The sequence below is a fragment of the Magnetospirillum aberrantis SpK genome, assembly GCF_011022235.1.
Lineage (GTDB): Bacteria > Pseudomonadota > Alphaproteobacteria > Rhodospirillales > Magnetospirillaceae > Magnetospirillum > Magnetospirillum aberrantis.
The window spans coordinates 288,174-337,526 of record NZ_JAAIYP010000034.1; the positions used below are offsets into that span (position 1 = coordinate 288,174).

At 66.2% G+C, this 49,353-nt stretch carries 77 protein-coding genes and 1 tRNA gene (2 of these 78 running past the window's edge); 33 read left to right on the plus strand and 45 right to left on the minus strand.

The genetic code is table 11. The annotated features are described in order from the left end of the window. Positions 1-247: the 5' end (the start) of a peptide-methionine (S)-S-oxide reductase MsrA gene (gene msrA, locus G4223_RS07640; RefSeq protein WP_163677298.1), read on the minus strand. It extends 395 nt beyond the left edge of the window; the window shows 247 of its 642 coding nt (coding positions 1-247); the start codon lies at positions 245-247; its stop codon lies beyond the left edge, outside the window. Positions 248-405: 158 nt separating this feature from the next. On the opposite strand from msrA, the gene G4223_RS07645 reads away from it, so the two are divergent. From G4223_RS07645 to G4223_RS07665, 5 genes are all read left to right on the plus strand, one after another. After that, positions 406-482 (plus strand) — tRNA-Met (locus G4223_RS07645). Positions 483-622: 140 nt separating this feature from the next. Continuing rightward, on the plus strand, positions 623-1,120 hold the full coding sequence (locus G4223_RS07650) for a hypothetical protein (protein ID WP_163677301.1): 498 nt from the start codon (positions 623-625) through the stop codon (positions 1,118-1,120). 107 nt (positions 1,121-1,227) lie between these two features. After that, positions 1,228-1,587: a hypothetical protein gene (locus G4223_RS07655; protein ID WP_163677304.1), complete on the plus strand. Its 360-nt coding sequence runs from the start codon at positions 1,228-1,230 to the stop codon at positions 1,585-1,587. After that, entirely contained in the window at positions 1,580-1,960 is a 381-nt protein-coding gene (locus tag G4223_RS07660; protein ID WP_163677306.1) for a hypothetical protein, read from the plus strand. The genes G4223_RS07655 and G4223_RS07660 overlap by 8 nt, the downstream gene beginning before the upstream one ends. After that, entirely contained in the window at positions 1,960-2,379 is a 420-nt protein-coding gene (locus G4223_RS07665) for a helix-turn-helix domain-containing protein (protein ID WP_163677308.1), read from the plus strand. The genes G4223_RS07660 and G4223_RS07665 overlap by 1 nt, the downstream gene beginning before the upstream one ends. A gap of 296 nt (positions 2,380-2,675) precedes the next feature. On the opposite strand, the gene G4223_RS07670 is transcribed toward G4223_RS07665, so the two are convergent. The 40 genes from G4223_RS07670 to G4223_RS07865 form a co-directional block, all read right to left on the minus strand. After that, positions 2,676-3,170, minus strand: coding sequence for a 3TM-type holin (locus G4223_RS07670; protein ID WP_163677310.1), 495 nt, complete (start codon positions 3,168-3,170; stop codon positions 2,676-2,678). 11 nt (positions 3,171-3,181) lie between these two features. Beyond that, positions 3,182-3,841, minus strand: coding sequence for a glycoside hydrolase family 19 protein (locus G4223_RS07675; RefSeq protein ID WP_163677312.1), 660 nt, complete (start codon positions 3,839-3,841; stop codon positions 3,182-3,184). Between the two features lie 4 nt (positions 3,842-3,845). After that, positions 3,846-4,190, minus strand: coding sequence for a phage holin family protein (locus G4223_RS07680; RefSeq protein WP_163677313.1), 345 nt, complete (start codon positions 4,188-4,190; stop codon positions 3,846-3,848). A 64-nt stretch (positions 4,191-4,254) separates the two neighbouring features. Next, on the minus strand, positions 4,255-4,857 hold the full coding sequence (locus G4223_RS07685; protein ID WP_163677315.1) for a DUF4376 domain-containing protein: 603 nt from the start codon (positions 4,855-4,857) through the stop codon (positions 4,255-4,257). Beyond that, on the minus strand, positions 4,858-6,459 hold the full coding sequence (locus G4223_RS07690; RefSeq protein WP_163677317.1) for a LamG-like jellyroll fold domain-containing protein: 1,602 nt from the start codon (positions 6,457-6,459) through the stop codon (positions 4,858-4,860). Between the two features lie 2 nt (positions 6,460-6,461). Then, a complete protein-coding gene (locus G4223_RS07695; RefSeq protein ID WP_163677320.1) occupies positions 6,462-7,079 on the minus strand; it encodes a hypothetical protein in 618 nt (205 codons plus the stop codon). 2 nt (positions 7,080-7,081) lie between these two features. Continuing rightward, positions 7,082-10,681, minus strand: coding sequence for a phage tail protein (locus G4223_RS07700; RefSeq protein WP_163677322.1), 3,600 nt, complete (start codon positions 10,679-10,681; stop codon positions 7,082-7,084). Beyond that, positions 10,654-11,082, minus strand: coding sequence for a DUF6950 family protein (locus G4223_RS07705; protein ID WP_163677325.1), 429 nt, complete (start codon positions 11,080-11,082; stop codon positions 10,654-10,656). The genes G4223_RS07700 and G4223_RS07705 overlap by 28 nt, the downstream gene beginning before the upstream one ends. Positions 11,083-11,086: 4 nt before the next feature. Then, positions 11,087-11,656 carry a hypothetical protein gene (locus G4223_RS07710; protein ID WP_163677327.1) on the minus strand — a complete coding sequence of 190 codons (570 nt, stop codon included), beginning with the start codon at positions 11,654-11,656 and terminating at the stop codon, positions 11,087-11,089. 2 nt (positions 11,657-11,658) lie between these two features. After that, the gene (locus G4223_RS07715; RefSeq protein ID WP_163677330.1) at positions 11,659-12,279 is read right to left on the minus strand and encodes a hypothetical protein; all 621 of its coding nucleotides are present in this window, start codon (positions 12,277-12,279) and stop codon (positions 11,659-11,661) included. Between the two features lie 5 nt (positions 12,280-12,284). Further along, the gene (locus G4223_RS07720) at positions 12,285-15,158 is read right to left on the minus strand and encodes a tape measure protein (protein ID WP_163677332.1); all 2,874 of its coding nucleotides are present in this window, start codon (positions 15,156-15,158) and stop codon (positions 12,285-12,287) included. 160 nt (positions 15,159-15,318) lie between these two features. Next, a complete protein-coding gene (locus G4223_RS07725) occupies positions 15,319-15,555 on the minus strand; it encodes a hypothetical protein (RefSeq protein WP_241004006.1) in 237 nt (78 codons plus the stop codon). Positions 15,556-15,596: 41 nt separating this feature from the next. Further along, positions 15,597-15,983 (minus strand): hypothetical protein, encoded by a 387-nt coding sequence (locus tag G4223_RS07730; RefSeq protein ID WP_163677338.1) that lies wholly within the window; start codon positions 15,981-15,983, stop codon positions 15,597-15,599. Then, positions 15,983-16,675, minus strand: a complete 693-nt coding sequence (locus G4223_RS07735; RefSeq protein ID WP_163677340.1) for a phage tail tube protein — start codon at positions 16,673-16,675, stop codon at positions 15,983-15,985. Before G4223_RS07735 ends, G4223_RS07730 begins: the two co-directional genes overlap by 1 nt. Positions 16,676-16,741: 66 nt before the next feature. Further along, the gene (locus G4223_RS07740) at positions 16,742-16,978 is read right to left on the minus strand and encodes a hypothetical protein (protein ID WP_163677344.1); all 237 of its coding nucleotides are present in this window, start codon (positions 16,976-16,978) and stop codon (positions 16,742-16,744) included. Positions 16,979-16,989: 11 nt separating this feature from the next. Continuing rightward, a complete protein-coding gene (locus tag G4223_RS07745; RefSeq protein WP_163677347.1) occupies positions 16,990-17,394 on the minus strand; it encodes a DUF3168 domain-containing protein in 405 nt (134 codons plus the stop codon). Further along, positions 17,391-17,834, minus strand: coding sequence for an HK97-gp10 family putative phage morphogenesis protein (locus tag G4223_RS07750; protein ID WP_163677349.1), 444 nt, complete (start codon positions 17,832-17,834; stop codon positions 17,391-17,393). Before G4223_RS07750 ends, G4223_RS07745 begins: the two co-directional genes overlap by 4 nt. 4 nt (positions 17,835-17,838) lie before the next feature. Next, entirely contained in the window at positions 17,839-18,156 is a 318-nt protein-coding gene (locus G4223_RS07755; RefSeq protein ID WP_163677351.1) for a phage head closure protein, read from the minus strand. Further along, complete coding sequence (locus G4223_RS07760) at positions 18,156-18,731, minus strand: head-tail connector protein (RefSeq protein ID WP_163677353.1); 576 nt, start codon at positions 18,729-18,731, stop codon at positions 18,156-18,158. The genes G4223_RS07755 and G4223_RS07760 overlap by 1 nt, the downstream gene beginning before the upstream one ends. 8 nt (positions 18,732-18,739) lie before the next feature. Then, positions 18,740-18,982, minus strand: a complete 243-nt coding sequence (locus G4223_RS07765) for an Acb2/Tad1 domain-containing protein (RefSeq protein ID WP_163677355.1) — start codon at positions 18,980-18,982, stop codon at positions 18,740-18,742. Positions 18,983-18,984: 2 nt separating this feature from the next. Further along, entirely contained in the window at positions 18,985-19,527 is a 543-nt protein-coding gene (locus tag G4223_RS07770; RefSeq protein ID WP_163677357.1) for a hypothetical protein, read from the minus strand. Between the two features lie 17 nt (positions 19,528-19,544). Further along, complete coding sequence (locus tag G4223_RS07775) at positions 19,545-20,012, minus strand: hypothetical protein (protein ID WP_163677359.1); 468 nt, start codon at positions 20,010-20,012, stop codon at positions 19,545-19,547. Positions 20,013-20,071: 59 nt separating this feature from the next. Further along, on the minus strand, positions 20,072-21,424 hold the full coding sequence (locus tag G4223_RS07780; protein ID WP_163677360.1) for a phage major capsid protein: 1,353 nt from the start codon (positions 21,422-21,424) through the stop codon (positions 20,072-20,074). 70 nt (positions 21,425-21,494) lie between these two features. After that, entirely contained in the window at positions 21,495-22,385 is an 891-nt protein-coding gene (locus G4223_RS07785) for a S49 family peptidase (protein WP_163677362.1), read from the minus strand. A 13-nt stretch (positions 22,386-22,398) separates the two neighbouring features. Next, complete coding sequence (locus G4223_RS07790) at positions 22,399-23,679, minus strand: phage portal protein (RefSeq protein ID WP_163677364.1); 1,281 nt, start codon at positions 23,677-23,679, stop codon at positions 22,399-22,401. A gap of 2 nt (positions 23,680-23,681) precedes the next feature. Further along, positions 23,682-23,855: a hypothetical protein gene (locus G4223_RS07795; protein WP_163677366.1), complete on the minus strand. Its 174-nt coding sequence runs from the start codon at positions 23,853-23,855 to the stop codon at positions 23,682-23,684. Continuing rightward, a complete protein-coding gene (locus tag G4223_RS07800) occupies positions 23,855-25,540 on the minus strand; it encodes a terminase large subunit domain-containing protein (protein ID WP_163677368.1) in 1,686 nt (561 codons plus the stop codon). Before G4223_RS07800 ends, G4223_RS07795 begins: the two co-directional genes overlap by 1 nt. Further along, the gene (locus G4223_RS07805) at positions 25,537-25,860 is read right to left on the minus strand and encodes a hypothetical protein (protein WP_163677370.1); all 324 of its coding nucleotides are present in this window, start codon (positions 25,858-25,860) and stop codon (positions 25,537-25,539) included. Before G4223_RS07805 ends, G4223_RS07800 begins: the two co-directional genes overlap by 4 nt. A gap of 181 nt (positions 25,861-26,041) precedes the next feature. Further along, positions 26,042-26,497, minus strand: a complete 456-nt coding sequence (locus G4223_RS19930; protein WP_338086841.1) for an XF1762 family protein — start codon at positions 26,495-26,497, stop codon at positions 26,042-26,044. Then, complete coding sequence (locus G4223_RS07815) at positions 26,494-26,907, minus strand: hypothetical protein (RefSeq protein ID WP_163677372.1); 414 nt, start codon at positions 26,905-26,907, stop codon at positions 26,494-26,496. The genes G4223_RS19930 and G4223_RS07815 overlap by 4 nt, the downstream gene beginning before the upstream one ends. Before the next feature lie 322 nt (positions 26,908-27,229). Next, positions 27,230-27,880 (minus strand): hypothetical protein, encoded by a 651-nt coding sequence (locus G4223_RS07820; RefSeq protein WP_163677374.1) that lies wholly within the window; start codon positions 27,878-27,880, stop codon positions 27,230-27,232. Further along, positions 27,877-28,551 (minus strand): hypothetical protein, encoded by a 675-nt coding sequence (locus tag G4223_RS07825; protein ID WP_163677376.1) that lies wholly within the window; start codon positions 28,549-28,551, stop codon positions 27,877-27,879. The genes G4223_RS07820 and G4223_RS07825 overlap by 4 nt, the downstream gene beginning before the upstream one ends. Continuing rightward, entirely contained in the window at positions 28,472-29,497 is a 1,026-nt protein-coding gene (locus G4223_RS07830; RefSeq protein WP_163677378.1) for a YdaU family protein, read from the minus strand. The genes G4223_RS07825 and G4223_RS07830 overlap by 80 nt, the downstream gene beginning before the upstream one ends. Then, complete coding sequence (locus G4223_RS19735; RefSeq protein ID WP_205762420.1) at positions 29,494-31,077, minus strand: adenine nucleotide alpha hydrolase family protein; 1,584 nt, start codon at positions 31,075-31,077, stop codon at positions 29,494-29,496. The genes G4223_RS07830 and G4223_RS19735 overlap by 4 nt, the downstream gene beginning before the upstream one ends. Then, positions 31,074-32,483, minus strand: coding sequence for a DEAD/DEAH box helicase (locus G4223_RS07840; RefSeq protein ID WP_163677380.1), 1,410 nt, complete (start codon positions 32,481-32,483; stop codon positions 31,074-31,076). Before G4223_RS07840 ends, G4223_RS19735 begins: the two co-directional genes overlap by 4 nt. Further along, on the minus strand, positions 32,480-33,235 hold the full coding sequence (locus tag G4223_RS07845) for a hypothetical protein (RefSeq protein WP_163677382.1): 756 nt from the start codon (positions 33,233-33,235) through the stop codon (positions 32,480-32,482). Before G4223_RS07845 ends, G4223_RS07840 begins: the two co-directional genes overlap by 4 nt. Beyond that, positions 33,232-33,774: a hypothetical protein gene (locus tag G4223_RS07850; RefSeq protein WP_163677385.1), complete on the minus strand. Its 543-nt coding sequence runs from the start codon at positions 33,772-33,774 to the stop codon at positions 33,232-33,234. Before G4223_RS07850 ends, G4223_RS07845 begins: the two co-directional genes overlap by 4 nt. Before the next feature lie 6 nt (positions 33,775-33,780). Further along, complete coding sequence (locus G4223_RS07855; RefSeq protein WP_163677387.1) at positions 33,781-34,842, minus strand: hypothetical protein; 1,062 nt, start codon at positions 34,840-34,842, stop codon at positions 33,781-33,783. Positions 34,843-34,851: 9 nt separating this feature from the next. Then, on the minus strand, positions 34,852-35,148 hold the full coding sequence (locus G4223_RS07860; protein ID WP_163677390.1) for a hypothetical protein: 297 nt from the start codon (positions 35,146-35,148) through the stop codon (positions 34,852-34,854). A gap of 89 nt (positions 35,149-35,237) precedes the next feature. Further along, positions 35,238-35,729 (minus strand): phage regulatory CII family protein, encoded by a 492-nt coding sequence (locus G4223_RS07865; RefSeq protein WP_163677392.1) that lies wholly within the window; start codon positions 35,727-35,729, stop codon positions 35,238-35,240. A gap of 81 nt (positions 35,730-35,810) precedes the next feature. Between G4223_RS07865 and G4223_RS07870 the strand changes: the two genes are divergently transcribed. Beyond that, positions 35,811-36,068 carry a hypothetical protein gene (locus G4223_RS07870; protein WP_163677395.1) on the plus strand — a complete coding sequence of 86 codons (258 nt, stop codon included), beginning with the start codon at positions 35,811-35,813 and terminating at the stop codon, positions 36,066-36,068. Between the two features lie 123 nt (positions 36,069-36,191). After that, positions 36,192-36,446 (plus strand): hypothetical protein, encoded by a 255-nt coding sequence (locus tag G4223_RS07875; protein ID WP_163677398.1) that lies wholly within the window; start codon positions 36,192-36,194, stop codon positions 36,444-36,446. Between the two features lie 76 nt (positions 36,447-36,522). Here G4223_RS07875 and G4223_RS07880 read toward each other — a convergent pair whose 3' ends face one another. Next, positions 36,523-36,735: a hypothetical protein gene (locus G4223_RS07880; RefSeq protein WP_163677401.1), complete on the minus strand. Its 213-nt coding sequence runs from the start codon at positions 36,733-36,735 to the stop codon at positions 36,523-36,525. Between G4223_RS07880 and G4223_RS07885 the strand changes: the two genes are divergently transcribed. Continuing rightward, entirely contained in the window at positions 36,734-37,228 is a 495-nt protein-coding gene (locus G4223_RS07885) for a hypothetical protein (protein WP_163677403.1), read from the plus strand. The two genes, G4223_RS07880 and G4223_RS07885, sit on opposite strands and share 2 nt — an antisense overlap. A 692-nt stretch (positions 37,229-37,920) precedes the next feature. Here G4223_RS07885 and G4223_RS07890 read toward each other — a convergent pair. Next, positions 37,921-39,027, minus strand: a complete 1,107-nt coding sequence (locus tag G4223_RS07890; RefSeq protein ID WP_163677406.1) for a M48 family metallopeptidase — start codon at positions 39,025-39,027, stop codon at positions 37,921-37,923. Beyond that, on the minus strand, positions 39,027-39,461 hold the full coding sequence (locus G4223_RS07895; RefSeq protein WP_163677409.1) for a double zinc ribbon domain-containing protein: 435 nt from the start codon (positions 39,459-39,461) through the stop codon (positions 39,027-39,029). The genes G4223_RS07890 and G4223_RS07895 overlap by 1 nt, the downstream gene beginning before the upstream one ends. Positions 39,462-39,590: 129 nt before the next feature. Between G4223_RS07895 and G4223_RS07900 the strand changes: the two genes are divergently transcribed. Continuing rightward, positions 39,591-39,911 carry an HIRAN domain-containing protein gene (locus tag G4223_RS07900; protein ID WP_163677411.1) on the plus strand — a complete coding sequence of 107 codons (321 nt, stop codon included), beginning with the start codon at positions 39,591-39,593 and terminating at the stop codon, positions 39,909-39,911. 4 nt (positions 39,912-39,915) lie between these two features. Then, positions 39,916-40,107, plus strand: coding sequence for a hypothetical protein (locus G4223_RS07905; RefSeq protein ID WP_163677414.1), 192 nt, complete (start codon positions 39,916-39,918; stop codon positions 40,105-40,107). On the opposite strand, the gene G4223_RS07910 is transcribed toward G4223_RS07905, so the two are convergent. Beyond that, positions 40,104-40,661, minus strand: coding sequence for a KilA-N domain-containing protein (locus G4223_RS07910; protein WP_163677417.1), 558 nt, complete (start codon positions 40,659-40,661; stop codon positions 40,104-40,106). The genes G4223_RS07905 and G4223_RS07910 overlap by 4 nt on opposite strands. 191 nt (positions 40,662-40,852) lie before the next feature. On the opposite strand from G4223_RS07910, the gene G4223_RS07915 reads away from it, so the two are divergent. The 23 genes from G4223_RS07915 to G4223_RS08025 all read left to right on the plus strand — a co-directional run. After that, positions 40,853-41,536 carry a hypothetical protein gene (locus tag G4223_RS07915; RefSeq protein WP_163677420.1) on the plus strand — a complete coding sequence of 228 codons (684 nt, stop codon included), beginning with the start codon at positions 40,853-40,855 and terminating at the stop codon, positions 41,534-41,536. Between the two features lie 3 nt (positions 41,537-41,539). Next, the gene (locus tag G4223_RS07920; RefSeq protein WP_163677422.1) at positions 41,540-41,797 is read left to right on the plus strand and encodes a hypothetical protein; all 258 of its coding nucleotides are present in this window, start codon (positions 41,540-41,542) and stop codon (positions 41,795-41,797) included. A gap of 8 nt (positions 41,798-41,805) precedes the next feature. Then, positions 41,806-42,006: a hypothetical protein gene (locus G4223_RS07925; protein ID WP_163677424.1), complete on the plus strand. Its 201-nt coding sequence runs from the start codon at positions 41,806-41,808 to the stop codon at positions 42,004-42,006. Positions 42,007-42,011: 5 nt separating this feature from the next. Continuing rightward, positions 42,012-42,224, plus strand: coding sequence for a hypothetical protein (locus G4223_RS07930; RefSeq protein WP_163677427.1), 213 nt, complete (start codon positions 42,012-42,014; stop codon positions 42,222-42,224). Positions 42,225-42,226: 2 nt separating this feature from the next. After that, positions 42,227-42,409: a hypothetical protein gene (locus G4223_RS07935; protein WP_163677429.1), complete on the plus strand. Its 183-nt coding sequence runs from the start codon at positions 42,227-42,229 to the stop codon at positions 42,407-42,409. A gap of 4 nt (positions 42,410-42,413) precedes the next feature. Beyond that, positions 42,414-42,818, plus strand: a complete 405-nt coding sequence (locus G4223_RS07940; RefSeq protein WP_163677431.1) for a helix-turn-helix domain-containing protein — start codon at positions 42,414-42,416, stop codon at positions 42,816-42,818. 3 nt (positions 42,819-42,821) lie between these two features. After that, on the plus strand, positions 42,822-43,061 hold the full coding sequence (locus G4223_RS07945) for a hypothetical protein (RefSeq protein ID WP_163677433.1): 240 nt from the start codon (positions 42,822-42,824) through the stop codon (positions 43,059-43,061). A 121-nt stretch (positions 43,062-43,182) separates the two neighbouring features. Beyond that, positions 43,183-43,389, plus strand: a complete 207-nt coding sequence (locus tag G4223_RS07950; RefSeq protein ID WP_163677436.1) for a hypothetical protein — start codon at positions 43,183-43,185, stop codon at positions 43,387-43,389. Continuing rightward, complete coding sequence (locus tag G4223_RS07955; protein WP_163677439.1) at positions 43,382-43,777, plus strand: hypothetical protein; 396 nt, start codon at positions 43,382-43,384, stop codon at positions 43,775-43,777. The genes G4223_RS07950 and G4223_RS07955 overlap by 8 nt, the downstream gene beginning before the upstream one ends. Continuing rightward, on the plus strand, positions 43,770-44,066 hold the full coding sequence (locus G4223_RS07960) for a hypothetical protein (RefSeq protein ID WP_163677442.1): 297 nt from the start codon (positions 43,770-43,772) through the stop codon (positions 44,064-44,066). Before G4223_RS07955 ends, G4223_RS07960 begins: the two co-directional genes overlap by 8 nt. 3 nt (positions 44,067-44,069) lie before the next feature. Continuing rightward, a complete protein-coding gene (locus G4223_RS07965) occupies positions 44,070-44,567 on the plus strand; it encodes a hypothetical protein (RefSeq protein ID WP_163677445.1) in 498 nt (165 codons plus the stop codon). A 38-nt stretch (positions 44,568-44,605) separates the two neighbouring features. Further along, the gene (locus G4223_RS07970) at positions 44,606-45,058 is read left to right on the plus strand and encodes a GNAT family N-acetyltransferase (RefSeq protein ID WP_163677448.1); all 453 of its coding nucleotides are present in this window, start codon (positions 44,606-44,608) and stop codon (positions 45,056-45,058) included. Continuing rightward, the gene (locus tag G4223_RS07975; protein WP_163677450.1) at positions 45,055-45,327 is read left to right on the plus strand and encodes a hypothetical protein; all 273 of its coding nucleotides are present in this window, start codon (positions 45,055-45,057) and stop codon (positions 45,325-45,327) included. The genes G4223_RS07970 and G4223_RS07975 overlap by 4 nt, the downstream gene beginning before the upstream one ends. Continuing rightward, on the plus strand, positions 45,318-45,527 hold the full coding sequence (locus tag G4223_RS07980) for a hypothetical protein (protein WP_163677453.1): 210 nt from the start codon (positions 45,318-45,320) through the stop codon (positions 45,525-45,527). The genes G4223_RS07975 and G4223_RS07980 overlap by 10 nt, the downstream gene beginning before the upstream one ends. Continuing rightward, positions 45,524-45,709 carry a hypothetical protein gene (locus G4223_RS07985; protein ID WP_163677455.1) on the plus strand — a complete coding sequence of 62 codons (186 nt, stop codon included), beginning with the start codon at positions 45,524-45,526 and terminating at the stop codon, positions 45,707-45,709. The genes G4223_RS07980 and G4223_RS07985 overlap by 4 nt, the downstream gene beginning before the upstream one ends. Further along, positions 45,706-46,071, plus strand: a complete 366-nt coding sequence (locus G4223_RS07990) for a hypothetical protein (RefSeq protein ID WP_163677457.1) — start codon at positions 45,706-45,708, stop codon at positions 46,069-46,071. Before G4223_RS07985 ends, G4223_RS07990 begins: the two co-directional genes overlap by 4 nt. Positions 46,072-46,078: 7 nt before the next feature. After that, on the plus strand, positions 46,079-46,261 hold the full coding sequence (locus G4223_RS07995; protein ID WP_163677459.1) for a hypothetical protein: 183 nt from the start codon (positions 46,079-46,081) through the stop codon (positions 46,259-46,261). Between the two features lies 1 nt (position 46,262). Further along, positions 46,263-46,997 (plus strand): hypothetical protein, encoded by a 735-nt coding sequence (locus G4223_RS08000; RefSeq protein WP_163677461.1) that lies wholly within the window; start codon positions 46,263-46,265, stop codon positions 46,995-46,997. A gap of 18 nt (positions 46,998-47,015) precedes the next feature. Beyond that, the gene (locus G4223_RS08005; RefSeq protein WP_163677463.1) at positions 47,016-48,266 is read left to right on the plus strand and encodes a recombinase RecT; all 1,251 of its coding nucleotides are present in this window, start codon (positions 47,016-47,018) and stop codon (positions 48,264-48,266) included. A gap of 4 nt (positions 48,267-48,270) precedes the next feature. Beyond that, on the plus strand, positions 48,271-48,582 hold the full coding sequence (locus tag G4223_RS08010; protein WP_163677466.1) for a hypothetical protein: 312 nt from the start codon (positions 48,271-48,273) through the stop codon (positions 48,580-48,582). A gap of 3 nt (positions 48,583-48,585) precedes the next feature. After that, positions 48,586-48,765: a hypothetical protein gene (locus G4223_RS08015; protein WP_163677469.1), complete on the plus strand. Its 180-nt coding sequence runs from the start codon at positions 48,586-48,588 to the stop codon at positions 48,763-48,765. Next, positions 48,762-49,025: a hypothetical protein gene (locus G4223_RS08020; protein WP_163677472.1), complete on the plus strand. Its 264-nt coding sequence runs from the start codon at positions 48,762-48,764 to the stop codon at positions 49,023-49,025. The genes G4223_RS08015 and G4223_RS08020 overlap by 4 nt, the downstream gene beginning before the upstream one ends. Then, positions 49,025-49,353, plus strand: the 5' portion of a protein-coding gene (locus G4223_RS08025; RefSeq protein WP_163677475.1) for an ASCH domain-containing protein. Its footprint extends 196 nt past the window's final position; only the first 329 of its 525 coding nucleotides appear in the window; it begins with the start codon at positions 49,025-49,027; its stop codon lies beyond the right edge, outside the window. The genes G4223_RS08020 and G4223_RS08025 overlap by 1 nt, the downstream gene beginning before the upstream one ends.

Consider the following 49,353-nt stretch of genomic DNA (forward strand, 5'->3'; position numbering starts at 1 on the left):
TGGGGGTGAAACCGCCCACATAGCCGACCGCGGTCGTGTGAACCCCAGGTATCCCCCAGAACTTGCGTTCCGCTCCCCAAAAACACCCCATTGCGAAAACGGCGCTTTCGCAATGGGGCGGGAACGGTGCCGCCAGCGGCGTTCCCAGAACCACATGGGTCTCTGGCAACGGCATGACGTCGTCTCGACCGGGCAAGGCCTCGGCGGCGGTGACCATCAGCATCTTACTGGAACCGAACAAGGACATGAGGACGTTTCCTTTTCCCTTTCCTGCCCAGATAAGGGACGCCCCACCCGATTGCCAGCCCCACCCTATCCGCTCTCGGAAGTTTTTTTCAAAGTGTTTCGCGACACCGCTTGACACCCCCCACGATCCCCTTTATACGAACGCTCCTCGCGTGGTTCGGCGGGGTAGCTCAGCTGGTTAGAGCACGGGAATCATAATCCTGGGGTCGGGGGTTCAAGTCCCTCTCCCGCTACCAAAACTACGTTAGGAAAATCAAGGGGCTACGGGTCTATGTCGACCTGTGGCCCCTTTGCTTTTTCCAAAACACGTCCTGTGTTTTTCCAAAAAGTGGCGCACGCCTGTTCCCTATCGGTTTCAATGATGCCGAGGTGACCAATGGAACTGCCTCCCGAGAAACCCGGTGATGTTCGGCTAGAAGTTGATCCGAATGTCACTCCGAGATGGGCTGAAGTTATCAATTTGGCCGACGTGCGCGTTCAGTTCGGACGCCCGCGCTATCCAGGTGGCCGGGTGTGTGACCATCGGTCGATGTTTTACAACGTCGAGGACCGCAGAGTTTGGTGCCGAGATTGCGAAAAAACGATTGATGGCTTTGATGCCTTTCTCGTCCTCGTAAAGCACTTTGCCGCAATGGAGCGCGCTGCTCGGCATAAGCTGGATCAGGCGGCAGCGGCCGAGAAAGCACATCTCGGGCGGCGGGCGGCGAAGGAACTGGACCATGCCTGGTCAGGGCGGCAAATGGCCGTCGCATGCCCGCATTGTCGCGGCGGGCTGCTGCCCGAAGATTTCACCGAAAGGGGAATTTCAGCCACGTCGCGCGAAATCGAACTGGCGCGGCGGAACCGCGGCGACAAAAACGACAGCACAAGGTGACGGGCCACCCGTAAAAACCCCTTGACGCCGTACATAATGTTATGTACATTTAGATCATCAGGGCGCGGGGAGGATGGCTCTCTGCAAGAGTGGAAAGGACCACTGAAATGACCACCTACACCCACATCACTTCCCAGGGCGAATACCACGTTTCCGGCCTGACCGCTGTCGAAGCGGCCATTGCCCGGCTCACCCATGACGGTGCCACCTATGAATTGCGCCGGGATACGGATGGCATGTGGACCGTGTTTTCCAGCAACGGCCTGGGTAGCATGAGCCCTGCCTACGATGGCCCGGAGCCCTATGGCCGCCTGCTGAATTCCTTCGCCGCGACCGAGGCGGAAGCCCTGGCCGAACTGGCGCCGCGCATCATCAAGGCCGACTGGTCTGACAGCGAATATGTCATGACCGACGCCGACTATGAGGCAATGGTGGCCGAAGCTCTGGAAGGACAAGACGATGAATAAGAGCGGCCTGGACAAGGCTAAGTCCCTGGTCCGGCACCACCTGGACCAGGGACGCTCGGTCGGCGGCGTCTCGCTGACCCTGTACGCGGATGCGGTGCAGTACGCCACGCATCATCCCGGCGAGGATTTTGCCGAGCACCAGCGGCAGCGCGCCGAACTGGTGGCGTGGTTGGCCGCGCAACAAATCACCGTGATCGATATCCCGGTTTCCGCCCAGGAGCGGGCAGACAGCGCGACCCTGGCGGAACGCGCGGTGTTGTCCACAAATGGTGCAGCCATCGGCCTGAACATTGGCTATCAGCAAGACCAGGGCGGCGCCTATGTCGGATGGGCACTGACTGCCCCCAGGCACATCAGCAAGGGAGAGCGGTGATGACCGCCTTCGCCCTTCTTCTTTCCTTGGTCGGTCTCTCGCATCGGGAGGCCGCTAATTTCGTCGGCGTCAGCATCGACAGCGTGCGCGGCTGGATCAACGGCCGCCGCACCCCACCCGCCGCCGTACTGGACGAACTGCGCGCCATGATCGCCGCCCAGGAACTGGCGGCGGCGGAAGCCCTGGAGTTGATCACAGAACAGTACGAAGAGGCGCTAGGCGCCGGCCGGAAATTAACCGCCATCGATCTAGGCTATCCGGCCGACGACGCCGAGGCCACGCTGCTAGGTCTACCCTGCGTCAGTGCGTGGCGGATGATGGCCGCCCGCGTGGTGGCTAAATCTCCGGTCCCGGTGCGGCTTATTCCGCGCAGCTCGACCCTGGCGACGGCCGGAGCCGCCGAGGCGCACGGAAAATGAAGCCTCGCCATCATCGCGGGCGGTGCCCGTACTGTGGAACGACGATGATGACTGGTGCCGATCCTGGACGATATCCCACGATAGATCATAAAACCCCCAGGTGCCGGGGCGGCCGAGAGACCGTGTGGTGTTGTGCGAGGTGTAATAACCTCAAGGGCGATTTAACGCCCACTGAATGGTCTGAATTTAGGAACGCTCACCCAGACTGGATATATTGGAGTGGCCGGGCCATTTCCCGATGGAAAGCGGAGTGGCGTAGCTGAAATTTCTGTCCAAGGTGACCCTGATCGGCTGGGTCACCGCGCGACACCCCGCTCTTTTTCTCGCATGCGGATGAAGGACATGCCGAGCAACGACCCGACAAGGCCCAGGATATCGGCGATGCCCATTTCCGGCAGCGGAACAAGGGCCGGCGGCGTCGCCTGGAAGCAGGCCCAGACCCACATGCCGGTGCCGATGGCGAAGCGGGGGATGTAATAGACGGCCAGGGAAGCGGCACAGACCCAACCGATGGCGGGGCGCCAGCCGGCGACGAACAGGCTGGAACTGGCCGCCTCGATCTTGTTGACCTCGATCTGGGCGAGGTCGAGGCCGGAGATGGTGGCCATCTCCTGAAGCTCGCCGCTCTGCTGCATTTTCAGCAATTCGAGCTTGGCTTGAGCCGCCTGCGTCGGGTCGGGCCAGAGGCGGTCGATGATCTTGCCGCCAAGCCCGGCGATGGCGGTGATGGGGCTGGCGGCACCGGATGCCGCCCCGCCCAGGGCATCGCCCAGGATTGATCCAATTCCCATGTCACACCTCCTCAGGCGATGGTCGGGCCGCTGGCCAGCGCCAGGCGGGCGCGGTCGAGACAGGCCCTGCGGTCGGCGAAGCCGTTGGCGTCGCCATAGGCGGCCGTCTTCCGGCCGCGGTTGATGATGTCGGCGATGGCGTCGAGGTTGTCGGCGTCGGCCAAGGTGTTGAGGCCATGGCAGGCCCAGAACCATCCGACCGAGGCGGCGGCATGTTCCGGGCGCTCCAGCAGCTCAGGGTGCTCGATCAGGTCGAGCCCCAGGGCGACGCCGCAGGCGGCATAGTTGTTTCGAAAGGTGATGCCGATAAGGCCTCCGGCGCGATAGCGCCAGCCGTCGCCGCTGAGCTCGTCGCCATTTCCCTCTCGCCCGGCATAGACGTGGCTGGCGATGCGTTGGGGCTGGCGGGAATATTCATCAGCGAGCTGGGGCGTGAAGTGCCGCGGGAAGGTGGACAACAGGCCGGCCGCCGAATAATTCATGTTCTCGCGGACATAGCGCAGGCTGCCGCTTTCGTGGGCGATCTGGGCGAGCCAGTGCTGCAATCGCAGGGGCGTGGTGATGCTGTGGCGGCGTGCGGTGGCGTCCAGCGGCGCCGCGTAAGCGGTGATGTCGCAGGTGCGGGCGAACGGCATGGCGGCGCGCAGGAGCGCGGTCGTGATGATGGTCATGGCGTCAGCCCTCCTCGCCACCGTTGCGCGGCAATCCGGTCGGCTCGGCGCCGAAATACCGGGTCGCTACGACCTCGAGGCCGCGGGGGCCCAGCCAGCCGACAACACCGGCCAGGGCGTGGGTGGCGAGCGGCGGCAGGGAAAGCCACTCTCCCAGGCCGCCGGCCAGGATGGCGCAGAGAGCGGCCGTCGGCGGCTCCCACGCCAGTTCCCACGACCACATGCGGCGCTTCCCGAGACGGACGAGGCGGCGGTGATACAGCAGGCGCGCCAGAAGCGGCGCCGGCAGAAGGGCGAGTACGGTGGCCGTGATCGCCCCCCACTCGCTGGCGATAGACCTCTCAGGCATCTGCTATCCTTTCAGGCATAAAAAAACCGCCTCGCGGGCGGTAATCGGTCAGAGCACGATCTGATCAGGACGGCCACCCTGTGGTGTAGTCGTATCCGATGATCGCTTTTCTGGCTGCGATGGGGTCATCGACATCGTCCTCCATGGCATCGATGGCGGCACAGTGTGCCGCCTCGGCATTGAAGCATGCCTGAACGTGGTCGGCGATGGCCTCTGCCATTGCGATGATCTGCTCGTTGGTGGCGTCGAGAAACCCGGAGGGCGTCTTGAATTTGCGGACGGCAGACGGATCCCCGGCTATCGCGCGGCTGTAGGCTCCATTCAGCAGAACTTTCGTCCTGTCATCTGTCGGAATGGCGACGCCAGCAACCGTCAGACCTCCGGTCTCAATTCCATAGCGATACTCTGCTACCTTGGCCTTAGACATTTCTTTTACTTGCTCCAGGGGGCGCGGGGTGACGGTATAGCTGATGCGCGCCCCGTCCTTGACCTCAGTGATAATGGCCACGTCGTCCAGGTCTGGGCGCGTGTCAATGTCGACGACCTCATAGCCGGCGTTGACGCGCTGTTCCGCCGTCATTGCTCCGATGCGACGTGCCACCCCGGAGATTTCAACGGTGTCGATGTCCGAGAAATAGAGGCCATCCTTGTAGTAGATCGCTGACATTTATGGATTTCCTTGCGCTGTCGCGGGGACATTGTTGCTTCCAACTGTCGGTTTCTTGTCGTAGGTCGCGACCCAGGCGTTGGTGCCGCTGGCGTTGTAGGTCGCACTGGCGGTCCTGATCTTGAACCCGGTCGCCAGCCTGTCGGCGTGGGTGCCCCAGATCACCGCATTGCCGTTGACGCTCAGGGTCTCGGGCACCGCGCCGGTATAGACGCACGGGCCATCGGCGTTGACATTACCGATGAAAGTGCCGCTGGTCGCGCCCGTGGTGGCCGCAAGGTTGGCGGTGCAGATGTTTTTGTAGCCGGCGACACTCGGGATGAACCCACCAAACCGCGCCGTCGTCGTGCCCGCATCGTAGGCATACGCAAACGGAATGACGAATTCGCCGGGGTTTGCTATCGCCCCGCTGTAATAATTCGCACCGTCCCGTTTGATCGTGACGGTGTTACCGTCAAAATCAAACAGCAGTTCAAACGATGCCGCCGCCGATGACATTGACTGGTTCGTCAGCCCTGCGCCGAAATTACAGACACACCCATTGTCCGACACGCCACAATATGCGGCCTGCGCGCCGCCCCAAATGAGACCGTCAACCCCAGCGCGCCGTCCGGCCTGGGAGAGCTTAACAATTCCGGCGAACCAATATGTGCCGGCGAACCCTGCGCCGGGTGCCCCTGTCGCCGGCTTGTCCACCTTAAACGCCCACTTGCCGGAATTGGGAATCGCCAATGACCCAAGCGTCACCGCATAACCAGCTGCCGACGTGTTGGTCAGCGTGGTGTTGCCGTTGCCATAATAGGCATAATCCGTACCGATGGATTGCGGAGTTAAGGAGTTCAGCGTGGCGAACACGTTGGTCGGGCTGTCGCCCACCACGTCGGATGCGGCGAAGCCAACCGGCGTCCAGTCGTTGCCCTGTCCAGAAGCGTCGCCGCCCAAATCGGCCACGTTCCACGGAGTACCGAGGTGAAAGCCGTTGGTGCCGAAATCGACACCCAGTACCTGTTTCGGTCGCCACGATCCGGTGACCGGGTCGATCTGGCCGAAATGATCAGGGGGCAACGCGGCTCCGTCGATCAGGATCGGTTCAGCGATATAACCCCGCCAATAATTCCCGGCACCATCGCGGCCAAAGTAATGAGGGATGCCAGAGGCATTAACGGCCGTGAGAAGATTGGCCGTGATGGCATTCGACGTGGCGAAGACGGTGACCTGTTGGCCGTTGACGTAGAGGTTGATGGTCTGCGTAACCGTGTCCACAATGACAATAACGTGGAACCATGCGGTCGGGTCGCGAAAGACCTGACTGGTCACCCGCCACGACGTGGCACCGCCGGAAATCTGGATCTGATCGGCAGCGCTGATCTCGACATTAAACAGCGTACTGTCGTCTCCGCTCCCGTTCGTCGCATAAAATAACCGCTGCCTTACACCCAAGGAACCTCGCCGCACCCACCCGCCAATCGTAAATGTCCTCCGGTTCCCCGCCACGGACGGCGTGCGGGTCAGATACTGCGCCCCCCGGAACAACAGGGAATTGGTGATATCGTATGAACCTTCACCGGCAACACCGCTCATCATCATACTGTCGGCGAACATGCTCACGCCTCCTCGACCGAATAGGCTACGGCGATGCGGCTGGTGGAGATCACCTCGTAATCAAGGCGCGCCACGCCGCTCGACGGCAGGCTGGCCAGCGACGCCATGGTGGTGGTGCCGTCACTCGACACGCGCTTGAGGCCGGTCCACCAGCCGCCCGGCGTGGTGTAGCTGCCGGCGATGATGCGGATAGTTCCCTTCTGACCAGCACAGTTGGCGTCGATGGTGGGGGCGCCCAGCGTCAGCGCCGAGGACAGGGTAATCGCGAAGTTCTGGTATTGAGTGAAGTCGAGCGTCACCGTGCCGCCAGCCGTGCGGGTGTCGGTGGCGATCGGGCGCTGCGGCTTCGTCCACGACTGAGCAACGTTGAGTAGACCGGCGAGAGTAAGGCCCAGATTGCCCTTGGCTACCGCCGCGTCGGCCAAGCCAGAGAGATTCCCCGCTTTCGTCAACACCTCGGTCGCCGCCGGCGTGCCGAGCGCGGTGCGGGCCGCTTCAGCGGTGCCGGCGGTGCCGAGCACGCCGGCAAGGAAGGCGCGCAGGTTTGTGATGAACGTCTTCTGATCGCCCTCGGTCGCAGTCGAACCGGTGAACTGTGTGGCAACGGGCAGTTCGGTCATGGTCAGTACCCCTGAATGGTGGCGTCTACGGTCGCGGAGATGCCGGCTCCGCTGGCATCATCGGCCCGCACCAGCGGCCCCGAGGTGTCCTTGTCGACGGTGCGGACGGTGGCGGCGGTGCCACCGATGAGATTGCAGACCACCACCTTGACGGCGCGGTAGGTGTTGGCGATCGGCAGGCGCGTTCCTTCCGGCGCCAAGGTGACGCCCTGCAACACCTCGGAAATGTCGGCGCCATCGAGCGTCGGCGTCATGGTGGCGATGCGCCCCCTGGTGGCGCCGAACCCGGTGGTGACGCGGAACCCCCAGGTGCCGGGCCGGGCCGGCATGTCGCCGGTCCATGGCTCCCACGGTTCCACCCCCCAGGCCGGCGCCGCATCATCCCCCGACCACGCCCCCGCCGCGTCGTTGGTCCAGGCCAGCCCTGCCGACGGCCGCCGCACCTCGATGATGACGCTGCCCCCCTCGACTGCCAGGGGCAACTTGATGGTGTCGGCCCCGACGGCCAGCGGGAACTCGACATCGACCTCGTAGGTCATGGCTTTCCACGATCCGGTCCAGGCAGGCGCCGCGTCGTTGGTCCAGGCCAGACGTCCCTCATTGGCGTCCCAGGCCAGGCCGCCGGCATCGTCGGCCACCAGGGTGCCGTCGTCATCGACGCTGCCGTTGATGATGATTCCAGGCCAGCCCAGGGCCATCAGGTCGTATTCCTCGACCACGTTGCCGACCAGGATGTCACCGAGGTTCAACACCACCGAGGATGCGGCGATGCTCTCGTTACCTGAGGTGTCAAACCCCTTGGCCAGGATGGTGACGACGCCGCCCGGCAGGCCGGGTAGTGTGTAGGGGCTGGACGCGAGACGGCCCTGGTGCAGCGGCAGCGCGGTGGCGAAGCTACGATTGACGCCAACGTGGTAGCGGATCTCGATACCTTCGAAGTCCTTCTCGGCTTCGGCCTCCCAGCGGGCAACGCCGTCGCTTACCGTGAACATCAGGAGATCGGCCGGGCGTGCGGTCTTGCCGATTAAGGCGTGAGGCTCGGATGCCCGCCATTTCGACACCGCCCCGACCTGATTGACGGCGCGCAGCCGCACCAGATAGTCGGTGCCGTCGACCACCGGCGACAAATACGCCTCCTGCACCCCAGGCAGCACGTCAGGCTGATCCGCCCAGGTGGCACCGCCGTCCGCCGACAACTGCACCTGGATGCGATACAGGCTGGCATCGTCTGGGTCGGTCCAGGCGACGTGCAGGCGCGAGATGATGGTGCCGTCGCCCAGCACCAGCAGGCGGTCGGTGCCGCTGGATAGCGTCGGAACCGACGGCCGCATCACGACACGCGCCTTGGGCAAGCCGGTATCCGGCGCGGGGTCAACGAGTTGCTCCTCGTCTGTCGACCAGTCGAAGCAGCTCTCGTCGGTTTCTCGCAGCACCATGTCTATGCCGAGGCGCGGCGCATCATCCTCGCTGTCGCCGCCGCGCACCGCGAAAGCCCACGCCTCGATCTCGAAATACTTCCGCGTCCAGCCATAGCGGGCCAGCGTCACCGGGATGATGTCGTCGGCGCGATACGGGAAGCAGGTCAGCTTTCCCGGCCAAGTGATGCGCTGCTGCTGGCGACAGCGCAGCAGGTCGATCTTGACGATACGCTGGCAGGTTGCCGGGCTGGTCGTGAACGGCAGCTCGACGTCCTTGTCGATCTCGACGCCGAAATTGGCGCGGATCGTCCCGGACCCGGCCGAGGTGATGTTGACGGCCGTTCCGGCGACGGCATCGTCATGGCTGGCGGCCAGTTTGATGGTCCCGGCAGTCGCGGTCAGGATGACGAAATAGACGGTGTCGGCGGCGATGCCGCCGGGCTGGACGTCGTCACTCCACACCCGGACCGGCTGGCCGGTGGTAAAGCCGGTCTCGTCCACCGTGATGGTGTCGGCGGTCGTGTCGATGGCGGTAACCAGAGCCTGGGGGCCATCCTCGGTGCGGTAGAAGTCCGACCAGACCGTGGGGAAGTCTTCAGCCTGCCAGAAACTGTCGGGGTTGGTATAGACCCCGGCAACGGTGTTGAACAACTCCTTGCGGGTCAGGCGCGGCTCGAGCTGGATACCGCCGTCGAGATCATCCTCGGTCAGCTCTCGGGCATGCGGGGTGCGCCACGCCGCCGACATCAGGCGCCATTTGCCGCCGCTATCGACCGCGACGCCGCGATTGGCCGACAGCAGTTGCTTCATGATGGTGCCGTGGTCGGTCGACAGCAGCACGGAGCCGTTGCAGGTGTAGCGCTTCTCGACCCCAGGCGCCTCGTAGAAGCGAACCTCGGCGACGCCGACACTGCCGCTGTCGGCGTTGATCACCAGCCGCCTGGATAGGTACGAGGTGGTGGAAGAAAAGCCCGACGTGACTTCGACCACCAATCCGGGTTCGTCGTTGACCGTGCCAGAGGTGTAGATGGTGGCCCAGGTGGCGCCGTCGTCATTGCTACCCTCGACCGCCCAGGTGAAGGTTGAAGCGCTGTCGCAGATGCCATTGTCGATGCTGCCGACGAAGCGGATACCGGCGATGGCGCGGGCCGTTGTTTCCACCCTGCCGATGGTGGCGCCGGCCGCGCCGGTGGCGCAGTCTTCCCACTCGTCATCATCGCTGCCGTCGAACGCCGCATTGAGGCCGCCGCCGCCGGTCATGGTGCCGATCGCGGTCCCCTTGACCTGCGACACCTGACGGACGAGGCTGGTCTCGACCTCCTCGTCGTCGATGTTGGCCGAGGCGATGCAGTCTGCGGTTCCGATGCGCGACGCCTTCCAGCCCCACCACTCCACCATGTAATCGCGCTGGCACAGCGTCGGGTTGTCGGACCATGCGGTGGCGCCGGTGCGGGGGTCGAAGACCTTCTTGCCGCGCACGACCCAGCTCGGGTTCGGGATGCCGCTGGCGAACAGGCTGCTGTCATAGGTGAACTTGACGTAGACCTTGGCGCACCCGGCCTGGAGGTGGCTTTCCGTCCATTTCCCCGGGCACGCGGCGCGCAGCTTTTCATGGAAGGTGGCGTCGCCCTCCGTCGTCCCGAGACCGAAAGTGACCTCGACCTTGTCCTTCCAGTCGCCGGCCGTGACCTTGCCGTCGGTGCCAAACGGGATGACTTCCTCGTTCAGCCAGAATTCCTCGAAGCCGTCCACTTCATGGGCGGCGATGGTGTAGACGACGTGCAGCGTTTTGTTGTCATTGGTGACGTGGACGAAGGTCCGCTGGCCGGCGACACGGATCCGGCCATAGATGAGACGGCGGTAACCGATGGCGGTTGCCATGGAATGGGTGCGGTCGCTGGCCTCGTAGCGAAAGCTGTCGGCCTCCGCGACGGCGGAACTGCCGAGCAGCGCGCCGGCGACACCGGAGAGCGTGCCGCCGATGGCGCCCATGGCGGCGCCGGACAGGATCGCCCCCTCCATTGCGGAGACGGCGAAGCCGAGAAAGCTGGTACTGCCTGCGGTTAGCCCGAGGCCGAAGCCGATACCGCCGGTAGCCGCTCCGAGAATCGCACCGACGATGATGCTCTTGACGATGCCACCGCCACCGCCGCCCATCAGCCGATCCTCCAGGCCACCGAGCACCGCTCCAGCGGCACGAACTCCAGCCCGCCGGCGCGGACCGGGGTCGCGGCCTCGGCGCCGACGCAGATCGCCAGCGACAGGCCCTCATCATTGCTGGTCAGACAGACATCGCCGCGACGCGCCAGCAGCGGCGCGATCTCAGCCCAGCCGTGCTGGGCGGCCAGCTTCCGCATCACCTCGAGCAGGCCGCCGCCGCCACTGAACCGGGCCAGGGCGCGGATGGCGCCGCCCCGCGAGCGATAGCGGCCGCGAAACGCTTCGGCGCCGTCGATGCCGGTGATGTCGCGGACGACGTCGGCCGGCCAGATGCAGCAATCGAAGACGCCGCGCTCGAACGCGCGGCCGCGCGCCGCCTCGACCGCAGCCGAAAGGCGGCGTTCCCATCCAGCGATGCGGGACATGGCGTCAGGACTTTCCGAAGGTGATGGTCTTGTCGACCAGCGAGGGCACGTATTCGAAACCCTTGTCGCCGGGGTGGCGGCGCTGCTGGTCCTGGTTGGTGTAGCGCCAGTTCAGCGCGGCATCGAGGGTGATGGCCGGGCTTTCGGTCCGCACCGTGATGGAACAGGTCTCGCCGGCATCGTCGATGGCGATGCTGTCGGTGATGTTGTCGGCCAGCGGATAGGGCTCGCCGATCATGGTGCCGGTCTGCTCGTCCAGCACCGCCAGCCACAGCTTGGCCGGCAGGCCGTAGCGGAAGTCGCCGATGGCCTGTTGCAGTCGCGCTGCCGGGACACCGTCCAGGGTGAAGGCCATGCCATTGGCCTGGAATTCCGTGGTTTCCGACACCGCAGAGACCTTGCCCAGGGTGCCGACGCCATAGAACTCGACGCCATCCCAGATTAGGGTGCCGTTGCCTGTCCAGGCGCGTTCGGCGCCGCTGCCGTAACCGATCTCGGCCAGCAGGATCGGGCACAGCCTTGGCGCCTGGGTGGCGGCGATCAGATCGGCATGAGCGTCGGTGCGGCCGGCCATGGCTACAGCGCCTCCTCGGCGGCGAAGTCGATGCCGTAGTGGTGCAGATCGTCGATGTCCCAGGCCATGATGTTGCTGGCCATGCGGAAGACGCCGACGCAGTTCCGCGTCACCAGCTCGGTGGCATCGGCATAATCCTGGCGCAGGGCCGGCCAGACGTCGGTGGTCAGCACCCCCGAGACGTCGAAGGCCGCCGGAGTCAGAACCATGTGCAGCCGCGTCTCCTCGCCATTGCCGAGTTGGAGGTAGTCGCCGGCCAGCACGGTGGCGCCCTCCTCCCCACCCTGGAGCGACAACTCGCGGGTCCGCGCCGAATGGGCGCCGTGCACGGCGATGCCGGTGGCGGCGATGGTGCCGCGCGGCATCCGGCCCTTGGGGTCGCCCAACAGGAAGGTGCCGAAGCGGCCGCGGAGACTAAGGCGCCATGCTACCCATTCCATGGCGGTGGAACGGATCTGCGGCGGCAGCGTGGCTTCGATGGCCCACGCCTCGCCCTGGTGGGCATAGACCTGCTGCGACAGGGTGAACGGCGATTGCGAGACGCCGACCACGGATCGCGGCTTCCAGCCAAGCGTCCGCAGCCCGGTCGCCGTCGGCAGCGCCAGGGGATAGGTGATGGCCATGGCCCCTACTTCCCCTTCTTGACGGTGCGGCCGTTGTGACTGGTCACGGCGGCGACGGCGCGACGCTCCACGCTGGCATTGGTGGCGCGGATCATGGCCTCGAGCCGGGCCAGCCCTTCGCGGTCGGCGCCGCGGGCGTCGATGTAATACTGATCGCCACCGGCCCGGCCAGGGCTGTTGATGTTGGCTGCCGACAGCGCCGAGGTGGTGACGCCGCCGACGACACCGCCGTCGGCGAATGCCGGCAGGCGGCCATTGTTCATGGCGTCGATCAGCGGCCAGTATTTGGCCGTCGCCTCGGCGTTGACGATGCTCTCGCCATTGCTGACGCGAAGCATGCCACCGCCGCTCACAGCCGCCAGGATATCGTCGCTAGTGCCGCTTCCAGGTCCAATGATCCTGCCATTGCCGGCAATCCTGCCGCCGGTCGCCATGCCGTCGATGCCGACGCCGGAGTTCACGGCGGTGGTGTAGCTCGCCGTGCTGGAACCGGTGCTGCTAAACAGTTTTCCCAGCAGACCGCCGACACTGGACAGCGTCACCGCATTGCCGCCGAAGATCATGTTCTTGAGTGGATTCCACGCCGCCAGCTTGAAGAATTCTTGATATAGCTCCGAAACGACGGCGAGGCCGACGTTGCGCAGATTGCCGAAGGCATCTTCCCCCTGCATGGCCATCTCTGTCGCTGCGGAGCCGATGCGGTCGAATGCCTGTTCTCCGACATTCTCCAACTCTTGCAGCACGGCCTTGTGCTCGTTCTCCTCGGAGATCAGAGCCTGCTTTGCCGTGGTCAGTTCGCCGATGCGGGCGCGCTGCTCGTCGGTCACCTCGATACCGTGCTCGCGGGCGATGTTCTCGGCCTGAAGCATGGCCTCGTTCTGCTCGCGGGCGTCGGCGCCCATGCCAATCAGCGTCAGCTCGCGTTCCAGGCCGGAGATGTAATCGTCCAGGGCCTCTACGCCCTTGTATTGCTGATCCAGCCGGTCTTCTTCGAGTTTGTTCTGCCGCTCGATGGCGTCGGCTGCGGCCTCCCGCGCAGCCTTCTCATCGTAGAGACGGCCGGCCAGTTCTGCGACCTTCCGCCCCTCTTCCGACGAAATGCTGAGACCGTTCTGCTTCAGTGCTGCATAGATTTCCTGCTCCCGAGAGGTACGGGACAATTGCTCGCGCTGAAACTGAAGATCGGCAACCTGCTTGGCGACGGCGTCAGCGTGCTTGGCCGCCCCCGTGTCAACCTTTGGCGACCGCGCGGGAGCATCGATAGACGGCAGCACCAGTTTCTTCTGCGTCTCACTGGCTGTACCGTTGAGAACGGCCAAGGCGGCTTCGAGTTCTTGAAGCTCTTGGCGCGCCGTCGTCAGCGGTTCCGCCCATTCCGACATAATCTGAACAAGCGGCTTGAGGCGCTGATCCTGATCCGCCAAAGCGGCGGTCTTGGCGTACAATTCCGATGCAGAAATGGCGCCGTCCAGATAGGCCTTTTGAAGCTCCCGAGCCGGCGCCACCAGGGCGGCGGCATCCTGTTTCGACAGGCCGCTTTCAAAGGCGACGCGATCAATCTTGAAGTTCCCGGCGTGGGCATAAATTTCTTGCTGAGCGATGGCAGCTTTTGCCGCGTCCGCTGCCGCCTCCAATTGCGCCTTGCGCAGCGCCTTGACCTCGGCAGTCAGGTCTTTAACCCTGCCCTTGCTGACATCAATGACACCATTGAATGCGGCCATGGCCCTGGAGTGGGAGACAGCCGCTTGCTCGGCCGCAGTCTGGTGTGTCGCCATCAGGTAGATGGCCGCAGACGCAGCGGCAATGCCGGCGCCGACGGGGCCGCCGACCAGAGCTAGAGCGGCGGTCAGGCCGCGCATCGCCACCGACGCCGTTCCCGTCGCAGCGGCCATCGCCACCATGCGGGCCGTGGTCGCGGTGCCGAAGGTATTCAACATGGACAGACCGGCGGCGGCTGAAACGTTTGCTGTCTGCATAGCTGCGATGGCGGCGGCTGCCGTTCTGGCAACCACCATGCCACCGATGGCGGCAGCGGCGGCACCGCCAACGCTGGTGATGGCCCCCATATTGTCGGCGGCGGCGCCGATGGCACTGGTCAACCCCTTAAGCATTTCTTCCATCGCCTTGTTGGTTCCCATTTCTCCGATGGTCACCAGCAAATCGTCGAACGCATCTTTGAGGTTCGACGCCAGACCAGACAGGTTGGCCATGCGCTTAGCCATGGCGCCGCCGAAATTGTCGGCCGACAGCTTACGCAGATAGGCATCGATGGCGTCGGCGCTCTTGCTGACGGTGGTGGTCACCCCCTTGAAGGTGAATGAGACCTTGTTGCCCTGGCTGCTGGCCTGGATGCCGAATTCCTTCAGCCGCTCGAATTCACCGGTGGTGGCGTCGGCCACCGCCTCGATGACGTCTGTCAAGGTCTTGTTGGGGAACGACGACGCCATGTCGCCCCAGGCGGTCAACGCCTCGTTGGCAGGGTCAAGGCCTAGGTTCTTGAGGCGGGCGAACGCCGTCACCACCTCCGCCAGTTCATAGGGCGTGTCCTTGGCGAATTCACGGATACCGGAGAAGGCGACAGCAGCCGCCTTGCTCGACCCCATGGCCGTCTCCAGGCCGGAACGCAGGTCCTGAAAACGGGAATTCACGTCGTAAAGCGACCGTGACAGCTCTGCCACGCCGAGGCCACCGGCGAGGCCGGCCAGACCGGCCTTGGCCGTCGCCATCGCCGCCGCCATCTGAGCATCCATCGCCGACAGGTGTTTTTGCCACTGCCGCGCCGACGAGTTCAGGGCAGCGTTGGCCCGGTTCAGCCCAGAGGTGAACTCTGCCGAATTCGCCGCGAGATCGACGGCGACTTTCGCGACGCGCGTTGCCATGGCGGGCGATCTCCAGCACGAAGGGGCCGGCGGCGTCAGGCGCAGTCGGCGGGTGGCATCGGGGATGGGGTGGAAAACGAAAAGCCCCGCCGGATCAGGGCGGGGCTTTGACGCAGTTCTTCAAATTACGGATGAGCGTACCGCATCCACCGGCTTGCGGTCAATTCCGGCGTTCTGAATCAACGGGTTGACCCCGGCTTTTCGACCTGATCGGAAAGGCCGTCTTCAGCGTGGCCTTCAGCCGGGCGTCGACGGAACCTTGATCAGGCTTGGTCGACAGCATGTCGTTCAGCGGCGGCATCTTCTTTGCCCGACCGAGCGCCGCGGCACACCAGGCGACGGCCATTAACTCGTCGTGCCGCTGGCGCCGCTCGTCGCCCTCGGCGGCCAGCAGCACCTCCAATTGCCAGGGCGTCAACGCCCAGAACTCGCTCGGCGCTATCCTCGCCCGGTGAGCCGCTGCCAGAGCCTGGCGCACCGGGTCCGCAGCGGCTCGGGAGGGTTTTCCTTGGCCGGCTCCTTGGGCATGCCGTCGGGACCGAACCAGGCGGCGGCGAGCGCCGCCTCGACCGCCTTGATGGTGGGCACCACGGGGGGTGAAGCGGCCACCACCATGTCGCCGGTCCAGTCGGGGTGGTGCCGGCGAAGGCCGATAGCGATGAGCGAGGCCAGCTTATAGAGGTCGCCCGCCAGCGCCGCCGCCTGCCCATCGGCGCCAAGGTCCGTGCGAACGGCAGAGATAGCGAGCCAATCGAAGGCCAGCGTCAGCCGCCGGCCCCCGATGCTGACCGGCGTGTCGCCGGTGTAGGGATTGACGGCCGGCATCAGGCCGCCTCATCCGACCAATCGACCTCTCCGGTGATCTCGATGACGGCCGACGCCGACACCTTGTCGTCAACGGCGCCGCTGATCGGGAACTCCAGGGCGAACCCGGCGAAAGCCGCCGTGGTCGCGGCCTTGGTGTCGGTGGCATCGGACAGCACCAGGAGGAAGTTGGTTTTCGCCTGGGTGCGGCGCGCCGTGCGATACGCGACCTGACCGGGATTGCCCGGCACGAAGATCAGGTTGAAGCTGAGCTGGCCTTCGTCGGGCAGGCCCATGATCTTTTCCTTGGCGACGCTATCCAGGCTGGTCGCATCGCCGACACTGGCGGAGCCGCCGGGGCCGTCGAAATCCACCACCTCGCCAATCGGCTTATAGCCGGTGATGGTGAAACTGGCCGGGGTGGCATCGGTGGTCATCACCGCATCGGCGGTGCCGACGAAGTCGCTAGTCCCGGCGTGACCCTTGCTCTGACCCGCCACGGTCATGACGGTGGAGGTCAGCGCGGTGATGATGTACGGGCCGGGGTTGTCGGTGTCGCTGGTCGTGACGATCATGCCGACGGCATAGTCGGTGGTCCAATCGCCAGTGGCACGTTCGATGGTGCCGGCGGTGGCGTCGAACTCGACGGACACCGCCCCGGTCACGGACTGGATGCCGAGCTTGGTGCCCTGGGTTTTGATGGCTCCGGACATTGCTTTCTCCATGAAAAAAGCCGCCCGGAGGCGGCTGGGGTGGAAGTGTCAATGGGTGGTTGACGGTCAGGTGGGCGGCGGAACGATGCGGAACCGGCCTTCGATGCGTTCCGACAGGATGTCCTGCCCGTCGGGCGTCATGACGAACTGGCCGCCCGCGTCCCGGACATAGCGGATCAGCCACCCCTCAGCGGCGTTGACCTCCAGCACGTCCTTGACCTCGGCGCCGGTATCGCAGTCGAAGACGCGACAGCCGCGCCAATTGACAGGCGGTCCGTCGACCCTGGCGTAAGTGATGCCCATGCTTCCCTCGTTCATTCGTCGTGGGTGACCATGAAATCCATCTGCACCCGGTAGAGCTTTGGATCGACGTCGTCTTCGTAGAGATCCTGGTCGGTCTCCAGGCTGATGCCGCCGATCCGCATCGGGCCTTCCGTGGTGGTGGCCGTGCCGATGAAACCGTCCAGCGTCTTGCGGATCACCTTTGCCAGTGCCTTGGCGGCGGCATAGGTCGTGGCGTAGGCATCGACCTGGATGCGCGGCTGTGCAGTGCCGGTTGGTCCGTCGCAGGAGCGCCAGCGGTCGCCGCTGATGCGCTGATAGGTGATGTATGGCGTCTGCACCTTGGTCGGCGCCGTCAGCGGATAGATGCGGGCGCCGGCCAGGGCCGACACCGCCGGAGCGTTCTTCAGCAGGGTGTAGATGGCCAGTTCGCTCATCGCTGCGATTTCCCCAGCTTTTCCGCCTCGCGCGCTACGCCGGCAGCCAAGCGCTCCTTGATCCGCGCCACCGCCCTGCTCCAAGCGCTGTCGGCGGCCGGGCGGAACCACGGCCGGGCCGGCTGGCGGCTTGTTCCGAACTCAGCCCAGAAACCCTGGGGGGCGTTGCCGGTGTCGACGCGGTATTCCGCCTGATCCTTCGGCACCCCGCGCTTGAGGCGCACGATGCGGATGTTGTCCTTCAGGGGGCCGTACTTCTCGGACAGGTCGGACGGCTCGACGCCGATCGGCGCCTTGCGCCGCACCGCCCCCTTCATCACCGTAGCGCCGGCGCGGGTGGCGTTGTTCAGCACGCGACGCTGCACGTTCTGCGGCAGCTTCTTGAGGATGGCGCGGGCATCGCGTAGCCCGACGACGCGGGATTGTGTGAGGCGGGTCATGGACTTATGCCCTCGCCTTCACGCGCAGTTCCAGCCCCTCACGGCGGCCGATCTCGACCACATCGAGGATGTCGAATTCCCTCCCATCCCAGGCAACACGGTGTTGGGGCGTGATGTCCGACCGCCACCGGATCAGGAAGCGGCCCTGGGTTTCGGCATAGGTCGAGGCGGCGGCGAAGCGTTCAGACCCGGCGCCGGGCATCCAGCGCGCCCAGACAGGGTCATCAATCGGCGTCCAGGTCTCGGTGACGCCGCCGTATTCGTCCTGGCCTGTGGTGAGGGCAAGGATCGTGATGAGGCGGTCCAGCTTGCCGGCGTCCATCAGGCGAAGCTCCACACCCGGAACGGCGACAACAGGAGAGAAAACGTCGGCAAGTCATTGACGATGTTGCCGATGTTCACGGTCTCGCGGTCCCGGTACAGCGTGCCGACATGCAGCAGAGTGGCCGCCTTGATCGGCGCCGGGACGGCGGCGGCATCGTCGTAGCCGGCATCGAACTGCACCCGCACGGCATCAGGTTGACGGCGGGTTGACGGCCAGACCTGGCCATGGGCGGGAACGATGCGCGCCGGCTCGCCCGCGACGACCTGATACAGCGCCGGGTCCAGTGTCTGCTCGGCACCGTCCAGGTCGATGTATTTGACGCTGACGATCTCGCGCAGCGGCGGCAGCGGGACGGTGATCTCGGCCGGGAAGGCATCGAGGCGCAGTTCCCAAGTCTGCGGCATCAAGGCGCGACCAAGCCAGCCGTCGCGGCCGTCGAGGTTCTGGCGGGCGGCGGCGATAAAGCCGCCGATCAGCGCATCATCATCCGTGCCGGTGACGCGCAGATGGGCCTTGGCTTCATCGAGACTGATCGGCTCGACGGCCGGCGCGGTGATGAGGATGAGCGACATCGAGCACCTCAGGCGGTCAACTGCTTGACGATCCACATGATCGAGCTTTCGAGGTCGGTGAAGGCGAGCGACTTGTAGCGGCCGTCCTTGACCTGATCGAACAGCGCCTCCATCTCCACCGCCTTCGCCTTGATGGCGCCGTGCAGCGCCTTCTCGTCGTCGGACAGGGCGCGATACTGCGGGCGGAAGCGGCTGGGCTTGATGTCGCCAGCCTGCCGGGCATCAGGCGCCCCAGCGTAGAGGTCAGCCATCGTCAAGCCCCCTGCTCGGCGTTGCGCAGCGCCGCCTCGGCGGTGGCGCTGTCCTTGTCCATGGCCTCGGTCACCGGCTTGTCGTCGGCGTCGAACACCTTGTAGCGGCCGGCGCCGACGTGGCGCGCGGTGAAGGTGGTGGTGGTGCCCTCGCCGCCCTCGGGCGCACCTCCCTGCCCGCCTTCGCCGGGTTTGCCGGCCTCGGCGCGCAGCGTCTCCAGCAGGTCTTCGAGGTGCAGGTCGCGGGCCTTCTCGTCCAGGCCGTTCCATTCCTCGATGCTGAGGCCGCTGGCGTCGAACGCCTTGGCGACCAGCTCGCCCAGGGTGATGGTGACGCCCTCCGTCACGGTCAGGACGGCGGCCAGGGTGGAGCTGCCGAGCAGGGTGTTGTCGGTGCCGGCGCCATCGGCTTCGGCGTTGCGCTGCGCCGCCTCGGTGGCGGCGGCGTCGCGGTAGACGGCTTTCCCCGAATTCACCAGCTTCTGCGCCTTGGTGCCTTCGAAGCCGGCCAACTCCCCCGCATTATACGGGGGAGCGGCCTTCACGAACTCGACGATCCGCATTACGCCACCGGCAGGCGTTCGGCGCCGCCGAAGATCGCCACCGCCTGGACCGCGGCGGTGTCGGTGCCGGTCGCGGACAGGTTGGGCGTGTACTTAATCCGGATGTAGCGCTTGGCGTATTCCAGCGAAACGCCCAGCTTGGCGGTACCGGTTTCGGTGCTGCCGCCGGTGGCGCCGGTCAAGGTCAACACGGTAGACGAGGTGACGAGATCGGCAGCGTCGGACATGTCCGAGGCGTCGCCGGTCTCGATCTCGGCGGCGACCGTCAGGGTCTTGGTGGCCGCCAGGGTGGCGGTGGCGGCGAAGACGAACGCCACCGAGCCGAAGCGGTTGCCCAGGCCCTGCAGGTCGATGGTGACGCCGGTGACCTCGGTGTTGTCGCCGGTACCGCCGGCAGTCGCCGAGGCGTGCGCGGCGGCGTAGACGGCGGCGATCTCCGCCGCCAGATCGCGGGTCAGACTGAACATTGTGAAAACCCTCCGGAAAGAGAAAGGGCCGCCCGGGTGGGCGGCCCCGCTTTTGGCGCTTAGGCGCCCCAGGCCACGCCGGTGATGACCACCACCGCCTTCTTGCGGGTCACGCCGAAGTCATGGCCGGCCAGGGCGCGGATGAGGGTCTGGTTCTTGCTGAACGCCGACACCATGGCGCCGCCCACCTTGTAGGAGGCGGTGTCGGAGGCGTCGATGCGGATGCTGTAGCTGTCCGCGATCATGCAGAACGCGAAGTCCACCAGGTAGACCTCGGCCTCGGTGCCGCCGCCGCCCAGGTTCTTGGGCACGTTGTTGGTGACCTCGACCTTGTAGCTCTTCCACACCGGCACCGGCAGCGACAGGCCCGGATAGACCAGGTTGCCGTTGCTGTCGCGCAGATCGCGGAGATAGGTGAACGCCCGCGGCGGCATGATCCAGCGGACGTCGATCATGGGGATGTCGGCTTCCATCAGCGCCAGCTCGGCCTTGCGGGCGTCGGCGTCGATGTTGGTGACATTCACCGTGCCGTTGGCGGCGAAGCTGGTGCCGGCCAAGTAGCGCAGGCCCTTGGGGCCGGCGCCGGTGCCGGCACCGCGCAGGAAGTTGACGTCCTCGGTCTGAGCCATGCCGTTGATCAGCATGTTGCGGACATACATGTCCACGTTGTGGCCGCTGGCACCGGAATGGCGCAGCAGCTTGTTGCTGATCGGCACCAGGGCGGCCATCTCGCGCTCGACGAACTTGATGCTGCCGAACTCGGGCTCGGTGGCGGTGACGTCGTCACCCTCGCCGATGTAGTAGGCGGAGGTGCCGTTCTCGACGGTCGGGATGTTGTCGGTGCCGCCGACCAGAGGGACCACCATGCCGTTGTCCTGGCAGGCCCGGCGGATGACGGTGCGCGGGTACAGCAGGTCGATGATCTCGCGGCTGAACACCTCGGGGACCAGCACGCCGCCGGAAGCGGCTTCGTTGGTCTGCATGGCGGCGCCCAGTTCCATCGCCACCGGGTGGCTTTCGCCGTAGGCCTGGGCGGCCCACGCCTGGGCGGCATCCACATTGCCGCGGCCGACGATCAGGGCGCGGGTGGCCTGGGCGAAACGGATGCCCTTCTCCTCCTGCGCCGCCGGCTGGGCCGGCACGGTGGCGGCGGGGGCCGCCGGCGCGGGAGCGGCGGGCTGCGACGGCTGCTGCGGGGCCGGAACGGCGCCGGCCGCCTTCAGCTTCTGCACCTTCTCGGCGGCGGCGATGCGGCTGTCCAGACCCTCGATGCTGGCGGCCAGCTTATCGAACTGGGCCTGCTCTTCGGCGGTCATGGCGCGAGCCTCGGTCTTCGCCTTGTCCTGGATAGCCGACAGGTCGGCAAACGCCTTCGCGCGCTCCTGGCGAAGGCTCAGGATGTCCTCTTCCATGGTCCTCTCCTTTCGGAATGAAAAAGGGCGCCCGCAGGCGCCCCACAAATCCCTGGCCCTCGCCTGGGGATTACCGGCCCTTCAGCGCCTCAACTTTGCGCTGATTGGCAACCATCCGGGACAGCGCGGCGACGCTGGCCTCGTAGCTCTGGATCTTGTCGATCATGCCGGCCGCCTTGGCGGCGGCGCCGACCAGCACGCCACCCTGGCCGTACCGTTCCGGCACATCGGCCGCCTTGATGCCGCGGCCGCGCGCCACATCGGCGATGAACTCGGCCTCGATGGCGTCGAGCATCTCGCGGACCTTGGCCTGGCCGTCGTCGGTGGTCGGGTCGATGCGCTTGTTCGGCGCGTTGCTGCTGACCACCTCGACGGTGAGATAGCCGTCGCCATCGGCCTCGACCTGCTTCGGCATCGCGGCGACGACGCCGATGCTGCCCACCATGGCGGTGCGCTCGCCGGCGATCTCATGGCCCTGCGACGCCAGCCAGTACCCCGCCGAAGCCGCGGTGCCGGAGACGTAGGACATGGTGTACTTCGATTTCTTGCCGGCATTGATCTGGTCCGCCAGGGCGTTGATGCCGCTGACCGCGCCGCCGGGAGTATCGTAGAGCATCATGACGGCGCCGACGTCGGGGTGGCGCAGCGCGATGGCGTGATCGGCTTGCAGCTGGGTGGCCGAAGCGGCACCGCTGTATTCGGTCATCATGTTGGCGCGCGGGAAGATGGGGCCGAACACCGGGATGATGGCGACGCCGCCGTCGGTCACCATGGTGTAGCGGGCACCTTCCAGCCGACGCCCGGCCGGGCCGGCGAACAGGTCGTAGTCGCGCTTCGACCAGCCTTCCACCGCCTTCAGTTCCGGAGCGCCATGGTTGCGCTGTGCAAGGGCGGCCAGGATCGGCAGCCACGACGGTTCGATGGCCCACGGTTCGGACGTGAGCGCCTGGAAAGCTCGCATGTGCGGAAACCCCTCAGTTGGCGGGCTTGGCGTCGCCGCCGTTGTCGTTGGCGGGATCGTCGGCTTTGTTCATGTTGCCGGGGATGAGGTAGATCTTGCCCTGGCCGTCCGGCAGCGGGTCCATGTTCTCCCAGTCGCGGACGTCATCGGCGGACAGCCAGCCCCAGTTGCGGCCGATGGCATAGGCGCGGTAGCGGCTCAAGAGGTCGCCACGCATCAGGCCGTCGAGGTTGTGCTCGAGGTAGAACTCTTCCTGCTCGGCGTCGGACAGGCAGGCGGTGGTGATGGCGCTCTCGATGCACTTCGCCAGCGACGACACCGGCCCCTTAACGTAATCTATGCCCTGATGCTCGATGTTGTTGTTGGTGGCGCGGTCGAGGATGCCGATCTTGTGAGGCGGCATGTTGAACATCTGGGCCACCAGCTCGGCCTGGTGCTTGCGCACCTCGATGAGCTGGGAATCAGAGTTGTTGCTGCTGATCTCCCTGAACTTCACGCCGAGCTCCAGCAGCGCGATGCGAAAGGCATTGTCGACGCCGCTGTAAAGCCGCTCGATACCGTTCCGCATCCGCGTCGCGACACCGTCATTCGGCAGGATTTTGTCGTATTCCAGCACCGCCGATGGGCGGGCGCCGTTGGCAAAGAACTTGGCCGCGAAGCGCTCCGTCACGATGGCCAGGGCGATGGTCTCGCGATGCTGATGCAGCGGCGAGATGCCGATGATGCCGCCGTTCTCGGCGCCATCCATGGTGGCCCGGTAAGGGACGTGGATGACGTCGCGGAACGACAGCGCGCGTTCGTTGTTCCCGGCGACGGACACATCGAAGAACGGCTCGCCATCCTGCGCCCAACGCGGCTGGACGCGCCCGCTGGGCAGCAGGGTGAGCCGCTGGACCTGGACGCCGAAATTGTCACGCCGGACCCGGCTATAGCCGTTGCCGTGCACCATCGCCGCCTCGACCAGCGCGCGGCGCCAGGCGAAAGAGGTCAGCCAGGGGGCGGGGCGTTCCTTCAGTCGCTTGTAGAGCGGGTGAGTGTCGGCACGCTCGCGCCCGCCGCCGCGCTTCCGCCGGTACAGGATCAGCGGGACCTTCGCCAGGTCCTCGGAAAGAACCTGCACGCAGGCGGCCACGCCGGGCACCGTCATGGCGTCCCGCGCCGACACACGGATGCCGGTCGCCGTCACCACGCCGCCGAGCAGATCGACCAGCCAGCCCTCGGGATTGGCCGTCCCGGAGGTGTCCGCCGAGGCGCCGACCACAGGGCCGCCGAGTAGGTTGGTCAGAAAGCGCATGGTCAGCCTTTCGTCCGCAACGCGCCGATGATGCCGAGCGCCAGCATGATGCCACCCGGGACGATGAAACCGGCTGCCGGGTGCAGGAGGGCGGAGCCGACACCGAGCATGGCCGTGCCACCGACAATCAGGGCGGTGCGCACCACCTCGGCGGCCAGTTGCTGCTTATCGCTCATCACCACACCTTGGGTTCGTAGTCGTCGGGGAAGCCGCCACGGGCCTCCGGGTTCAGGCTCATCAGCGACACCGCGTTGAACGTCGCCATCAGGGGATCGATCTTCGCGCTGCCGCTGGCCTGCTTCGTGATCAGGATGGCGTTGCCCTTCGTCTCCACCCTGGCATTGCCGACGCACCACGCCATCAGCGGCCGGCCGCCGTGCCACAGCGTGCCGCCGGCCAGCAGGCGCTCGGTATCCTTGATGGCGCCGTTCAGCTTGTAGCCCTGGCCGATAGCGACGATGCGCTTTTCGGGGTCGATGCCGCGCCCGGACAACTCGGTGACGATTGCCCCGATGCCGGCAGCATCCACGCCGATGCCATGTTCGGCCAGAAGGCCGCGCTCCTCGATGCGCATCACGATATCGGCCGCCGCCTCGACGTCGTCGCCGGGGCGCTCAACGATCCAGAGGTCGCCGTCCTTCTCGAAATCCAGCAGCCGCGGCGCGATGTCCTTGCGCCGGGTCAGGGCGATCTTGTGTGCCCAGGCGCCGTGCCAGGACAGCCAACGGCCAGTGCCGCGCTCCCGCCCGATGACGCAGAGGCCCAGCAGGTCGTCGAGGCCGCCGCCGTCGATGCCGACCGTCACCACCTCGCAGCGGTCGAGGATGGCGTCGAGCGTTAGCACCTCCAGCGACTGCTGCGGCCAGAACTCGGCGCCGGCCCAACTATCGCTGCGGAGCGCGAGACCGACCTCGACGTTGAGGTGCTTGGCGAGCGTGCCGGCCACCTCCTCTTTGCCCTCGATCTCCGCCTGGCGCAGCTTGCGCTCCAGGAACACCACATCGACCGACGCCCCGAGATTTGGGTTCGGGATATGGAAGTTCTCGGGCTTCAGGTGGTCACCGACCTCGACCATCCTCGGCGGGAACTCGTACAGCACCGGCAAGAACGTCTTGTCCACGATCTTGCCGTCGCGGACGTCGCGGGCGTACTTCAGCTTCGTCCTGAACACCCCGGCCGGCGGTTTGTCCGACTGCGTCGTCAGGTAGATGATGAAACCTTCAGGGCGGCTGGCGAGGCCGCCGGCAACCTCGCGCAGCATATCCGCCGCGTTGGCCCTCTGCCCGAACAGCCAAACCTCATCCACCAGCAGGCCGATGGTCTTCTTGCCGGATACCGTTTCGCTGTCGGCCGCGATGACCTTGAGCGTCGCGCCGGTCTGCCGATGGGTCAGTAGGCGGAGGTGGGACTGGACGTGGATGAGGTCGGATAGCTCCTCATCCTTCGCCACCATGGACGAGGCCGGCTTGAAGCAGTTGTCCGCGACCTCCTTGGTCGGCGCCAGGACGTAGAACTCGCCTTCCTCGCGCCAGTTCCGACACAGGGCCGTGGTCATGATGCCGGCCGCGATGGTCGACTTCGAATTCTTCTTGGCGATCATCAGGAAGAATTCCTGGATCAGCCGGCGGCCGGTCTCGTGGTCATAGGCGCCGAAGATGGCGTCGCAGAACTGGAACACCCATTCGCGGCAGGATTCCCCGATGGTCGGGCATCCCGCCACATCAGCGATACGGAGGCTGTCGAAGATCGCACGGGCCGCCGCAGCCTCAGCCGGAAACAGCGGCGCGAACGGGATAAGCGGCTCCCTGGCGAGGATCCGGCGTTCCCAATCAAGGCACGCCGTTGACCAATCCGGCGTCACGTGTTGTCAACCGCCAGCTTTGGCGGGGCCGGCGGCTGGAACCTTGCACGGCCAGCAACCACCGCCGCCCTATCCTTGGCAGCCCCCTTCTTTCCCTTGGCCTCCTCCACCAGCTTCGGATCGGTGAACGGCAGGGCGTACTTCATCACCTCGACCTTCACCAGCAACGGAACGGCCGGGTTGTTCAGCAGCCACATGGCGAAGTCCTTCGCCGTGTCGAACTTCGGTGCGCCATCCGTGGTGATGGTGGCCGCAACCTGATCGACGGCAGTCGCCTTCTTTTTCCGCCCAGCGCCGGGCCGGGCACCGCCTCTGGGCATGATTTGAATTCCTTGATGACGTTTGAAAAAATCAAACGCGGAGAAAAAATCTCTACGTGGGGACAAGCACGGCTCAGCGGCTCAAACCCCGCCAAAGATCGCCTACCCCCTCCCCTGGGGCGTTTCACGGGGACGTTTCACGGATAGGCGTGCCATTTTTGCAACATCCCGCCGGGCCACCTCACCTCAGGGCCTCGAACAGCAGCTTCGGCGCAGTCGGCGCCTTGTCCTGTCGCGGTCGGCTGGGGCAATCCCACGACCCGCCACCGCGTTGCCCGATCAGCCGCCATCCGGCCGCTTTGCAGCTGGCGCCTGTCTCGCTGGCGAGGATGTACGTCCCGATGCGGCGATAGCCGAGCGCGAAAGCAGCACGGGCCGCCGCTCCATAAAGGAACGAACAGGCGTTGCGCGTCCCGTCGGTGCAGAGCCTGGTGACTTCCAACGTCTCGCCGTCATCACGCATCCGAGCCACCGGCCTGCCGACGATCGCGACGCCAACCACGGCCCCGTCGACGGTGGCGCCGAGGCTGAACTTATGCCCGACCACCGGCTTATGGTGGCGATGCATGGCGGCCACGAATGCGTTGGCGTCGGCCAGCGATACTGGAGCCAGCGTCAGCCGGGGTTTGACGCTCACAGCGTGCCGCCCCGCGCAAACCCCTGATCCCTCGCCGTCCGCCGCGAGTGGCACGGGTGGCACAGCAGGCGGATGTGCGCCTCCGACCAGAACAGGTCGGGCCGTTCCCTCGCGCCCTCGACGTGATCGAACTCGGCGACGGGGGTGAACTCGTTGGCCTCGCGCTTGTGCAGCACCGTGAGGCAGCCGCAGCACTCGCACCGGGCATTGCGCTCGACGTACAGCTTGCGCCGAAGCTCAGCCCAGCGCTTCGTCTTGTACAGTTGCCGAATTGGGTCATCGACCCGCGCCTTGTCGTATTCCACCCGGCGCTGTTCATGCCGCTGCGCACTGGTCATCGGTGCCTGGACCGAACGGGTCCGGCTATTGAGGCTCGACGTCCTCGGCTTCAGCTGAGCGAACCGCATCATCCGCCATCCGCTTTTCGAATGGGCTTGCAGCGGTCGCAGTCCCTGGGGCCGCCGTCCTTGAGGCAGCGCTCAGGTTCACGGACATGCGGGCACAGCCATGGATGCCGCTCGACGGGTTGTTCGTCGGTGGTCGCCATGGGAACCTCGATGTCGGCAGGCCTAAACGGAAAGCGCCCGGCAGGTTTCCCTCCGGGCGCACTTCTCAAACTCGCCACCATCAGTACACCACCGATGGCTTGTGCGTCAACCCGCATTTGTCCATCAACGACTTAGCGCGTACAGATGTGAATATCCTGTAATCAGTCGGAACGGATGTGATTGATCACCATGCCCGCCGCGCCGCCCCCACATCCGCCACTATCCACCGCCGCAGCGGCTCGCCCTGGCGCAGCAGCCACATCAGCTTGACCACGGCGAGGCGCCACTTCAGGTATTCCGCCCGGCTGGCCTTGATCAGCGGGAGGCCGGGCCACGGCTCGATGGGGGTGTATTCTGCCTCGAGGATGACACGGCGGTTGTTCGCAGCCCGCTCCCAGCCGATGACCTCGGCGGCGGTGACCGGCTTGCCGCGTCGGTCATAGGACCTGGCATCCCAGCGCCGCACCTCCAACGGCTTCGGCGGCTCCCCGCTCCTGGCATAGCGGCGGATCAGCATCGCGCCCAGCCAGTCGGACTGCGATAGCGCGACCACGGCGTCATGCACCGCGGCGGCGTCATCATCCACCGTCGGCGCCTGGAGGTGAGAGGTGCCGGGGATGATGGCGCCCTCGGTCAATATCCGCTCCACCATGGCGCAGCCATCGGCGCTGACGCCGTAGGGCATCCCATCCTCGATGCCCTCGGCTTCCAGGACATCGTTCGGGACGTGCAGGCTTCGGCCGGTCATGATGTCGGCTTTCTGGCGACGATAAGTCCAATCCAGCAGCTCGACCATGGTGGTGCGCTGACGGGGCTTCGGTGCGGTGGCGGTCATGCGGCATGCTCCTGCGGGGCGCCGCCGAGATACTTGGCGGCCAGCCAGTCGTTTTTGCGGATGATGGCGTGGTGCAACCCCAGCAGGGTTGTGTACATCGGGTTTGCCTCGGATACCCCGGCCATCGCCTGCGATGCCCGCGCCTGGGCATGCTTCAACCTGGACAGGATGCGGGGGTCGCTGGGGACTTCCCCGGTATCGCGGACGTGGCAGAACAGGTCCCAGCCCCAGCCTTCACTGATTGCCCTTCGGCCGAAATCGGTACGCATGCAGGCATCCGCATCGGCATCGTGGCGGGAGGATGTGGCTTTCGTCTCGACCGGAGCCGATGCCCGCGACGGGACGGCCAGAGCTGCCTCTTCCTGGCATGCCGCCCTGAGGACGTGGATGCTGGGCCAGGACATACGCGGATGTGTCCTCCGCACCCGCTGCCATGCCTGTTGCAGCACGTCTGTGCTGAACTCGGCGAGGTCGGCGAGATACGCCTTCAAGGCGACACCGGACCATTCCAGCATGGCTTCGTCGCTGTCGGCTTCGACCGGCGGGAAGTACAGCACCAGCATTTCCTCGATGATGACGGACCAAGCCCGGTCAAAGGCGTCCGCCGCGCCGTTCCAGGATGCGCGCAACAAGGTCTTCGTCGCTTGCGGATCGGGTTTGCGTTTGGCCATGGTCGTCTCGCTTCGTCAGGGGGGTGGTGTTGCGGGCTAGAGCCTCGGCAATGGGGTCGGTGAAATATCCCAGCCCCCGTGGGAGCCAGTTCGGACCGTGCGTCTTCCGTGCCGCGGCAAGGCGCGCCGTGACGGTCGGGAGGATGTCGCGCTCAGGGTCGGCACCATCGGCCAGCCATTGGGCGACGACGCCGGCGGTGCCGTACCACGTCGGGTCTTGGATGCTGGTCCCCAGGATCGCCAGTACCTGATTGGCGACCGATCTCCACCGTTCCCGGGCGGGAGGGTGGTCCGGGCCATTGCCTGGTTCGCCATCGGTCGCGCCCTCCTCAGCAGCAGCAAGATTCTTAGAATCTCCCTTTCCCTTTCCCTTTCCCTGTCCCTGTCCCTTTCTCTCTCCCTTTCTATTGGAGCCGTTTTCTTCGGGACAAAGGGGGGGTGTCCCTGGGGACATTTCGGTTTTGTCCCTGGGGACATCACTGCTCTGTCGCTGAGACAGCCACACCTCGAAAGTCGGGACAGGGAGGTCAGTCTGGTTCCGCTGGTTGGCCTTCTTGATGCGGGCGCAGTCGGTGCCCCAGGCCCGCTTCAGCTTGCCTGTCCAGGCTTCCATGACGCCCTCGGCGACGACGTGATGGTGCAGGCGGCCGTCGCTGCACTTCATCCAGCCCCAGAGGGCTTCCATCCTTACCTTGCGCCATGACTTGAGGTCGCGGCCCAGCTCGGCGAGGCGGCAGAGGTCGATGTCGTCGTCAGGCAATGTGCCGGCTGGAACCTGGTCCCAGGACTTGAGCCAGAGCGTGACGCCGGCGCGCCATCCTGCATCGCTGACGCGGGCGTGGAAGCTGGAACCGAACAGCCGGGAGCGGAACATCGGGGTGAAGGGGAAGTCGCGCAGGTCGACGTCGGCCGGGACGAGCGGTTCGGGGGGGGTGGTGGCGCTCATACCAGCAACCCCTGAATGGTGCCGTCGGCGAAGTACGACGGCAGCGGCACGTCGGCGGTCGGCTCCTCGCCGGTCCAGCCATCAGGCCACGTCTTCGCGGCGATCAGTTCCCGGATCCTGGCCTCTTCCTCCGCGTCCAGCAGGTCTATGGCCGGCCGGCCGATGCGCGCGGCAGCGGCATTCACTTCGACCTGGATGCCCAGCACCCGCTCCAGCCCCATCAGGCGGGCCTTGAAGGTCAGCGGCCCCATGCGCTGCTGGTTCTTGGCCAGGGTGCCGTCCTTGCGGCGCTCCCCGCCGGGCTGGCGGAGGCGGTTCTTCGCCAGACGCAATTCACGGTACAGCGGCCTCAGCCCCTTCAGCGGCGCCAGATAGGCCCAGGCGGGGGTGCCCAGCACGTAATCCATGGCCTTGTCCTGCTGCGCCAACGGGCAGCAGATGCAGCCGGTGCGGGCATTGATCTCTTCCGCCTCGTCACCGCCGTAGGCGTCGGCGATCATGGCGGTGGACCAGTCGCCGAATTGCGGCTGCGGTGCCCAGTGCTTGAGCCATTCCCAGACGTGGCAGACCCGCCAATGCAGCAACGGCGCCAGGGTGGCGATGCGTCCCCGCACGCCCTTGGCTTCGGGCAGCGTCTTCTGATACCAGCCCTGGCCGCACTCGGCGCCGTCCTTGCTGCACGACATCTCGATGCGGCGGTCACGCATGGCGCTCTCGCCCTGGCGGACGCCGGTGATCATGAGGAACGGCTTCTGGTGCGACCCGTCCAGAGCGGGGCCTCCGTTGTGCTGGCGCTCCAGTTCGTCGAGGAACTCGGCAACGGCCGCGCCCATCGGGTCGATCTTGATCTGCCGGGTGCACCAGCGCAGCGTGTTGTTGTTCGGCGGCGGCACGCCCCGGCCCAGGATGTAGACCAAGAACCGCTTATCCAGCGGCGCCCGCACGACGTGGACGGTGATGCCGAGATCGCGCTTGGCCTCTGGGCTGTCCTCGAAACGTCCGGCGGCCGCGATGAGTGCCGAAAGCTGCTCCGTGGTGACAGATCGCGCCGGCCACCCCATGGAAACGGCCCGTGATGCGGCAACGGCAGCTTCCCCGTTTCCCTGCGTCGGTTCCGTTTTTCTGCCGCTGGCGACGATCTCGACGACACGCCGCGCCGGGTTCGGGTAATGGGTGCGGATCAGGTCGGCCTTTTCCATGCGCGACAGCAATGTCCGCATGGGCGTAGCGGCGAGGCCGACCTCACGCCCCAGGGCTTCGATGCTCGGGCATGGCCTGTGATGGCGGGCGGCGAGGCTGAGAATCCGATAGGCCGCCGCGGCAGCCGCCGCGTTGCAGCCGAATTGAACAAAGATGTCCATCTGAGCATTCCCCATAATGATCCGCTCGACTGCCGGCAAGTCGCGGCCACGGGTGGCGCGGTACTGCTCCAGAAGGTCGGCGTGCTGGTTGCGATAGGCGTTGCTGCGGGCCCGATGCACGGAGACGGTGCTCGGGCATTGCGTGGGGCCGGCGGCTACAGCCACCGGATGGTGGATTTCGTGGCCGATGAGGCGGCGCAGTGGGTCGAGCAGGTTCATGCGGCCCTCCTCTGCTCGACCACCCGGTCGACCCAGGAGCGGTCGGAAATCTTCAGAACCTTGGCAACGATCTCGGCGTCGCGGCGGCTGCCGATGTGCTCGACCACCCGCATCAGCGGCAGGCGGCGGATATCGTCGATGGCCAGCGCACCGACGCTGACAAAGGCGTTGCTGCCGGGCTGGATGACCGCGGTGCGGGCCGGATAGGGATTGCGGCATTCCGGGCAGCAGCGCCCGGCATCGCCGGCCCCGACCACCCGCCAGCATGTCGGGCAACGAATGGTGCCCTCGACCTGACGCTCCAGCCCTTTGACGCCACCCTCCAACGTCCAGGGACGCTCGGCATCCACCATGCCGTGGGCCATGGTATTCCTGACCAGATCGATGATCAGGGCGCGGCCCTTATCGCCGTGCGGCGTCAACGGGCGGCCGGCTTGCTGCATGAAAAGCTGTGTCGATTTAGTGGGGCGGGCCAGGATGGCGGCGCCGACCTCGGGAAGGTCGGTGCCCTCGCTGATCAGATCGCACGACGTCACCACCTGCACCGTGCCGTCGGCCAACCCTTCCAGGGCGGCGGCGCGTTCGGCGGGCGGCGTGTCGCCGTCGATGCTGATTGCCCGCCAGCCGGCCCGTCGAAAGGCTTCGGCGGTGTGCTGGGCATGCAGGACGCCACCACAGAACACCACACAGCTTTGCCCAGGGGCGAAACGGCCATAGGCCCGCACCGGGGCACGGATGAAATCGGGGTTGTCCAGCAGAACCCGCAATTGGTCGGCGGTGAAGTCGCCGCGCCCCCTGACGCTCAGATCAGACAGGTTCAACTTGGTGGGCGGCGCCACCACGCCGAAATCAGCCAGCCAGCCATCTTGCATCAAACGCCGCATGGTCGGGCCGCGCACGGCGTCGCTGAACACGTCGCCCAGGCCCTGACCGTCGCTGCGATACGGGGTGGCGGTGACGCCCAGCAGCAGGGCCTTTGCGAGCGCGTTGGCCAGCGCCAGCCACTTGCCGGCCACGGCGTGATGCGCTTCGTCCAGGCAGGCGAGGTCGAGGCTGGCCAGCCAGCGCGCGGTTTCGGCGCAGCCGGCGCGCAGCCGGGTGAGGATGGTGTCGATGCTGGCGACGTGCACGCGGTGCGACGTGACGCCGGATCCTGGCGCAATGACGCCGTGGGCAATGCTGGCCCTGGTCAGCGCGGCGCTGGCCTGCTTCAGCAGTTCGACGCGGTGCACGAAGAAGCCGACGCGCCAGCCGGCGGCGCCCGTCACCGTGCCCGTCACCTCTGTCATGACGCGGGTTTTCCCGCCACGGGTCGGCAGAACGAAGCAGGGCGAGCGGCGACGCATCAGCAGCGCCATGATCTCGTTGGCAGCGTTGCGCTGGTATGGGCGGAGAGCGTTGCTCATGCCCGCCCCCGCTTCTTCCCTGGCTCCGGCATGTTGAGCACACCCATGGCCTTGCCGATGTGGTCGGCCATCTCGGTCAGGGACTTGTGAACGCTGATCAGGCCGCCGTAGGAGCGCAGCACGCCCGACTTGAGCACCATGCGAACGGCGTCCAGCACCTCTTCATCGCCGAACCATTCGCCGTCGTTCTTCAGTTCCTGGATCAGGGCGTCCAGCTTCTCGTAGCGGGGCTTGCTGGATTCATGGAAGCGGAGGCGGCGCTCGACCTCACGTTCAACCCGATCGCCCAGGAGCGCATTGACGCGCGTCTGCACCTCCTCGTCATCCACCTTGCCGGCGTTGCGCAGCATTGAGGCGACGAACAGGCGGTCAAGCGGCTGGGCATTCAACTTCTCGGGAGACTTGGCGGTGCGAACCTCGCCGGCCTCGGACACCTCCTTGAGGCCCCAGGTGGCGGGCAGTTCCTCGACCTTCACCAGCCCCTTGGGCACCACCAGCCACCAGTAATCGCAGAAGCGGGCGATGGTTTCGGCCTTCTCGGGCTTGGCCTTTTCGCGCAGCCAGTCGCTGCGGCTCACCTTGATCTCGAAACCGTCGACGGTCAGGCCACGGCTCGGCCACAGGCTCATGGCGACGGCGTCAGCGAACCGGCTATGCCGGGCACCGGTGGCGTCGGCCACTTCGAACAGGATGGCGTATTCTGGGGCGGGATAGGCGCGGCGCAACGCCGCCTTGACGTCGGCCGTCCTCACGCCGCCCTCCCCCGCCGCTGGCGCGCGGCGTCCTGAACGCGGTGGCAGCCCAACGACCACAGGGCCATGCTGTCGGCGTGGTTGTCGTCAATGGGATTCCAGCCGAGGTTCATGCAGGTGGCGATGATCGCCGGCTTGTCGGCGTCGCCGTGGCCGGTGAAGTGCTTCTTGACGGTCGACGGCTGCTCGCAGCCCAGCAGGTGAACCTTGCGGCGGTAGCAGATGGTGGCGGTCAGCACGGCGAGGCCCATCAGCTTCAGGCTGGTGTGGTGGTTCGCCATCTTCGGCAGGATCGGCGCCTCATAGATCACGCCGGCCGGCTCCAGCGCCGCAAGCTTGCGGTCGAACCAGTCGCCGTAATCGGACAGGAACGCGCCGACGCTGCATCCGGGCGTGCCGACGCGGTAGATGCCGCCGGGAGGCTCGGGCATGCGGACGCTCGCCAGCACCAGCGCGGTCGGCGGCGGGCCGGGCGGAACCGGCGCGCACGTCCAACCGAGGTTGGTGGCAAGGTCCAACGCGAAGAGCCCCCCGGCCATGGCGCCCTACTCCGCCGCGACCTGGGCGGCATCGCCCACGCCATCGCCCGGCACGAACGGCAGCCCCTCGGCGCCAGCATCGCTGGTGGCCGGCTCGGCAGTGGCAACGCTGCCAGCCTTCGCGGCCCGCTCGACCTTCTTCTGGCGCTCGTCCCAGCCCAAGGCCCAGCGGTCGTGCGCCTCGGTGCCGGCGTCGTTCGGGTTCGCTTCGCGCGGCTGCCCGGCCTTATGGGCTTCCCAGCCGCTGTTGTACTGGTCCACCTCGGCCGAGCGTTCGGAGCCGGCCAGGCGGCCCTTTTCCCAGGCGGCGGCGAGGACCGATCCGGCCTCATGCGGGTTGGCCTCGGCGGGGGCGCCAGCAAAGCCGGCCTCTTTACCGTCGGCCTCGGCGGCGTTGTAGGCCACGCCAGCGGCGTCGAAAGCCTCGTCGTCAGCCGCGGCGGCAGCGGCCCAATCGGACACCGGCTCATCATCGGCGTCATCGTCACCGAAACTGTTGGCTTCGCCGTCTTCCACGCCCATGGCGTCCAGCAGGCTCGGTTCGTCGTCGCCGTCTTCGTCACCGACCTCGACAAACTCGATGCTGCCCGGCTCCGGGTCCTGCGTGCGGCGCGCGTCGTCGGCACCGGCGGAACCGAACAGCTCGCCCTGGCGACCGTCGCTGCCGAGGTCGATATCCAGCGCCTCGGCGCAGAGCACCAGGCCATCCAGGCTCTTGTCCCGGTCCTCGGCTTCCAACTGGAACAGCCGGAACACGGTGGCGAAGTCGGATGCCTTCACGCCGGTCTGCTTCACGCGGCCGCGCGCGGCGGTGATGTCTCCGGCCAGGGCCTTCATCTCGGCCTTGATGCGGATGATGTCGCGGGCCGCGTCGGCGATGATCTTGAGCTTCTGCTCGTGCGACAGACTGGGCGGCGGCGCCTTGGATTTACGTCCTTTGGCCATGGGGGTGTTCTCCTGCTGGGGAATGGTGGGAATGCGCGGCGCCGCTTTCTGGCGCCTCGCCTCGCGCCGGGCCTTTCTCTCGGCCCGCATGGCATTCAAGTCGGCCTGACTGCTGATGCGCATGGCGCCACCTCAGAAGCCGGTGGAGATGCAGGCCCCGCCGCCGGAATGCCCAATGCGGGCCTCGCGGCTTAAACGGACGATCGTCTCCTTTGAGGGATCGTTGACCGGCGGCGGGACCATCTCGGAAGAAGAAAGCTCCCCGGCGGCGCCATGCGGCAGCCGGCCGGGGGAGGTGCCGTGCGCGGGCAGGCTCAGGTGGGAACGCGCACGGGGGATAGTCTGGCGGATGGCCGCAGGGATGGGGGTACGCCCATCCGCCAGCGCCACCGTCCGGGATGATCCGACTGCCGTGGCGATCTCGGGCATGGGGGTGGGGCCGCCGCCGAGTTCGGCGCAAGCGGCGGCCCCTGGCACGGCCAGCCCAAGGGGGCGATGGGTGGCGTGCGTCGGCATGGTCAGACCCTCACTCGGGCCGGCATGGTGGCGCGGTAGCGCCGCAGGGTATCGATGGTGTGACCGAGGCGCTGCATCATGTCGCTGGCGCGCTCGATGCAGACATCGATCTCACCCGGCTCGCGGATACCATCGGCATCCATGCGCTCAACGGCGTCGGCAAAGGTGCCGACGTCACGCGAGGCTCGGACAACCATCTGCGCCGGGTCGCTGGGCGCCGGCGCCGCGCCACCATCCATCGGCACGAGGTCGTATCCCATCAGGCGCGCCAGCTCTCGGGTCACTGTCGGTTGGCCGGCGCTACATTCCAGGTCGGCCAGCACATCCACCGGCACGAACTGGGCATGGAAAACATTGCCGAATCCGTTGATGGTGGATTCCGCCGCGCGGGTATCCAGGGCGGCCTTTTCGGCGCCACCGCATTGCCCGACCAGGCGCCGCGTCAGCGCCTTCAGACTAAGGTATGATTCATCCCCATACTTTCGGTCGGTCATCGCTTAAAGCCCCCTTCTGACTGATTTTCCCGTGCCACGGGCAGTGGCAATCTGTCCCCATCAGCAAAGGGGACCGCCGCCATGGATCGAGTTGATGGACATACCGCCAGCCAGACGCCCGCCGAGGTCGTCAGCCTTCACGCCACCCGGGCGCTGTACGCGGTGATGGACATGCTGGCCGCCGCGCGCCGGGCCGGTGACCGCATGGCTATCGATGCCGGCGAGTTCTGCCTGGAGGCGCTGGTCACCACGCTCGACGGCGTCGGCCGACCGGCGCTGGAGCCGGTGCGCGAGATGGGCGGCAACGTGGTGCCGTTCCCCGTGCGGCGGCGGGGGTGAGCGGTGGAGTGCGGTCATTGCCCGTCCCCTTGCCCGAGATGATTGCGGCGGTCGCCGTGACAGCAACCGCCCCGCCCCGTATCCTGGTGGCTTTCCACGGACCAACCGGAATGGGGAGCGGAAATGGAATTGTTACGACCGGAAGAACTGGCGAGCGCCGAAGCGACCTTCGCCAACCATGCCCTGGAAACCCTGATGGCGGTGATGATCGAGCGCGGCATCCTGCCTGCCGAGGCGGCATCCGAAATGCTCGGCCGCATGCATGCGTTCTTCGCGCAGGAGGCCGAGGCCAAGCCGGAATTCGCCCGGCAGCACACATGGTGGGGCGTCAGGACGGAACTGTTGGCGCAGCGCCTGGACGTGCCGCTCCCGGACTGACCGGACTTCGGCGGGATGCGCGTGGTGCGTTCCAGCGCGGCGACGTGCCATGCGGCGATGGTGCAGGCGAGGCAGGTCATGCGGCCTCTCCTTCTGTGGTGGTGGCGGCGCGCTCCGCGAAGTGCGTCATGAAGCGCTCATACATGCCGGTGGTGCAGTCGCCGCCAGCCTCGATGCGGGCGAAGAACTTTCCGTCCTTGGCGACGATGGTGGCGAGCCGCGCCTTTGACATGCCGGTCGCCGCGCAGTAGCGGTCGGCCTCGGCGAGAAGATGGGAGCGCAGATCCATGGATGCCTCGAACGTGGTAGGTCGAGAGCTATATTGCGGGGTTTTCCCCGTATTGGTCAAGGGGTATTCCCCGCATGACATGCGTGATCGTGTGCGGGATAATCCCCGCATGAATGACGAAGACCGCGCCCTTCAAGACATACTGGCCCGCGTAGACGCACGTCTCGGAGCTCTCGGCCTTTCAGATCGAGAGGCCAGCAGGCGCGCTATTCCGAACAATGTCGACGTGGTGCGGGAAATGCGGAAGGGGCGCATGCCCTCCGTGTATCGAACTATGAGGCTGGCGGCTGCCCTTGAGTGCCGGCTGGAGTGGCTCCTCTATGGGAGTGGCAGCGAGACCTTACCTGACGAGATGATCCCCGCTAGTCTGGCGGCCGAAGTGTCGGCGAGCGTCGTTGAAGAAGTGTTCTCGGACGCCGGCATCCCCGTTAAGGTGAATGGGCAGATCAAGGATAAACTTGTATCTGCATTTCGCAAGAAGTCTGCGCGATAGCTTCGTGGGCGCGCCGAAAGAGATCCGACCCGCCTTCGTGTGCAAACGGAAGACGACCGAAGCGTAAACGGTATCAAACGCGCGCAACAGCTCGCGATTTTTTCGCCCTTCAGTGCGTTGCATACCCCCTCCGTATAGGGTCTCATTCCCATGCCTGGTCTGGGCAGCGGGTGGCGAGACGTCGCAGATTGACCGTTCCCCAACGGTCGGTTTCTGGAGGTGGGATGCTACCACCGAAAGCGCCCGCTTCAATTACTGGCGCTGTCAAATATTAATCCGCCGGTTGTGCATGCAGCAACACACATACGCTTATGACTGACGTATGTGCGCAAGTCTCCACCAAGGAGAGCGGCGTTTCACCCATGACAAAATTCCGGATGCGCAAGTCTTGCGTCCGGTCCCGGCCATCTCCACCAAGATGGCGAACGGCGACGATTTTCAGGGACTGCCCTCCCCCGCTTTCGGTGCCGAACGCCATTCCCTGGCGTCCGGGGCTCAAACACCGGACACAGATCCAGCCAGCACGCCTTTAGCCTTGCGGCTTGGACATAGCGCACTGACCCCGGACAGTGGGGATACCGCTGTCGGGTCGGGGGACCGTCTGTGTTCGGGTGTTTGAGGCCCGTCGTCCCGCGGCGGGCCGCCACGGGACTGCTCAAAGGCTATCCGCTTCGCGGATGCCCGGCAAGGGGTCAGGGGGCTGGACTGGTCGGCACCGCCTCGGCGGCGGCCTTTTCGTTTGGCGCCAGGGGTTGCCCGGCCGCCAGCTTTGCCTTGATCTCGGCGACCGCCGCATCCATTGCCACCAGGCGTTCCGGGGTCGTGGGGTGGCTGTAGGCCCGCGAGATGGCATCCGGGTTGACCTCGGCCATCTTGCGCCAAAAGGTCGGCGCGCCGTCGATGGCGTAGCCGGCGCGGGCCATGATGTAGAGGCCGACATAATCCGCTTCGGCCTCGTAATCCTGGGAATAGACACCGCCGCCGGCCTGCTCGCCCATGCGGCCAAAAGCGCCGCCGGTGCTGGCGCCGCCGGCCAGGGCGCCGACCAGGCCATCCAGGATCGAGCCCAGGATCATCCCGGTGATCGCCCCGGCGCGTTTCGAGGCGACATGGTCGCGGGCGTTGTGGGCGATCTCGTGCGCCATCACCAGGGCCAGTTCGTCGTTCTCCGCGAAGCGCGCCATGCCGCCGGTGATCAGCACCGCAGACCCGTCGGCATAGGCATTGATGACGTTGTCGCGGGGCTGATAGTCCAGCGTATAGGCGCAGGCCATGTCGGGTTGAGCGGTCAGCACCATCTCGGTGTCGCCGCGCTTGACCTTGACCGCACGCGGTCCCGGATCGCTGCCCATCGCGTTACGGACCGACCGCTGCGCCATGCGGAACCGCGACACCTCTTCGGGCCCGATGGACAGCAGCTCATCTCCGACCTTGATGCCGGCCCGATCCGCCGGGCCGCCTGGAATCACCGCCAGAACCATCGGCCGACCGCCGATGCCGGCATCCTCTGCCGCCTCGATGCCGACATAGTCAGCCCGCGAGTGCACCGCCATCCCGAGGCTGGCCACCTTTTCCGGACACAGTGGCGCCGCCGCCGTCACCAGGCGCGAGAACGTGAACTGGAGCCGCGTCAATTCCTGTTGCCGTTTCTCGAATACCAGCTTCTTCTGCGCCGCCCGCTCGGCCTCGACCTTGGCGGGGTCCGTGCCGGGGCGCTGGGTGGTGGGGGCGCAGGACGCCAGAAGCAGGCCGACGCCTACGGCGATGCCGGCATGGCTGAGGTAGTGCGCCTGTCGCATCACCGCACCTCCGGCCGGCCGCTGGCCCCATAGGTCTCCAGCGGCAAATGCGACACCTCGAGACCGGGCAGCGACGGCCGCGCAACTTCACGCCCGCAGTGCTTGCAGACGATCGCCGCGACCTTGATCTCTTCCGCGCAGAATGGGCAGGCCCGCGTATCAGGCGGCGGGGGTGCCGTGAATTCGGCCCCGCATTTCCCGCATTTCAGCGCCTTCGCTGGGCCGAGTGCGCCGCATTCCGGGCAGGCGGTGAAACGTCCAGGCGCGTCCTCCTCGACTTTCACGGCTGGCAGAAAGGCCAGCAGGATCAGGGCGACCAACGGCGAGAGCAACAGGGCGAGGAGCACCCACCCGACGACGCTTCGGTTCCGAGCCGATGCGGCAATTCCGGCCACCACCGCAAACACGATCCAACTGATGACAATCCAGCCCATGCCACCCTCCCACACAACCACCGGAACAGTGTAGCGAAGGGCGCCGCCATATCAAACAATGATGGCATGGACTCGACTCCATTCCCGCCCCGGTTTACGCTTGAACACGGACCATTCCGGGGGACGGCCATGAACGATAAACCGAGACGCACCTTCGTCACCGGTATATCCGGGGAATCCTACCGCCAAGCCGAAATCCGCCATGCCAAGGCGGGCGAGGAATTGCTGTTGATCAGAGAACCGAACAACCCGCACGACCGCAATGCCATCAAGGTTTGCCGGCGGAACGGCCAACAGATCGGCTACATCATGGCCGGCATGGCGCCCCGATTGGCCGACCAGATCAACAGCGGCACGCGTATGGGCGCCGTGCTGGAAGAGATACGCGGCGGAACGCGGGACAGGCCATCCCTCGGCGTTGCTATCCGCGTCAGGATTTGGGGGAAATAGCGCCGTGTCCACCAGTCTCGACGTCATCGCCCAGAAGGCCGCCGCCCTCATCGTCGAGGAGGTCCAGGCGGCCGGGTATCGCTATCGTCCCGGCCATCACCGTTCCACCTCGACCGCCGTGCTGGAGATGCACATTGAAGCAGTGATCGCGGCTTGGATGGAGTTGCATCTGCGCCCGCCAACGGCTGGGGGTTAATCCTTCAACAGCAATTCTCCCTGGCGCATCACCGGGCTGTCGCTGGTATCGACGTGAATGCCCAGCTCGGCCAGGATCGCCGGCATGGCTTGGGCCGCCGCTCTCTGCCCGGCGATCTGGTTGATGCGCCCCAGCATGCGGTAGGCGGTGTTCCACTGCTGCACCTTCGCCAGCGTCGCCTTGATGGCATGGACACCGGCAATGGTCTGGCCTTCCATGTGGGCACGGACAACACTATTGCACCACATGTGGAATTCCGGGCTGAGGTACTTGGCGTAGGCCATGCCGATCTGCCAATGGGCCTCGGTGCGTGGATCATTCCCGCCGCGCGTCACCTTCGTAAGCCCTTGATTTTCCCCATCCTGGGAATTTCCCATGTTGAGGCTTTCCGCCAAAAACTCGATGAACCGTTCGGCATCGGCCGAGCGCAGCCATTCGGCTGGCTGGCGCGACGGATCGGCGCCGGCCGCCTTCCACATATCCGTGAGGTTCAGCATCTCGCCACGGTCGCGGATCGCGGTGCCGTTATAGATCAGGGTGATGGTCTTCTTCATGGTGGTCTCCGAAGCGCCCCGATGGCGGCGGGAGGGAGTATAGCATGGGCGCGGGGAATTCCCCGTGATTTGTGTTGACGCGGGTTTTTCCCCGCATTAGGATTACCCCCATCAGCCACCCATGGTGGCACCCAGGACCCCGGCAGCAGCCACGAGGCACAGCGCCGGGGTCCGCACACGGGAGGGATGGGATGGACAGCAAGACCCCGCGTATTCCGCCGAGCGGCTTCAAAACCCACCAGGAACTTGCCGATGCGTTGGCCGAGGCCACGGGCATGAAATGGGTGCCGAGCTGTATCTGGGCCATCAGCGCCGATGCTGTCGCGCCTGACGGCGGCCGCGTCACCGTCTGCCAGATGGAAACCGTGGACCGCTGGGAAATCGCCCACATGGTCCCCGGCAACTTCATGCCCAAGCGCCGGTACGTCGAAGCTCGCGAGGCTATCGCGCCGACGGTGGCGGAGCTGCTGGCCGGCGAAGGCTGCACCTGCTCTTCCAGCACGTCGGAGCGGTGCCCGGCTTGTCAGCCCGATGGCGAGCGCCTGGGGATCGCGGACGGGAAGTCGGCTTCCCCTGATGCCTGGACGGTGGACGAACTGCTGTCGGAATGCCGCTGCATCGCGTCCCTGCTGCCTGGCGGCAAGGCCGAGGTGACTGTCGTCATGCTCGGCAAGGGCGGCGGCGCCCTGGCTATCTACCCGAACGGCATGTGCGGCGGCGCTTCGGAACACATCGACATCATCTCCGGTTTCTCCGCTGCCTTCGCCAAGGCCCGCGAATGGTGCGCCACCTACAAGGACCGCCGCCGCGCCGATGCGGAACGCCGTCTGGCCGAAGTGTATGCCGAGATCGACGCCCTGGACGCGGAGGGCTGAGACATGGCGAACGACAATATCGACGGCCACCTGCTCGCTGAAATGATCCTCGACCAGCTCGAAGCGGCCATCAAGGGACAGGCCAAGGCCGAAGCCGATGCTGCCGAGCAGCGCAGCAAGGTCTGGTCCTTGGAACACGAGGTCAAGCGCCTCACCGAGCAGTACCGCGACGAGACGGCCGCCCGTGGGATGGCTGAACGCGAATTGGAGGCCTTGAAGGCGCAGATCGCCGGCCTCACCGACACCACCTGCGTGTTTTGAGGCCTGACATGCCCACCCTCAAGCCCTACCTCGCCACCGCCGCCATCACCCACGCCGACGGCCACGTCCAGCGCATCGACATGCACCTGACCGGCCGCGACGACATCGACGCCAGCATGTCGGCCGAGGTGGCGGTACTGGTTCACGTCCAGCGTCTGGGCCGCCCGGTGCGCAATGCCACCGTGCTCGACGTCCAGGTGGCGGGGTGATGGCCATGTCCCTGCACCCCCGCCAGTTCTGGCAGGTCGCCTTTGATGCGGCGAAAGCCTCCGGCAAGTGCGACTTCGACGCCGCCCGCATGGCCGACAAGGCTCTGACCGAGGCTGCCGATTGGGAGGTGGTCAAGCTAACCGCCCCGCTGCCGATCCCGGTTCGGCGCACCTGTCGCCGGGCTTCCGTCGGTCCTGACTGCTATCCGGGGGCCTGATCATGTCGCTGATGCGCGAAGAGGTGGTCGAGGGAAAGCATGACCGCCGCCATGGGCTGCCCCGCCGCAGCCCATACCAGCCTGCCACCAAACAGGACCACGACTGGCTCAAGGGCTGGGACACCGAGGATCGTTTGATCCGCACCCGCGAGCGCCAGGGCGCCGCGACCACCAAGGGGGAATGAGACGATGAACGCCACGACCACCCGTGACCGGACCGGCGTTGACCGCAACGGCCGCGCCACCGATACCGACAAGCAGATCGGGGCCAAGATCCGTGAGCGCCGCATTCTGTCGGGCCTTAACCAGAACCAGCTCGCCGAGCGGGTCGGCATTACCTATCAGCAGCTCCACAAGTACGAGCGCGGTCACAACCGCGTCAGCGCCGGCCGCCTGCACCAGATCGCCCAGGTGCTCGGCGCTTCCATCTCCGACTTCTTCGAGGGTGTCGGCGCCGCCGGCAAGGATGCGACCGTTGCGCAGCATCATCGGTTGATCCTGAACCTGGTGCAGGACGTCCAGGCCATGAGCCAGGATCAGGCGGAAGCGGTTGCCCGCGTCGCCCGCATCATCGCGACCGCAAAGGCGGCCTGAGCCATGGCCGGCCGCGTCTACATCCCCAGCGCCCAGGCCTTCGGCACCGTCACCGGCAGGGGTACCTACGGCTTCGGCGGCCCGGCCTACCTGATCGTGCGCGTCGATGACAGCGGCGACACCGTCAAGGTTCTGGAGCGCGACACCGAGCCGACCAACGTGTTCGCGTTTCCCGCACGGCCGCGCCGCGTCGTCAACACCCCCATTCGCACGCCGGATGGTCCCAGCCCCAGCGCCGCGTGAGGTGCAGCATGACCAGCGCCACCCTCTCCACCGCCATTATCACCGTCTGCGAGCAGATCGTCATGGCCGAACTGGCTGCGCTGATCGTCGCGTTCGCCTTCCTGATCCGCGAGGTGCTGTGATGACCGTGATCCGAAAGGCTGTCGTTCTGGCCCGCCTCGCGATGGCGACCGTCGCCGCTATCCCCGGCGCGGCCATCGTATTGCTGGCGCTCTCCCTCAAAATCGTCGGTATCGCCATCAAGGGTGTCGGCGAAGCCGTCGAGGAGGGCCGACGTCCGTTCTATTGGCTGGCCGACAAGGTTGCCGGGGAGGCTGAACATGGATGACCCCGTCCGTTTCATCCGCTCCATCGCAAACGGATCTTTGTCCCTGGAATGTGGCGACTGGCGCATCACCAGAGATGGGTGTTCACAACCTCTGGCGAGGGCCCTGCTCGACGATATCGACCTCCTCCTGTCCGAAACCAGCGATGCCGGCGAGCGCGTCGCGCAGTTGGAGGCGGAGTTGTCCTCTGCCAAAGACGCTGAGGTTCAGGCCCGAGCCGGCCGCCGCGCAGCCTGGGAAGAGGCGGAGCGGTACCGGGCCGAGCGAGACTCCCTCCGGCACCTGCTGGCCGAAACGGCGGTGCCGGCGCTGGAGATCGCCGACGAACTCGACCGGCTGGCAGTTGCCAACGCCATCCGCGCGCAGATGGGGAGTCGCCGCGATGCGTGACCTCCACCCCACCCCCTGCCGCCCCATCCTCGGCGATCTCCTCGCCGGCCTCGCGCTCGCCCTGATCGCCGCCGGCGCCGCCCTGGCGTTCTGGGTTGCCACTTTGCACGCCGCCGCCGCCCAGGTCGGCCCGGAACTGGTGGTGCGGGCCTGCGCCGCCGACCGCCCCGGCATCTGCGAGACGCGGACCTATCCGACGTGCGACCGCGACATGGTTGCCGAGGCACTGGCCGCCGAAGGGCTGGTGATGGGGCTGGCCGTGTGCCGGGCGCCGCTGGTGGAGGTGTAGGGGATGGCTGTCATTCACCCCTGCCGGCATTGCCCGCATCGCCCTACCTGCGGAAAGCGCGCTGCTGCGGCTATCGCCTTCTCGGAATCCCCCCTTAAGGTGACGCTGGCCCGGCTTTCGTGTCCGGACTATGCCGCGCTGCACGCTCCCGGAGACCGCGTTTCGGCAGTGATCGGCGGGCGTGTGGCGCTCGCAATCACCGGAACCATCACCGGGACGTCGATCAAGAAGCCCGGCAAGTGGGTGGTGCAGGTGGATCCTGACTGCCTGGAGAAGACCGGGTTTGATGATGACGAGGGCTATCGCGACGGGACCGACCATCGCCCGTTTGTCTCGGTCTTCCCGAATAAGCTGACCAAGCTGGACGAACCTAGGCGCGCCATCTGCGAAGCGTGCGGGAATGCCCTGGGCGCCGGCGGGGAACACACCTACCAGAAGACCGGTGAAATCCCGTGCGACGGGAAGAACGTGTTCTATCTCGATGACGGGAGCGACTTTTGATGCAGCCCACCATCCGCCCCCTCGCCCGCCACGAGCTTGTGCATGCGTCCTTCGTGATCGCCGAAGCCTTCGTCGGTCCCGATGGCACCGCGCCGGAACGCTATAGCCCGTGCGCCACCATCCCGAAGCTGGCAGCCGCTTTCGAGGATCCGGCCACCTTCTGGACGCCTCGCTACCTCGTCGCCGAGGTCAACGGCCAGGTGGTCGCCATCGGCGGCTACGCCCGCTCGCGCGCCGCCGGCTCGACCTGGGAACTGCTGCTCGGCGCCACGCTGCCCGCCTACCAGGGGCGCGGCATCGGCCATGCCCTGGTGCTGGCCAGATGGGACGCGATCCGCGCCGAGGCGACGGACGGCGGCATCGTCATGGTCAGCACCCGGCGGCCGGCACGGTTCCTGCGGTACGGGTTCTCCGCCGGTCCGGTCAATCCCGATACCGGCGCCACGCTGATGTGGTTGCCGGTGGCGGCGGAAGGGAGGGCTGCGGCGTGAATCCATCTCTCATCCAGCGCCTGCGCAAGGCTGCCGAAGGCCACGCCGCTGCCAACGGTGACGACGCCCCGAACATCTTCCGCGAGGCGCTGGAAGACATCCTGCGGCTTGAACGCATCGCCAACGACATCGAGACGCTGATGCGGCCCCGCTACGTCTACGAAAACGACCACATTGGAACCCGCAAAAGCGCCACCGAGCGACACGAAGCCGGTGAGCGTCTTTTGCGGGCCTTCGGCATGGCCAAGGGCAAGCCGTCATGCGTCTGATGCCCGCCCGCACCGTCACCGCCGCCAAGCCGCACCGCTGCGCCTTTTGTGGCCAGGAGATCGCCAAGGGCGTCCAGCACCTGCTGTTCCGCGCCTTCGATCCCGACCATTCCAAGGATGGCGGCAAGACCTGGGGCGCCTGGGTGCAGGAGCGGTGGCATGTCGCGTGCCGGTATCCCAGCGGGGAGATCGCAGCATGAACTGGACCGCCTTCTTCGCTGCCGGAATGCTGATCTACGGCGTCTATGCCCTCGGCCTGTTCGGCATGCTGCTAGAGCGCGAAGGTAAAGCGCGCCGCCCGGATATGCTCGCCTTGATCCTGGTGGGTACACTTTCCCTTCCGGCGCTCGCCGTTGGTCTGTTGGTGGGGTGGCTGGAATGACCGCCCCCCGCATCGACGCCCCGCAGATCGGTTTCTTCCGCACCCGCTTGGTGAAAGGCGGACCCTACGTGCCTGCGCGCATTTACCGCCCCTGCCACTGCACCGTGAACGGCGGCGACGCCAACACCGAACACCCCTGGCGCGACACCTGCGACCGCTTCCCTCCGCTGCAAGGCGAGCAGGACGGCAAGCCGATCAGCGCCTTTGCCCTGTGGCCCCGCGTCATCGGGTCAGAAATCACCGAGGCCGAATACCGCTTCATGACCGCCGATGCCGAATGGTGCCGGGCGCACGCGCCCCAGGAGCCGGCGGCGAACCCCGGCCAGCGGCTCGACCTCAGACAGCAACCGCCGATCTGGTGAGGGCGCCATGGCCGCCGTGTCCGATCCCGAGGTGATCCGCCTCGCCAAAGAACTGATGCAGCGCCTGCTGCACACCGGGGCGCGCTCGGTGAGCGTGACGCTGAACCTGACCCTTGCGCCGCCCGGTGGCGGTGCCATGCAGCCGGCCGTCGGCTTGCTGGTAGTCGATATCGATACCGAAGGAGCCTGACATGACCGACACCCCGCCCCCGAGGGGCCACAACCTCCCCCCCGAGGAAGCCCGCGTCAACGATCTGGTGGCCGTCGCCAACCGCTGGATCAAGGAGCGCTCCGTCCTGGCCGATCAGGAGACGGCGGACAAATGCAGCGCCTTTCTCGACCAGATCAATCTCGCCCTGAAGGCGCTGGAGAAGCAGCGAAAGGACGAGAAGCAGCCCCACCTCGACGCCGCGAAGGCGGTGGACGCCAAGTTCAAGCCGCTGACCGACTTGCTGGAAAAAGCCAAGACGCTGGTCAAGCCGTTGCTCACGGCTTGGCTCCAGAAGCTCGACCGCGAGCGGGAGGCCGCCGCCCGAGCCGCCCGCGAGGAAGTTGCGCGCCTGGCTGCCGAGGCCGCCCGCGCCGCCGAGGAGGCGCAGAAGGCTGCTGACGTGATTGGCGCGACCGTCGAGGCTGAAGCCGCCGCCCGCGCCGCCGAGGAGGCGCAGAAGGCTGCGCAGCGCGCCGAGAAGGCCCCGACCAACCTGCAATCCAGCATGGGCGCCCGGACCAAGTCGCTGCGCACCGTCTGGCGCGCCCGCGTCACCAATCATGCAGCGGCGCTCTGGCACTTCCACAAGCACCCCGACGTGATCGCCACCATCGAGCGGCTGGCGAGCGCCGAGGCCCGCGCCGAGGCCGCCCACAACAAGGGCATCAGCACCATCCCCGGTGTCGAGTTCTATCCCGAACGCACCGCCGCCTGATCGAAGGAACGAACGACCATGAGCAACGCCGTCACGAAGGCCGCCGAGCAGAACATCTCCGTCGGCTTCACCAATGCCCAGAGCTTCGAATTCTCGCAGCGTGCCGCCCAGGCCCTGGCAGCATCCACCCTGGTCCCGGAGCAGTTCCGGCGTCAGGTGATGGACAAGCGGTCCAAGAACCCGGTCGAGAACCCGAACGCTGTCCCGAACTGCATCATCGCCCTGAACATGGCGAACCGCATGGGCGCTGATCCGCTGATGGTGATGCAGAACCTTTACGTGGTGGAGGGCCGTCCGTCGTGGTCGGCGCAGTTCGTCATCGCCGCCATCAATTCGTGTGGCCGATTCTCGCCGCTGCGCTTCGACCTCTCCGCCCAGGGCGAAGCGCGCGAGGTCGAATACGAGACGGTGAAGTGGGTCAACGGCAACCGCCAAATCAACAAGGCCAAATGCAAGGTGCAGGATCGTACCTGCCGCGCCTGGGCCATCGAGAAGGCTACCGGCGACCGCCTCGACGGCCCCGAGGTCAGCATCGCCATGGCCGAAGCCGAGGGCTGGCTGGGCAAGAATGGGTCGAAGTGGCAGACCATGCCCGAGGTGATGCTGCGGTACCGCGCCGCCGCCTTCTTCGGCAAGCTGTACGCCCCCGAGCTGCTGATGGGCTTGCAGACCGTCGAGGAAGCTGCCGAGGTGATCGACGTGACGCCGGTCGACCTGTCCGCCGTGGTCGATGCGCCCGCACGGCCCCAGCGTTCCGACTTCACCACCGCGTCCACCGTGGTTGACGTCGAGGCCGAACCCGAGCCGGATCCGTTCGTCTTCACCGACGCCGACGGCGAGGTGTACGAATACGCCTACGCCAGCGAATTCGTTCGCTTGCTGGTGGCCTCCCTGGAGAGGGCCGGCGACATCAACGCCATCGAAGGCATCTGGGAGACGAACAGCGGCCAGCTTGACCGCGTCCGCGCCGCCAATCCCAAGCTGGCCGACGAGGCGCACGAGGCCTACGGCCTGGCGCTGGACCGGGCGCACCTCGCCGCACATCCGCAGACTTGCCAAAAGACCGACGCCGAGGAAACCCCTGCTCGGGTGCTGGAACGCATCATGGCAGAGATGGAATCCTCCGTCACCGAAGCCGCCTTCCATGCCGTGGGGGAGAAGCACAGCCGCGCTATCGCCGACGCCGGCCGCGCGGACAAGACTGCCTACAAAGCGTGGCTGGCTCGGTACGACGCTAAGCTGTCGGCGCTGCGCGCGGTGGAGGGCTGAGGCGATGAACGAACAACCCAGCACCGCGCCCGGAGAATGGGTGCTCCTCGAAGTGTTCGGCCACCGCCGACATTGGGGGCTGCTGACCGAGGTCGAACGGTTCGGCGCCAAGTTGGCTCGCATCGATGAGTTCCCGCCCGATGCCACCGAGCCGACGGCCACGCACTTCTACGGCGGCGGCGCCATCTTCAGCATCACGCCCGTGACCGAGGCCAGCGCCCGCCAGAACGTCGGCTATTACCGGCCAGCCGCCGTGCAGTCGCTGCCGGCTCCAGACGAGGTGGGGTTCCTTGATGGCGACGAGCGGGAGTACTGAGCCATGCTCCGCTTCTACAACCCCGACGCCATCAAGCTGGCTGACCAGCTCGAAGCCGTCCGCGCCAGCCTGACCGGCGTCCCCGACGCCCTCCCCGCCCTGGCCAGCGCCAGCCACACCCTCTATTGCCTCGCCGCCTCGGGTCTGATCCCGCCGCGTGGGGAGAAGAAGGAGGCCGCGTGATGGCGGAGGCCAGAGAGCCTGCGGTGTGCCGTGGCTGCGGCATGGTTCTGCGCGGCGACGCCTACATGTACGGCGGCTCCGCCTACCACCCGCGCACTGGCGAACGCTGCCCGTCGAACTTCTATGGCGGCTTTGTCTGCTCGGAAGGCTGCGACCGCCGCGCATCCATGGCGATGGAAAACAGCATGCCGGGCGGCCCTGGGAGATACCTCTCCGATCCAGCAGCGGAACGACTGCGCCGAAACTGGGGAGACCGCTGATGCACACCACCACCATCTGGCAGCCCTGGGCCAGCCTGATCCCCATCGGCGCCAAGCCGTTCGAGACGCGCGCCTATCCGCCGCCGGCCAAACTGATCGGGCAGAGGATCGCCATCCATGCGGCGGTGAAGGATCCGTCGCCCATGATGAACGACATGGACCGGGCCACGGTCGAAGCCATCGCCGATGCACTGGAAGCCGGCGGCCTCGGACACCGTGTCTGCTGGTCAGCACTGCCGCGTGGCGCCGTGATTGCCACCGCCGTGCTGGCCGGGGCGTATCGGTGCGCCTGGACCCAGCACCACCTCAGCAGCGGGACGCCCCTGCG

What these genes read in the sequence shown, in the direction of transcription:
- G4223_RS07675 (WP_163677312.1), bottom strand. Translation starts at nt 3,841, where the DNA reads ATGACCATCATCACGACCGCGCTCCTGCGCGCCGCCATGCCGTTCGCC.
- G4223_RS07755 (WP_163677351.1), bottom strand. Translation starts at nt 18,156, where the DNA reads ATGGACGCCGGCAAGCTGGACCGCCTCATCACGATCCTTGCCCTCACC.
- G4223_RS07690 (WP_163677317.1), bottom strand. Translation starts at nt 6,459, where the DNA reads ATGTTCGCCGACAGTATGATGATGAGCGGTGTTGCCGGTGAAGGTTCA.
- G4223_RS07695 (WP_163677320.1), bottom strand. Translation starts at nt 7,079, where the DNA reads ATGACCGAACTGCCCGTTGCCACACAGTTCACCGGTTCGACTGCGACC.
- G4223_RS07930 (WP_163677427.1), top strand. Translation starts at nt 42,012, where the DNA reads ATGTCCCTGCACCCCCGCCAGTTCTGGCAGGTCGCCTTTGATGCGGCG.
- G4223_RS08010 (WP_163677466.1), top strand. Translation starts at nt 48,271, where the DNA reads ATGAACGAACAACCCAGCACCGCGCCCGGAGAATGGGTGCTCCTCGAA.
- G4223_RS07870 (WP_163677395.1), top strand. Translation starts at nt 35,811, where the DNA reads ATGGATCGAGTTGATGGACATACCGCCAGCCAGACGCCCGCCGAGGTC.
- G4223_RS07745 (WP_163677347.1), bottom strand. Translation starts at nt 17,394, where the DNA reads ATGAGCGAACTGGCCATCTACACCCTGCTGAAGAACGCTCCGGCGGTG.
- G4223_RS07935 (WP_163677429.1), top strand. Translation starts at nt 42,227, where the DNA reads ATGTCGCTGATGCGCGAAGAGGTGGTCGAGGGAAAGCATGACCGCCGC.
- G4223_RS07890 (WP_163677406.1), bottom strand. Translation starts at nt 39,027, where the DNA reads ATGCGACAGGCGCACTACCTCAGCCATGCCGGCATCGCCGTAGGCGTC.
- G4223_RS07995 (WP_163677459.1), top strand. Translation starts at nt 46,079, where the DNA reads ATGGCCGCCGTGTCCGATCCCGAGGTGATCCGCCTCGCCAAAGAACTG.
- G4223_RS07665 (WP_163677308.1), top strand. Translation starts at nt 1,960, where the DNA reads ATGACCGCCTTCGCCCTTCTTCTTTCCTTGGTCGGTCTCTCGCATCGG.
- G4223_RS07820 (WP_163677374.1), bottom strand. Translation starts at nt 27,880, where the DNA reads ATGACCGCCACCGCACCGAAGCCCCGTCAGCGCACCACCATGGTCGAG.
- G4223_RS07945 (WP_163677433.1), top strand. Translation starts at nt 42,822, where the DNA reads ATGGCCGGCCGCGTCTACATCCCCAGCGCCCAGGCCTTCGGCACCGTC.
- G4223_RS07865 (WP_163677392.1), bottom strand. Translation starts at nt 35,729, where the DNA reads ATGACCGACCGAAAGTATGGGGATGAATCATACCTTAGTCTGAAGGCG.
- G4223_RS07795 (WP_163677366.1), bottom strand. Translation starts at nt 23,855, where the DNA reads ATGAGCGATAAGCAGCAACTGGCCGCCGAGGTGGTGCGCACCGCCCTG.
- G4223_RS07855 (WP_163677387.1), bottom strand. Translation starts at nt 34,842, where the DNA reads ATGCGCATCAGCAGTCAGGCCGACTTGAATGCCATGCGGGCCGAGAGA.
- G4223_RS07685 (WP_163677315.1), bottom strand. Translation starts at nt 4,857, where the DNA reads ATGTCAGCGATCTACTACAAGGATGGCCTCTATTTCTCGGACATCGAC.
- G4223_RS07780 (WP_163677360.1), bottom strand. Translation starts at nt 21,424, where the DNA reads ATGGAAGAGGACATCCTGAGCCTTCGCCAGGAGCGCGCGAAGGCGTTT.
- G4223_RS07785 (WP_163677362.1), bottom strand. Translation starts at nt 22,385, where the DNA reads ATGCGAGCTTTCCAGGCGCTCACGTCCGAACCGTGGGCCATCGAACCG.
- G4223_RS07775 (WP_163677359.1), bottom strand. Translation starts at nt 20,012, where the DNA reads ATGTTCAGTCTGACCCGCGATCTGGCGGCGGAGATCGCCGCCGTCTAC.
- G4223_RS07830 (WP_163677378.1), bottom strand. Translation starts at nt 29,497, where the DNA reads ATGAGCGCCACCACCCCCCCCGAACCGCTCGTCCCGGCCGACGTCGAC.
- G4223_RS07895 (WP_163677409.1), bottom strand. Translation starts at nt 39,461, where the DNA reads ATGGGCTGGATTGTCATCAGTTGGATCGTGTTTGCGGTGGTGGCCGGA.
- G4223_RS07670 (WP_163677310.1), bottom strand. Translation starts at nt 3,170, where the DNA reads ATGGGAATTGGATCAATCCTGGGCGATGCCCTGGGCGGGGCGGCATCC.
- G4223_RS07715 (WP_163677330.1), bottom strand. Translation starts at nt 12,279, where the DNA reads ATGGCCATCACCTATCCCCTGGCGCTGCCGACGGCGACCGGGCTGCGG.
- G4223_RS07840 (WP_163677380.1), bottom strand. Translation starts at nt 32,483, where the DNA reads ATGAGCAACGCTCTCCGCCCATACCAGCGCAACGCTGCCAACGAGATC.
- G4223_RS07985 (WP_163677455.1), top strand. Translation starts at nt 45,524, where the DNA reads ATGAACTGGACCGCCTTCTTCGCTGCCGGAATGCTGATCTACGGCGTC.
- G4223_RS07740 (WP_163677344.1), bottom strand. Translation starts at nt 16,978, where the DNA reads ATGGGCATCACTTACGCCAGGGTCGACGGACCGCCTGTCAATTGGCGC.
- G4223_RS07910 (WP_163677417.1), bottom strand. Translation starts at nt 40,661, where the DNA reads ATGAAGAAGACCATCACCCTGATCTATAACGGCACCGCGATCCGCGAC.
- G4223_RS07960 (WP_163677442.1), top strand. Translation starts at nt 43,770, where the DNA reads ATGCGTGACCTCCACCCCACCCCCTGCCGCCCCATCCTCGGCGATCTC.
- G4223_RS07720 (WP_163677332.1), bottom strand. Translation starts at nt 15,158, where the DNA reads ATGGCAACGCGCGTCGCGAAAGTCGCCGTCGATCTCGCGGCGAATTCG.
- G4223_RS07760 (WP_163677353.1), bottom strand. Translation starts at nt 18,731, where the DNA reads ATGTCGCTCATCCTCATCACCGCGCCGGCCGTCGAGCCGATCAGTCTC.
- G4223_RS07705 (WP_163677325.1), bottom strand. Translation starts at nt 11,082, where the DNA reads ATGTCCCGCATCGCTGGATGGGAACGCCGCCTTTCGGCTGCGGTCGAG.
- G4223_RS07680 (WP_163677313.1), bottom strand. Translation starts at nt 4,190, where the DNA reads ATGCCTGAGAGGTCTATCGCCAGCGAGTGGGGGGCGATCACGGCCACC.
- G4223_RS07920 (WP_163677422.1), top strand. Translation starts at nt 41,540, where the DNA reads ATGGCGAACGACAATATCGACGGCCACCTGCTCGCTGAAATGATCCTC.
- G4223_RS07660 (WP_163677306.1), top strand. Translation starts at nt 1,580, where the DNA reads ATGAATAAGAGCGGCCTGGACAAGGCTAAGTCCCTGGTCCGGCACCAC.
- G4223_RS07880 (WP_163677401.1), bottom strand. Translation starts at nt 36,735, where the DNA reads ATGGATCTGCGCTCCCATCTTCTCGCCGAGGCCGACCGCTACTGCGCG.
- G4223_RS07875 (WP_163677398.1), top strand. Translation starts at nt 36,192, where the DNA reads ATGGAATTGTTACGACCGGAAGAACTGGCGAGCGCCGAAGCGACCTTC.
- G4223_RS07735 (WP_163677340.1), bottom strand. Translation starts at nt 16,675, where the DNA reads ATGTCCGGAGCCATCAAAACCCAGGGCACCAAGCTCGGCATCCAGTCC.
- G4223_RS07955 (WP_163677439.1), top strand. Translation starts at nt 43,382, where the DNA reads ATGGATGACCCCGTCCGTTTCATCCGCTCCATCGCAAACGGATCTTTG.
- G4223_RS19735 (WP_205762420.1), bottom strand. Translation starts at nt 31,077, where the DNA reads ATGAACCTGCTCGACCCACTGCGCCGCCTCATCGGCCACGAAATCCAC.
- G4223_RS08015 (WP_163677469.1), top strand. Translation starts at nt 48,586, where the DNA reads ATGCTCCGCTTCTACAACCCCGACGCCATCAAGCTGGCTGACCAGCTC.
- G4223_RS07990 (WP_163677457.1), top strand. Translation starts at nt 45,706, where the DNA reads ATGACCGCCCCCCGCATCGACGCCCCGCAGATCGGTTTCTTCCGCACC.
- G4223_RS07765 (WP_163677355.1), bottom strand. Translation starts at nt 18,982, where the DNA reads ATGGCTGACCTCTACGCTGGGGCGCCTGATGCCCGGCAGGCTGGCGAC.
- G4223_RS08000 (WP_163677461.1), top strand. Translation starts at nt 46,263, where the DNA reads ATGACCGACACCCCGCCCCCGAGGGGCCACAACCTCCCCCCCGAGGAA.
- G4223_RS07965 (WP_163677445.1), top strand. Translation starts at nt 44,070, where the DNA reads ATGGCTGTCATTCACCCCTGCCGGCATTGCCCGCATCGCCCTACCTGC.
- G4223_RS07655 (WP_163677304.1), top strand. Translation starts at nt 1,228, where the DNA reads ATGACCACCTACACCCACATCACTTCCCAGGGCGAATACCACGTTTCC.
- G4223_RS07925 (WP_163677424.1), top strand. Translation starts at nt 41,806, where the DNA reads ATGCCCACCCTCAAGCCCTACCTCGCCACCGCCGCCATCACCCACGCC.
- G4223_RS07825 (WP_163677376.1), bottom strand. Translation starts at nt 28,551, where the DNA reads ATGGCCAAACGCAAACCCGATCCGCAAGCGACGAAGACCTTGTTGCGC.
- G4223_RS07950 (WP_163677436.1), top strand. Translation starts at nt 43,183, where the DNA reads ATGACCGTGATCCGAAAGGCTGTCGTTCTGGCCCGCCTCGCGATGGCG.
- G4223_RS07815 (WP_163677372.1), bottom strand. Translation starts at nt 26,907, where the DNA reads ATGATGCGGTTCGCTCAGCTGAAGCCGAGGACGTCGAGCCTCAATAGC.
- G4223_RS07650 (WP_163677301.1), top strand. Translation starts at nt 623, where the DNA reads ATGGAACTGCCTCCCGAGAAACCCGGTGATGTTCGGCTAGAAGTTGAT.
- G4223_RS07750 (WP_163677349.1), bottom strand. Translation starts at nt 17,834, where the DNA reads ATGACCCGCCTCACACAATCCCGCGTCGTCGGGCTACGCGATGCCCGC.
- G4223_RS07790 (WP_163677364.1), bottom strand. Translation starts at nt 23,679, where the DNA reads ATGCGCTTTCTGACCAACCTACTCGGCGGCCCTGTGGTCGGCGCCTCG.
- G4223_RS08005 (WP_163677463.1), top strand. Translation starts at nt 47,016, where the DNA reads ATGAGCAACGCCGTCACGAAGGCCGCCGAGCAGAACATCTCCGTCGGC.
- G4223_RS07730 (WP_163677338.1), bottom strand. Translation starts at nt 15,983, where the DNA reads ATGCCGGCCGTCAATCCCTACACCGGCGACACGCCGGTCAGCATCGGG.
- G4223_RS07805 (WP_163677370.1), bottom strand. Translation starts at nt 25,860, where the DNA reads ATGCCCAGAGGCGGTGCCCGGCCCGGCGCTGGGCGGAAAAAGAAGGCG.
- G4223_RS07710 (WP_163677327.1), bottom strand. Translation starts at nt 11,656, where the DNA reads ATGGCCGGCCGCACCGACGCTCATGCCGATCTGATCGCCGCCACCCAG.
- G4223_RS07885 (WP_163677403.1), top strand. Translation starts at nt 36,734, where the DNA reads ATGGATGCCTCGAACGTGGTAGGTCGAGAGCTATATTGCGGGGTTTTC.
- G4223_RS07940 (WP_163677431.1), top strand. Translation starts at nt 42,414, where the DNA reads ATGAACGCCACGACCACCCGTGACCGGACCGGCGTTGACCGCAACGGC.
- G4223_RS07850 (WP_163677385.1), bottom strand. Translation starts at nt 33,774, where the DNA reads ATGGCCGGGGGGCTCTTCGCGTTGGACCTTGCCACCAACCTCGGTTGG.
- G4223_RS07980 (WP_163677453.1), top strand. Translation starts at nt 45,318, where the DNA reads ATGCGTCTGATGCCCGCCCGCACCGTCACCGCCGCCAAGCCGCACCGC.
- G4223_RS07915 (WP_163677420.1), top strand. Translation starts at nt 40,853, where the DNA reads ATGGACAGCAAGACCCCGCGTATTCCGCCGAGCGGCTTCAAAACCCAC.
- G4223_RS07900 (WP_163677411.1), top strand. Translation starts at nt 39,591, where the DNA reads ATGAACGATAAACCGAGACGCACCTTCGTCACCGGTATATCCGGGGAA.
- G4223_RS07860 (WP_163677390.1), bottom strand. Translation starts at nt 35,148, where the DNA reads ATGCCCGAGATCGCCACGGCAGTCGGATCATCCCGGACGGTGGCGCTG.